Raw genomic sequence first — 57,671 nt, 5'->3', positions numbered from 1 at the left:
TCGCATGGATGCGCACGGCGGCTGGGTCGCCACGCCCATCGATTTGCTGCGCGTCGCCGTGCGCGCGGATGGGTTCTCCACCGTCCCGGACCTGCTGAGCGCGAGCACCATCACCACGATGACGACCCGCACGACGGCGCTGAGCACGGGGGGCAACTCCGTCAACTACGCCAAGGGCTGGTCGGTGAACAGCCTCCCCAACTGGTGGCACGGCGGCTATGTCCCGGGCACCCTGGCCCTGTTGGTGCGGACCGATGACCGCTATGGGCCCAGCCGCTCCGAGGAGTTCACCTGGTCGGTCATGACCAACTCCAACAACCGCTCCGGCTCGGGCACGCCTGACATCAACCTCGACGGCCTCATGTGGAACGTCGTGAACGGCGTCAGCACCTGGCCCGCGCACAACCTGTTTTGACAAGGGCCTCCACCGGACCTTCCGGGAGGGCGCGTAGGACCGGCGGGGCTCGCGAGGGGCCTCCGCCGGTCCGTGGCGCAGCGGGGCGGGCGGCTCGGTGGGCCGCGGCCTTCGGGCCGTGAGCCGGGTGGGGTGCGCTGCGTCACGTCCCCGGCTGGACCCGCGCCGGCCCCGGCCCCGCGTCGGGCTCTGCGTCAGGCCGCTGCTCGAGTTCGTCCAGCACCTCGTTGAGCAGCTCCGCCGCGTTGTCCGTGTGGAGGTTGTGGCCTCCCCGGAGGTGGAGGCTCCGCGACAGAGGCATCGGGAGGTCCGGGGGCACGAGCACGGGCGTCTGGGCGAACTGACTGGTGGTGCCGTGGAGTCGCAGGGAGGGCACGGTGAGCGCTCCGAGGAGCGCCAGGTAGCGCTCGCGTGAGAAGCCCAGGTCGATGCCCAGTGGGTTTCGCAGCCGGACGTCCCAGGACCAGCAAAGGCCCTGCTCGCATGGCTCGGTGATGCGCCTCGCGAGCATCCTCGCGCGGGCGGGTGACAGCCCCCCATGGCTCAGCGTGAGCATCCTCGCGGCGGTCGTCAGGTCGGGGTAGGGCGTGTGTGCGGGGGGCTCCGTCAGGAAGCGCAGGTCGTTCTTCAAGAGGTCCAGGGCCCCTTGTTCGTCGCGCAGGTGCGGGATGACGGGCTCGACGAGGAGCAGGCGCTCGACCCGCTCGGGATGCGCGGACGCGAAGAGCGTGGCCACGGCTCCGCCCATCGAGTGTCCCACGAGTGTGAACGGACGCTTCACCGCCGCGGTCGCTTGCGTCAGGTCCAGCAGGAAGTCGAGGACCGTGAGCGCCACATTCGCGGGGAGGTGTCCGGACCGGCCGTGTCCCCTCAGGTCGGGTGCCATGACGCGATAGCCGCGCTCGACCAACCCCACCGCCAGCTCGTCCCAGCTCGCGGCCTGGTCGAGGAGGCCGTGGACGCAGACCACCAACGGCGCGTCCTCCGGTCCCCAGGTGCAGACGCAGAGCTTCGTCCCCGCGCTCGTCGTGTGGAACGACTCGCGGAGCGTGGAGAGGGGCGCCTCGGCGTCCGGCGCTGCTTCGTCTCCGGGTGGGGCTGGCGCGCGTGGACCGGTGTCTTCTCCCCCACCCAGCTTCAGGACCTCCACCAGCAGGTGCCTTCCAAGCAGCGCCAGGGTGGGGTGGTCGAACAACAGCGCAGGACTGAGCGTGCAGCCGAGGCTGGACTCGACCCGGTTCTTCAGCTCGACCGCCATCAGCGAGTCGAAGCCCAGCTCCAGCAGGGGCTGGGTGGCCTCGACCGCATCTGGCGCGGCGAGCCCCACGACGCTCGCGACCTGCCGGCGCAGGAAGTCGATGAGGACGGCTTCTCGCTGTGCCTCGGGTTCTTGCGTCAACCGCGCGAGCAGGGCTCCGGCCTGGGCGGGCTCGGCGCTGGGCCTTCCCTGGCCGAGCTGCGCGTAGACTCTCGCGACTCCCGGACTGGAGACTGTCTTCAGGAACTTCGACCAGTCCATGTCCGCGACGGCCACGTTCGTGGGCGCCGCGTGGAGCAGGTGCTCGAAGACCTCCACGTTGTCTCCGGCCGCCATGCGCCCGAGGCCCAGGGACTCGAAGCGCGCCCGGTTCGCGGCTCGCTTCGTCTCCGCCATGCCTCCGGCTGCCCAGGGGCCCCAGTGGATGCTCGTCGCGGGGAGCCCCTGGCTCCTGCGCAGCGCCGCCAGTCCGTCCATGAACGCGTTCGCCGTGGCGTAGTTGCCCTGACCCGGCGCCCCCATCACCGAGGCGATCGACGAGAACAGGACGAAGAAGTCCAGCTCCAGCGCGCGGGTCGCCAGGTGCAGGTTCCACGCTCCGTCGACCTTGGGCGCCAGCACCTGGGCGAAGCGCTCCCAGGTCTGCTTGACCAGCACGCCGTCATCCAGCAGGCCCGCGGCGTGCACGATGCCGCCCAGGGGCGCTGGCCCCTTCGTGAGTCGCTGGACGAGCGTCTGGACCTGTCCCGCGTCCGCGACGTCCGCTCGCTCCAGGAGGACCTCCACGCCGGCGCTTCGCAGGGCGGCGATGGCCTCCTGCGCGGCCTCGGTGGGCTCGGAGCGGCTGGACAGCACGAGGTGCCGTGCTCCATTGGCGACGAGGCTCTGGGCGATGTGCAGCCCCAGGGCTCCCAGTCCACCGGTAATCCAGTAGGTGCGGTCTGCCCGGACGGCTCCCGTCGCCTGCTCGCTCACGGGGAGCGTCAGCACCACCTTGCCGATGTTCTTCGCCTGCGCGAGGTGCCGGAAGCCGGCCTCGGCCTGCCGGATGGAGAACGTCTTGACGGGCAGCGGCGCGAGGCGGCCGTCCTCCAGTCCGCGCACCGTGTCCGTGAGCAGGTCCACCTGGAGCGCCGCGTTCCCGTCGACGTCTCCCAGGTCGAAGGAGAAGTACGCCACGTCGGGCCGGAAGGCCGCCATCTCCGCCTGGGACCAGATGCCAATCTTGCCAATCTCCACGAACCGGCCACCCTGGGCGAGCACCCCCGCGCTCTTGGGGATGTAGTCGCCCGTCAGGCTGTTGAGGACCACGTCTACCCCCCGGCCTTCGGTGAGGCGAAGGACCTCGTCGGCGAAGTCCAGGGTGCGTGAGTTCATCACGTGCGCGACGCCTTGGCGCTTCACGTGCTCCCACTTGGACGGGCTCGCGGTTCCGAAGATGGTGGCCCCCCGGTCCTTCGCGAGCTGGACCGCTGCCTGCCCGACGCCTCCGGCGCAGGCGTGGATCAACACCGTCTCTCCCGGCTTCAGCTTCGCGAGCTTCTCGAGGCTGTAGATGGCCGTCATGAAGGCTGCGGGGATGGAGGCCGCCTGCGCGAAAGAGAGGTTGCCCGGCTTCCGGTGCACCAACCGCTGGTCGATGGTGACGTGGCTCGACAGCGCGGACGGCGCCATCGTGAACACCTCTTCTCCCACGGCGAGGCTCGTCACGCCCGGCCCCACGCGGACGACCCGCCCCGCGCATTCGAAGCCGAGCGGCTGGTCGACGGCCCGGAGGATGCCCGCCTCCTTGCTGAACGCCTCCAGCATCCCGAGGCAGTAGAGGACGTCCTTGAAGTTGATCGCCGACGCGTGGACCTCGAGCTCCACCTCTCCGGCCGTGGGCTCGCGCCGCTCCAGCGGGACCAGCGTCAGGCGGTCCAGCGCTCCGTACGCGGACGTCCGGAGCCGGTAGCTTTCGCCGGGAAGCGCGAGCTGCCCCTTGGGCTGGGCTGAAGCCCGGGCCCACCGCGCCACCATCCGTTTGCTGGAGCGCACCGCGACCTGGAGCTCCACGTCTGGCTGGAGGACCTCGGCCGCGAGCGTCTCCAGGCCGCCGTCGTCCACATCCACGCAGGTACAGCCGAGGGACGGATGCTCCAGGGCGATGGTTCGTCCCAGCCCCCACAGCGCCGCCTGGTTCGCGCTCACCCGTTCGCCTTCCACGACGGGCTGCGCGCCTCGCGTGACGAGATAGAGCCGTGGCAGTCGCTGGCCCGGGACGTCCATCAGTGCCTGGACCAGGGCCAGCGCGCTTCCGACCGAGCGCGACAGCGACTCGTCCAGCGCCCAGAGGTGGAGGATGCCCGCGAGGGGCAGGGGGCTCTCGGCCGCGAGGTCCGCGAGCGCTCGCGACCAGGCGGCCTTGTCGAGCCAGTCGACATCCCCGTCGCTCAACAGCCCGCAGGTGTCTCCACGGGCTTCCAACATCGCCCGCAGGCGCGCCCCCGCTCCCTCTCGGTCTCCGAGGATGAGCCAGCGCCGTGCTGGCGCGTCGGTGGTCTCAGGAAGTGCCTGGGGCACCCAGGTCATCGAGTAGAGCTTGTCCTTCCAGGTGGCCGTCGCGAACGCCAGCGCGCGGCGGTCGACTCGCAGCGCCTGGAGTCCCTCCACCTCGCACACCACCTGGCCCTGCTCGTCGAGAAGCCGGAGGTCCGCGATGACGCGAGGGTCCCCTGGCGAAGGCGCGTGGCGGAGGAGGGCCTGGGCCCACACCTCCTCGGCGCCCGGCCGTGACAGGTGCAGGGCTTCGATGCCGACGGGCAGGCACACCACGTCCGCGACCTCAGGAACGAGCGCTCCGACCGCCTGGAAGCAACCATCCAGCAGGGCGGGGTGCAGTCCGTAGGCGCTCGCCTCGTCGCGCGTCACCCCAGCCGGCCGGATCCGCGCGAGGAGCTCCGGGGGCCGCGTGCCATCGCCCGTCAGCCGCCGCAGCTCCGTCACCGCGCGGAATGCTCCGCTGTAGCCCAGGCCCAGCGTGGCATAGCGCGTGTAGAACGCCTCGGTGTCGAGCACCTCTCCCGTTGCCTCGAGGCGCTCGCGGGCGTCGGCTCCGTCGAAGGCGCCCCCACCGTGTCCACCCTGTGGCGACACCTGGACCTCTCCCGTGACATGGAGGCGCCAGTCGGATGCGTCTTGCGAGGCCGCGCTGAGGATCCGGAAGCGGTAGCGGTCGTCGCCGACGCTGGAGAGGTGCGTCTGCACCACGGTGTCGGTGCCTGGTGCCAGGACGAGCGCCGCCTGGACCGCGACGTTGCGGAGCGACAGCGCCGCCTGGGGGAACAGCCGCCGGAGGCTGGCCAGGGCCATCTCCACGTAGCCCGCGGCGGGCACCACGACCTTGTCGTAGACGCGGTGGTGCCGCAGGTAGGCCGGGCCGCCGGGAGACAGCGCGCTCTCGAACAGGTGGTCACCCGGGGGCAGGGCGGCGCTTCGCAACCGCCGCCCCAGGAGCGGGTGGGACTCGCCCGACGCCGCCATCGCCACCGAGCTGCCTTCCTCGCGCTGGAGCCAGTAGCGCTGCCGCTGGAACGGATAGGTCGGCAGCGCCAGCCGGGGCGGGACGGGCTGTCCACACCGGCCCGCCTTGCCCAGGTCCACGGGAAGCCCGTGCGCGAACAGCGTCGCGACGGCCTCCAGCAGCTGGGGCCAGGCGGGCGCGTTGGCTCGCAGGCTCGCCGCCGTGACGAACCGGTCCGGTTCGACGCAGGCGGAGGCCAGGCTCACGAGCGTGGCGCTCGGTCCAACCTCCAGCAGGCCCACGACCTTGTTCGCTTCCAGCGCCCTCACTCCCGCCATGAAGTCGACCGGCGCGAGCACGTGGTCCACCCAGTAGCCGGGCGTGGCCAGCTCCTCTCCGCCCACCTGGCCTGTCACGTTCGAGATGAGCGGGATGCTCGGGCGACGGAACGTCACCGTCCCGGCGACCGCGCGCAGGTCCTCCACGATGGGCCGCATCAGCTCCGAGTGAAAGGCGTGCGAGACCTCCAGCAACCCACGGTTGCGCACGCCCTGCTGCCCCAGCCGCTCGCAGGCCGCGAGGACGGCGTCCCGCTCGCCCGAGATGACCGTCTGCTGAGGCGCGTTGAACGCGGCGATGGACAGGCGCGCCCCCTGCTCCGCGACCACGGGCGCCACCGTGTCCCGCCCGGCCAGGACCACGGCCATGGCGCCGCCTTCCGGCAGTGACTGCATCAGCCGCCCTCGCGCGGCGATCAGCTTCAGTCCGTCCTCCAGGCTGAACAGGCCCGCCACGCACGCCGCGGCCAGCTCACCCACGCTGTGGCCCATGACGAACGACGGACGGGCGCCCCACGACTGCCAGAGGCGCGCGAGGGCCACCTCCAGCGCGAACAGCGCGGGCTGGGTGTACTTCGTCTGGTTCAGCAGCCCGCGGTGCTCGCCCCACAGCACCTCCCGGAGCGGCGTCTCCAGGTGCTCGGAGAGGAGCGCCTCGCAACGCTCCAGCGTCTCCCGGAACACCGGGTGCAGCGCGTACAGCGCCTCCCCCATGCCGGCGTACTGCGAGCCCTGCCCCGTGAAGAGGAACGCGAGCCGGCCCGCCATCGCGGGCGCGCTGCCCGTCCGCACGTTCCTGCCCGAGGCGGCGCGCGTCTTCGCGAACGCCGCGAGCGCGTCACGCAGGGGCTCCGCCCCGTCCGCCACCACCGCGAGCCGCTGCGTGAACCGCGCGCGCCCGGTGTTCGCCGTCCAGGTCAGCGCGTCGAGCGACGCCTCGGGGTTCCGTTCCAACCAGCTCGCGTAGCGCTCCGCCATCGCGGCCAGCGCATCCGGTGTCCTCGCCGACAGACACAGCACGTGCGTGGGCTGCGTGGCCGGCGGCGCGGGGGCCGCCCGGGGGGCCTCCTCCACGACGACATGCGCGTTCGTCCCGCTGAAGCCAAACGCGCTGACCCCGGCGATGCGCGCCCGCTGGCCCCGGGGCCATGCGACGGGCTGCCTCAGCACCTCCACCGGCAGGTCCTTCCACGGGATGCGGCTGCTCAAGGCCCCCAGGGTGGGGTAGCCCGGAAGCGTCTCCGCCTGGAGCGCGAGGATGACCTTGCAGAGGCCTGCCATGCCCGCCGCCAGCTCGGTGTGACCGACGATGCTCTTCGCCGACCCCAGGAGCAGCGGCCGTTCCCTGGAGCGATTCGCGCCGAACACCCGCGCCAGCGCCCCCACCTCGATGGGGTCTCCCAGCGCCGTGCCGGTGCCGTGGGCTTCGACATAGTCCACGTCCTCCGGCTTCACGCCCACGCGCGCCAACGCCTTGCGCACCAGCGCCTCCTGCATCGGCCCGTTGGGGACAGTCAGCCCGGAGCTCGCGCCGTCCTGGTTGATGGCGCTGCCTCGGATGACGGCCAGGATGTTGTCTCCGTCCGCCTTCGCCGCCGACACCGTCTTGAGCACGAGGGCCGCGACGCCCTCCGAGCGCACATAGCCATCCGCCAGCTCGTCGAACGTCTTGCAGCGACCGTCTGGGGCCATCATCCGCGCCTTGGAGAAGGCCGCGGTGATTTCCGGCGCGAGGACCAGGTTGACGCTGGCCGCGAGCGCCACGCGGCAGTCCCCCCGGCGCAGGCTCTCGCCCGCGGAGTGCACCGCCACCAGGGCCGACGAGCACGCCGTCTCCAGCGACACGCAGGGCCCGGTGAAGCCGAACGTGTACGCGAGCCGCCCCGCGGCGACGCTCGTGGCGTTGCCCGTCCCCAGGTAGGCGTTCACGTTCTCGACGCGCTGGAGGGCCATGCGGAAGTAGTCGGACGTGCACACGCCGACGAAGACGCCGCTGGGCGAGCCGTACAGCGCGTCCGGTGACAGCCCCGCGTTCTCCAGCGCCTCCCACGCCGTCTCCAGCAGCAGGCGCTGCTGCGGGTCCATCAGCGCCGCCTCTCGCGGCGAGATGCCGAAGAACGGCGCGTCGAACGCGTCCACGTGGGGCAGGAACCCTCCGTGACGCGTGGACATCTTCCCCGGCGCGTCCGGATCCGCGTCGTAGAGCGCGTCGATGTCCCACCGCTCGCGAGGGACCTCCGTGATGCTCGGCTCGCCGCGGTGGAGCAGCGCCCAGTACGCGTCCGCGCTCTCCGCGCCAGGGAAGCGGCAGCTCATCCCCACCACGGCGATGGGCTCGTCCTGCGTCTTGCGCAGGGTCGCGACTTCGTGCTCCAGCCGCTCGATGATGCGGAGGACCTTCTCTGAGTCCAGGACGCTCTGCGACATGGGGTGTTGGCTCCCGCTGGCCCGCAGGCCGGTCAGTTGACGCGCTTCTCGCGGCCGGCCCAGTACGGCTCGCGCAGCACGCGCTTCAGGACCTTGCCGCTCGGATTCCTGGGCAGGGCGTCGACGAACTCCACCGTCCTGATCATCTTGAAGCTCGCCAGGTGCTTGCGCGCGAACGCCAGCACGTCCGCCTTCGTCACGGCCGAGCCCGGCTTGCGCACCGCGATGGCGATGGGCAGCTCTCCCCAGCGGTCATCGGGCACGCCAATCACCGCCACGTCCGCGAGCTCCTCGTGCTGCACGAGGATGCGCTCCAGCTCCGCCGGGTAGATGTTCTCTCCCGCGGAGATGATCAGGTCCTTGATGCGGTCGGTGACGTAGACGAAGCCGTCCTCATCCACGAAGCCCGCGTCACCTGTGTGGACCCACCCATCCACCAGCGTCCTGCGCGTCTCCTCCGGGAGCTTCCAGTACTCCAGCATGTGCCCCGCGGTCTTGAAGGCAATCTCCCCCGTCTGGCCTGGAGGCAGCTCGCGGCCGTCCGGGGCCAGGATGCGCACCGAGACGCCCCGCAGCGGGCGGCCCGCCGCCTTCAGCCGTGGGTTGGCCGGGTCCTCGTGCTCGGCGGCGGGCATGAACACCGCCATGTTCGTGGTCTCCGACAGGCCGTAGTTCTGCGTGAAGCGGCACTTGAACAGGGCGCGCGCCCGCTCCAGCAGGGGCCGGGGCATCGGCGAGCCTCCGTAGACGAGCTGGTCCACCGAGGACAGGTCCGCCGTCCGGCTCGCTGGCTCCGACAGCATGAAGCGCACCATCGCCGGCACGAAGGCGACCTTGGTGATGGCGTGCTTTTCGATGAGCTCCAGCGCGGACGCGCCGGTGAACGCCTTCATGATGACGTTCGTCGCGCCGTTGACCAGGCCGTGGACTCCGAACCACAGGCCGCCCACGTGGAACGTCGGCAGCGCCAGCAGCGTGATGTCCCCTGTCTTCCAGTCGATGAGCTCGTCCCCGGCGCGCACCACTTCGCGGATGACGTCCAGGAAGCAGCCGTGCGACAGCACCACCCCCTTGGGCCTCCCGCTGGTGCCGCTCGTGTAGACCTGCACCACCGCTTCGTGGCTCTGGAGCGGCAGGGCTCCTCGCCGGGCCGGGTGTGCGTCGCGCCACGCCGGGTAGAGGGCGTGCCGCTCGGAGGACCCGTCGAGCACGATGAGCCGCTTCAGCCTGGGGCATGACGGCAGGACGTCCTCCACCAGGGGCACCATCTGCTGGGTGATGAAGAGGAGCTCGGCGTCCGAGTCCTGGACGATGTAGGCCAGCTCGCTCGCCTCCAGCTTCCAGTTGATGCTGAGCAGCACCATGCCCGCCTTCGCGCAGCCAAACAGCAGCTCGTAGGACGCCTCGCTGTCGGTGCCCAGCAGCGCGACCCGGGCCTGACGCGGAAGTCCCTCCGCGACCAGGGCGTTGGCGACGCGGTCACTGCGGTCGGCCAGCGTGGCGTAGCTCACCCTGCGCTCATCGGCGATGAGCGCGGTGTGCCCGGGTGTGGCGCGGGCGTGGAGGTCCGGGATGTCGGCCAGCGTCTCGATGGCGGCGTAATGCTCCAGCATGGGAGTTCTCTCTCGGGTGAGGCCCGCGTGGAATGCGGAGGAACGGCTCAGAGGTCGTACTTCGTCAGCTTCCGGCGGAGCCGCTCCTCGGGTGACTCCTGGAGCTCGGACGCGCCCTCCGGCGTGGCTTCACCAAACGCCACGTCCACGACATGCCCGGCCAGGCTCTCCGGGCTGGGGTAGTCGAACAGCAGCGTCGTGCGCAGCGCGCAGCCCAGCTCCTCCTCGAGGACCTCCTTGAACTCCAGCGCCCGCTTCGAGTCGACGCCCAGCGTCTCGAACCGGGACCGCGGGTGCAGCTCGTTCGGGTCGCAGCCCAGCTCGTCGCAGAGGACCTGGAGGATGGCCTCCACCAGCAGCCCCTGTCGCGCGGACGGTGGCGTCAGGGTGAGCCGGTCGCGAAGCCCCACGAGCGCGTTCATGCGGCCCCCAGTGCCGCCGGGCCGCTCGTCCGGCGCGCGGTGTCGGCCCGCCTCGCGTAGTTCTCCACGATCTTCGAGTACAGGTTGAGCAGCCCGTACACGGCATCCTCGGCGAACAGGCGGGTGTCGTAGTCCAGCTCCAGGGTGATGTCCGTCGGGAGCACGAAGACGTTGCAGCTCAGGTCGAACTCAATCCAGTCATTCACCGCGGAGACCAGCTCCGGCGGCTGACCGCCGAAGCTCGGGAGCTGACTCACCGGCTCCACGTTGAACGTCACTTCGACCGGGCTCCCCTGGGCCTCCGGCATCACGGCGCGGTACTGCTCACACAGCTCCGCGTAGGGGAAGCCGGCGTGCTTGAACAGCTCCTTCATCTGGCTCCGGGTCCGCGCGAGGCTCGCGTCGAAGGTCGCGTCCGCGCCGTGCGCGGGCAGCAGCGGCAGCAGGTTCACGCACGTTCCGACTGTCTGCTTGAGCTCCCGCGTCGTCCGGTTCGCGAACGGGATGCCCACCACCGGCAGTCGCGTCCGGTAGGCCCGGTTCAGGAACACCTGGAAGCCCGCGAGCAGCGCGGTGAACGGCGTCACCCCGTCCTCCTTCGCCTGCGCCTTGAACAGGGCCGTCAGCGGCTCGCCCAGGCTCAGCCGCGCACGGCCTCCCGGGCGGCCTCCGACGGTGCCCTGGTGCCGGAGCTCGCCGTAGGTGTGGCTCCGCTGGTAGCTCGCGATGGCGTCGATGGCTTCCTTCCAGAATCGCTGGTCGGCCGCGTACTGCCCACCCTGGCGGTAGCGCGCCTCGTGCTCGCGCCAGCGCGAGTAGGGCACGTTCGCTCCCATGGCCGTGTCGCCGTTGTAGAGGGCCGCGATGCGCTCGAACAGCGACACCAGCGCCCAGCCGTCGCAGACCAGGTGGTGCACGCACAGGCTGAACAGCGTCACCCCATCCTCGAACCGGGTGAGGTGGGCGCGGACGTTCACCCCGGACTCGGGGGCCAGCGGCGTCTGCTGCTGGGCCGCCATCAGGCGCTCGATGACGCCCGGCTCCGTCGAGCGCCGCGAGACGTCGGCTTGCTCGATGGGGACCTGGCGCTCCGCCACGGGACGCGGCTTCTGCGTCCCTTGCTCCACGTCGAGGCAATACCAGAGGGCGTCCTGGCCGCGGAGGACGGTCTGGACGGCCCGCGACAGCCGCTCCAGGTCCACCGCCGCGTCGAAGCGCAGCCCGTAGCAGAGGTTGCAGGTGACGGACCCCTCGGGCCCGCTCCGCACGAGCTGGAGGAAGCGCTGCTGGGCGTCCGACACCGGCTGCTCCGCGGGCGGGAGCGCCCTGCCACCGTCACGGAGTGGCAGGAGCTTCAGCGCGACGAGCTCCCGGGCGATCTCCCGCACGGACTCGACGAAGCGGGCGAGCTCCGCGTCGGTGTGGGCGGTGGACAGGAAGCAGTTGCGCCCCTCCCAGATGAAGTACCCCGCGTCCAGGAGCCTGTAATAGAAGAGGTCCAGGTTGCCCTTCGACGCGAAGCGGAACAGCGACGAGAAGGACTCCACCGCCACGTCCGCGCCCTCCTCGTCGAACGCGGCGTTGAGCTGGGTGGCCAGCCGCTCGGTGCGCTCGTTCAACGCGCGGTAGAGCTGGTCGTCCGCCTCCTGGAGGTGCTCCAGCACGGCCAGCGACGCCGCCATGGTCAGCGGGTGCTTGGAGAAGGTTCCGGCGAAGAAGATGGTCGGCGTGCTGGGGAAGCTCGCGTCGCCGTATCGCCAGAAGCCTCCGTCGAGCCCGTCCATGAACGCGGCGCTGCCCGCGACGACACCAATGGGCATCCCGCCGCCCACGACCTTGCCGTAGGCGCAGAGGTCGGCCTGGACGCCGAAGTACTGCTGCGCGCCGCCCTTGGCGCAGCGGAAGCCGGAGATGACCTCGTCGAAGACGAGCGCGATGTCCTTCTCCTGGGTAAGCTCGCGCAGCTGCTTCAGGAACGCCGCGGGCTGCATGCCCGGAGCCCGGCTCTGCACCGGCTCCACCATCACCGCGCCAAGCTCCTTCGCGTGCTTCGCGATGTAGTCGAGCGCGCTCTGCTCGCAGTAGTCCAGGACCACCGTGTCCCGGACCAGCGAGGCCGTCGTCCCCAGGCTCGCGGGGCGGCTCTCGTCGCTGGAGGCGTTGCCCCGGGCGAGGAACGCGTCGAACGTGCCGTGGTAGGAGTTGCGGAAGATGACGACCTTGTCCCGCCCCGTCTTGGCGCGGGCGAGGCGCAGCGCCGTCATCGTCGCCTCCGTGCCGGAGTTGCAGAACGTCACGCGGGCATGGCCCGTCAGCTCGCAGATGAGCGCCGCCACACGCCCCGCCAGCGGAGACTGCGGCCCAATGGGCATCCCGCGCCCGAGCTGCGCCTGGACGGCGGTGGTGATGAAGTCCGGCGAGTGGCCGAAGAAGTGCGCGCCGAAGCCCATCGTGAAGTCGAGGTACGTGTTGCCGTCGACGTCCGTGACGTGAGCGCCTCGCGCCTGCTCCGCGACGATGGGAAACACCATCTCCTTCAGGAGCGGACGGAAGCCCGCGGAGACGCGGTTGTCGGCCAGGGGCTGGCGGTAGTGCTGCGCCAGCCGCTTGGACTCCGGCGCCTTCTTCGCCACGCGGTCCGTGAGGCGCTGGATGTAGCCGGCCTTCTCCGCGTCCTCCTCGCGCTCGTCCTTGCCCAGCTTCACGGAGAACGCGCTGAAGCGGTCGGCCTCGGGCTTGCCCGTGGGGGGCGCTGACGCGGCGAGGGCTGGCGCGGAGGCGGGGCGCTCCTCCGAGCGCGGGGACCGCTGGGGCGCGGAAGCCTTCGCCGCCGTCACGGGCTTGCGGCTCAGCAGGGCCAGCTGCCGGTCCATCAAGTCGAGCTGGTGCCGGACGATGTCCTCTAGGTCCTGGCTCTTGCCGCCGCGGGGCCGGGGCGCCAGGTCCACCTCCGGGACTTCGGGGAGGCCCAGGGGCTCGGGCGCCTGGGCCTGGACGGTGGGGGCGGCCTCCTCGTGCGCGCGGTGCTCGTGGATGAAGCGGGCGAGCCGGTCCACGGTGTTGACCTTCTCGTAGATCTCCAGGACCGTGAGCGAGACCTGGAAGCGCGCGTTGAGCTCCTGGATGACCTCCAGGAGGATCAACGAGTCCGCGCCCATGTCGGCGAAGGGCAGGTGGGGATCGACGTTCTCCGGCGCCTGCTTGAGGCAGTACGCGACCTCGCGCAGCACCAGGGCCTGGATGCGGGACACCGCGTCGTTGCTGGACGTCTCGTTGCTCATGTCAGTTCCCATCGGGACTCAAGGAAGGTTACGGGTCGCCCAGCAGCGCGAGCTGCTGGCGCATCACGTGGAGCTGCCGGTCGATGACGGCCTGGAGCGACGGCTCCGCCTCGCCGGGCGCCAGCGGCTCGCTCCGCTCCGGGACGGCCGCGCCCGCCTCCGCGCTGCTCGCCGTCCAGTACCGCTTGTTCTCCATGCGCCGGGCCGGAAGCGACACCCGTCGAGGCGGCGCGGAGTGACACAGCGGCGCGAAGTCCAGGTCCAGCCCCAGCTCATGCAGCGCCCCGACCGCGGCGAGCAGGCACTCCTCGCTGTCCCGGCCGCGGACCCCGCTGCTCACGGCGCTCACCCGCGCGCCGTGGTCCGCCGCGACAAGTGAGGACAGCACCCGGTCCGGGCCCACCTCCAGGAACACGCGCGCGCCCAGGCCGACCAGCGTCTCGGCCCCCGCGGCGAACAGCACGGGCCTGGCGATGTGCCGTCCCCAGTAGTCGCCGCCCAGAGAGCCCGGAGCCACCACCGCGCCATCGAGGTTCCCCACCACGGGGAACGTCCCGGCGTGGAGCGGGAGGCTCCGCGAACGCTCCGCCAGCCGGGCCGCGGCCTCGTCGAAGACGGGGGAGTGGAAGGCATGGCGTGTCCGCAGCTTGCGGAACCGCACGCGCGCCCGCTCCAGGCGCTGCTCCAGGCGCGCCACGGCCGGCCGCTCCCCGCTGACCACGACGCGCTGCCTGCCATTGATGGCGGCGAGGTGGAGCGGCTCCCCCAACTCCCGCAGCAGCGCCTCCAGCGACCTGGGGTCGAGCGACACCGCCACCATCGCGCCGTCGTGTGGCACCGACTGCATCAGCCGCCCGCGCTCGTGGACCAGCGCCACGCCATCCGCGAGGGACAGCGAGCCCGCGACGGTGTGCGCCACCAGCTCTCCAAGGCTATGTCCGATGGCGAAGTCCGGAGTCAGGCCCAGCGCCATCCACGTGCTCGCGAGCGCGTACTCGAACGCGAACAGGGAGAGCTGCGCCGCGTGGGTGTCGGACGTCAGGCGCTCATCGCCCCCGGCGGACGGCTCGTACACGAGGTGCGCCAGCGACACGCCCGCCTGCTCGCGAGCCAGCGCGTCGCAGCGGTCGAACGCGTCCCGGAACGGCGCGAAGGACGCGTACAGCGATTGGCCCATGCCAAGGAACTGCGAGCCCTGGCCGGTGAACATGAAGGCCACCTTCGGCCTCCCGCCTGGCTGGACGGGCAACGGCTCGGCGCGGGGCCGGACCTCGCGGAGGGCGCGGAGGGCCTCCTCGCGCGTCCTCACGACGACGGCGCGGCGGTGCGCCAGGTGCTCCCGGGCGACCATCAGCGTGTCGGAGACCGCCTCGAGCGGCCCCGCCGACGTGGCCAGGTGGGCCGCGAGCGCGAGCGCGTCCTCCTTCAGCCCTTGCGCGAAGTGGCTCGACAGCGGCAGCAGCACGGGGCGTCCGGACTCGGACGCTTCACGCTCCCGGGCGGCGTGGCGCTCCAGCACGACATGGGCGTTGGACCCGCCGAAGCCGAACGAGCTGATGCCGACGTGTCGCCGGCCCTCTGGGAGGGGCTGCGCCTGCCCGGCGATTTTCAGCGCGCAGTCCTCCGCGTGGAAGAAGGGCGCGTGCGGCGGCGCCACCGGATGGGGCGGCACCACGCCGTGCTCCAGGATGAGCATGCCCTTCAAGAGCCCGCAGAGGCCCGCGGCGGCCTCCGCGTGGCCGATGCTGGCCTTCGCGGAGCCCACGAAGCACGGCTCGCCCGGCGTTGCGCCGAAGACCTCCTGGAGCGCGTTCAGCTCGATGGCGTCCCCCAGCGACGTCCCCGTGCCGTGGGCCTCCACGTACGCGATGTCCGACGGAGACAGGCCCGCGCGCTCCAGCGCGGCGCGAATCACCCGGATTTGACTGGCGCCGTTGGGCGCCGCGATGCCGTTGCTGCGCCCGTCCTGGTTGATGGCCGTGGAGGCGATGAAGCACCGCACGGGCTGGTGCTCCAGCTCCGCCTCCGTCACCCGCCGCAGGACGGCCACCGCGACGCCCTCGGCGCGGCCGTAGCCATCCGCGTCGGCGCTGAACGTCTTGCAGCGCCCGCTGGGGGACAGCATCTTCGCCTGGGAGAACGCGAGCGGAAGGTCGGCCGAAAGGATGACGTTGACGCCGCCGACGATGGCCATGTCAATCTCCCCGCCGCGCAGCGACTGCATCGCGAAGTGCAGCGCGGTGAGTGACGACGAGCACGCCGTGTCGATGGCCAGGCTCGGGCCCTTCAAGTTGAGGAAGTAGGAGATGCGCCCGGCCAGCAGGTTGTGCGAGTTGCCGATGCCGAAGTAGCCGTCCACGTGCTGCTTCTGGCCGGAGTCCAGGCTCATGTAGTCCGAGCTGCCCACGCCGATGAACACGCCGACGTTCGCGCGCCGCAGCTCCGCCCGCGTGACTCCGCCGTCCTCCAGCGCGTCGTGTGTCACCTCCAGCAGCAGCCGCTGCTGGGGGTCCAGCTTGACGGCCTCTCGTGGGGACACGCCGAAGTAGTCGGCGTCGAAGCGGAACACGTCGTCCAGGTAGCCGGCGCGCAACGTGAGGATGCGCTTGCCCAGCAGTGGGTCCTTCGCGGCCTTCCACAGGTCCCCGCGCGACGCGTCCGGCTCCGCCGCCGCCACGCGCCCCTCCACCAGGAGCCGCCAGTAGTCGTCCAGGCTGGCGGCGCCTGGAAACCGTCCCGCCGCCCCAACGACGGCGACCTTGCTGTCCTCGGCCGATGCCATGCGCTGTCCCATCCTTTTCGTCCCTGGAAGGCCCCTGGGGGCGCCCGCGCCGAAGCCGCTGGCGCGGGTGCCTGAGTCACGTCACGCCGCGCGCTTCACCTCGCGGTCCTTCGCCGCCAGCATGTCGACGAAGCGCGCCCACTCCTCCACCGTGTCGTTCAGGAACGACTCCACTTCCGCGTAGCGGTCCGGCGTCAGCGCCTGGCGGACGATGAACCAGCTGTCCTCGGAGTGGTCGGTGTCGACGATGGCGCCGGACTCATCCTCGACGTGGATGCTGTGGTAGCCATCCGAGATGTCCGTCGGGCAGACGGCGAGGGTGTTGTCCGCCCACGGGCCGTAGTAGGGGATGAACGCCGTCTCGATGCCGGCGAGCACCACCGCCAGCCGCAGGTGGTCGCTGAAGCTGTCGAGCAGCCGCTTGCGCACCGCGGCCGACTCCGGCGACGCCACGTAGGAGGACCAGCTCTCCTCGGGGTGGCCCACGGCCGTCAGCGTGTCCACGAGCTGCCAGTAGTGGGAGAAGCCCGGGTGGCCGCAGAAGCCCGCCTTGCCCAGCGGCGTCGGCTTGTAGCCCAGCTCCTCCAGCACGTTGAGCTGGAGGAGGAAGCGCGCCGCCATCTTCGCCTTCGCCCCCAGCCGGCGCTCGAGCGCGCCGGTGGTCTCCATCAGGCGGATGAGCCCGTCACCGAAGTGCTCCGCGAAGGCGTAGCGCACCTCTGAGTGCACCATGCCCATGGACTGGAGCGTGAACTCCTTCCGGGCGAACGACGCGATGACCGGATGGTTGAACAGGCGCGAATCCTTGATGCCGCGCTCGAGCTTCCGGGTGAAGTCCTCGTTCTGCTGCCAGAGGTCCGCGTCTACGGACTCACGCACGATGCGGCGGGAAATCTCCCGCGGATTCTCGATGGGGAACTTCATCTCGGGCTCCTTGGCTGAATGGGCTGTCTGTGTTTCGGGATGGAACTTCAGGCCGCCGGCGTCATGCTGCGTCGCTTCAGGTCCTCGCCCCAGCCGTCCCCCTGCAGCTCCGCGGGAATCCTGGGGGCCAGCGTCGCGTGGTATTCGGGGAGCTGGGACCAGTGCAGCGCCTGCTTGAAGTGGTGCGCGGCGTGGTAGCCCGCGTTCCACGTGAACCAGTTGTAGAAGCGCCCCGTGTGCGTCCTCGAAGCGGTGTAGTCGTCGCCGTAGGGCAGCCCGCTGTGGTGCGCGTACGCGGACCACTTCAGCGCGTAGAGCATCAGCAGCATGGGCGCCACGAACACGATGAGCGCCGGGACGGGCCGGTAGGCGATGAGCCCCCCCAGGAGGGCCACCCCCAACCCCAGCCAGGTGAGGAACTGCGCCCGGAGGCGCGGGTTCTTCTGGCCCAGCATGAAGCAGGACGGGTAATGCCAGGCCACGCAGCGGAGGGCGAACTCGTGGCGCCCCATCGTCGTGCCGTCGCGTCGGCGCCAGTTGAGCGTGTCCAGCTCGGGTTTGTCATAGCTGGCGTGGTGCCCGACGATGTGGTTGAGCGTGCCGCTGAACGGCGAGGAGCCCGTCTCCAGGAAGATGAGGACTTCGAGGATGCGATTGAGCGGCTGGTTCGTGAACGTCCGCACATGCATGTGATTGTGGTTGTAGGCCACCACCGAGAGACAGAACGGCACCAGCGCGAACGCGCCCGCCGCCAGCCAGGCGATGCTGTCGACAAACAGGTAGAGCGAGAGCTGCGCGGCGAACGTCAAGACAATGAGGACCACCGCCCAGCCGTCGGCCGGGAAGGGGAGCAGCTTATTCCGCATGGGATGCCTCGTGAGCAGGTTCACTGAAGGCGGACCCGGAGGTCCGCCCAGGAAACAGCGGCCGGACTACCCGGCCACCTTCGCGCCGCTCCTCTTGTTCAACCTTCCCAGAAGGAAGCCGGCGAGCTCCCGGATGTTCGGGTAGCTGAAGAGGACGGAGGGGTCGACGGTCAGCGCGTACTCGTCCGACAGCGCGGCTCCCAGGTCGATGGCGTCGATGGAGCCCAGGCCCAGCATGGCGAACTCCACGTCACCCTGGAGCGACGCCACGGGCCTGGCGCACCGGCCGGAGATCCACTGGCGGATGAAGGCCTCCACCTCCGCGCGCCCCACCGGGGTTGGCGCCGCCACCACGTGCATGGCGGGTGGGGCCGCCACCACGGGCGCGGAGGGCGCCGCCGCCGGCGCTGGCGGAGGGGCGGTGGGCGCGGCGGACGTGGGGGTGAAGAGCGCGTCGAGCGACACGTCGGGCATCGCGGTGCCGTTGCCCCGGCGCCCGAAGTCGCGGTCCAGCGCCTCACCGAAGGCACGCAGCGCTTCGGCGCCCGGCAGCTCCGGGAACGCTCGCGTCGCCTGGGTGACCCGGGCCAGGGCTGCCTGGAGCCGCTCGTGCAGCCAGCGGCGCGTCGCCGCGTCAACGCCGCTTCCAGCCGCGGCGGCGTAGAGGACCAGGTCATCGACGTACTCGCCGAACCGCAGGCCCTGCCAGTCCTCCAGGGACGTGTCGCGCTCGCCCGGCCGGGCGGGCTGGAGCGCGGCGAGGACGGCGTCGTAGTGCGTCCGCACCGTGTCCTCGTCCAGGGACTCGCGCAGGAAGGCGCGCAGCACCGGCCGACCTCGCAGCGCCGAGGTGCCGACGAAGTGGTGCAGCGTCTCCGTGGGCCCCTCGAAGATGCGGAAGATGCGGGCGTCGCGGAACAGCTGCGGGATGAAGTTGGACTCGAGGTAGCCCCGTCCGCCCGCCAGTTGCATGGTGCGGTCCACGGTGGTCCACAGCACCTCCGTGGACACCGACTTGCACACCGCCAGCACCTCTGGCGCCACGTCCTGGCCCGCTTCGACTTTGCCCACGACGCGGTCGATGAGCGCTTCAATGGCGGCGATCTGGTGCATCGCCTCGCCCAGCACCGCGCGGGTGTAGGGGTTCTGGAGCAGGGGGCCCGTGGAGACGCGGCGGCCCTGGGCGTACTGGAGCATCAGCTGCACGCACAGCCGGGTGGCCCCCAGGCACACGGAGGCGATGGCGAGCCGCCCGTAGCACAGCGTGTCCTGCGCCACGGCCATGCCGTCGCCGGGCTCGCCGAGCAGCTGCCATGGCTCCACCGGCACGTCCTCCAGGTGGACGGTGTTCTGGATCATCCCCCTCAGGCCCATGGTGAGCGCCTCGGGGCCCTGGCGCACGCCTGGGCTGCCCTGCGGAATGGCGAACGCGGAGAAGCCCGCCGGTTGCCCGTTCGCGTCCACGTGCCGCGCGAAGACGTTCAGCAGCCCGGCCCACGCCGCGGAGCCGCTCCAGATTTTCATTCCGCTCAGCCGGTAGCCGTCACCGGAGGCCCGGGCCGTCGTCTCCAGGGCCTGGGGGTTGGACCCCGCGCCGGGCTCCGTCAGCGAGAAGGCCGCCAGCTCCCGGCCGCGCGCCAGCGCCGGCAGGTACCGGGCCTTGAGCTGCTCGCCGCCGAAGCGCAGCACCGGGCGCACGCCCAGCACGTTGTTGAGGCCCACGAACAGCGCCAGCGTCATGTCCTTGCTGCCGAGCAGCTCCATCACCCGCAGGAACTCGCGCGTGGTGAAGCCCAGGCCGCCGTGCGCCTCCGGGACGAGCATCCCCAGGAGGCCCTGATTGCCGAAGTCGAGGACGACGTAGGGCGGCAGCGTGCGCCGCTCGTCCATGACGAACGAGTTGAGCCGCGTGGCGCAGTAGTCTCGCACCCAGGCGAGCTTCTCCTCCACCACGGGCCGGAGCGCCTTGGCGTCCCCGGGGACGGCGCGGAGGGGGGCGGCCTGCTGGGGAGGCTCCGGCCGCCAGTCGTGGAGGACCTCCAGCGTGCCGTCGAGGAACGCCCTGCGCACCTCGCCGCGCTGAATCTTCCCGCTGCTCGTCTTGGGGATCATCCCCGCGTTGACCAGCGCGATGTACGCGGGCGCGACCCCATGCACCCGCAGCACCTCACGGCGGATGCTCGCGGTGAGCGCCTCGAAGCGCGGCGCCACCTCCCGTCCCCGCGTCACGGCCTGGACGACGGCCAGCTTCTCGTCGTCGAAGCTGAACGCCGCGCCGCAGTGGACGCGCAGGTCGTCCGACAGCGCCTGGATCGTGTCCTCGAGGTCCTGGGGATGGTGGTTGAAGCCGTTGACGATGATGAGCTCCTTGATGCGGCCGGTGATGTAGAGGCTGCCCTCGTGGACGAAGCCCAAATCACCGGTGCGCAGGAAGGGGCCCTCGCCGGTGTCGGTGGTGTACGCGTGGAAGGTGTCCGCCGTCGCCTTGGCCCGGTTCCAGTAGCCGCGCGTGACGCTGTCGCTCTTGAGCCAGACCTCGCCCACCCGCGCGTCGGGCTGGAGCGTCCAGGACTCCGGGTCGACGATGCGCACCGTCTGCTCGCCCTGGTCCAGCGCCATGCCCACCAGCGTCTGCACGCGCCGCTCGTCCCGCAGCTCGAACGTGGTGGGGGCCTTGCCGCGTGGCCCGCCCGCGACGAACAGCGTGGCCTCCGCCAGGCCGTAGCAGGGGAAGAACATCTCGCTCCGGAAGCCCGCGCGCTCGAACCGGCGCTGGAAGCGCTCCAGCGTGCTGGCCTTGATGGGCTCCGCGCCGTTGAAGGCGCTCCTCCATGACGACAGGTCCAGGGTGCCGATGACGGCGTCGTCCACCTTCTCGATGCAGATGTCGTAGGCGAAGTTGGGCCCGCCCGCGCAGGTGCCCCGGTAGGTGGACACCGCCTGGAGCCACAGCGCCGGGTCGCGCACGAAGCTCTTGGGCGCCATCAGCACCGTGCGCGCCCCCAGCCCCAGCGACTGGAGGATCATCCCGATGAGGCCCATGTCGTGGTACAGCGGCAGCCACGTCACGATGACGCTGTCGCGCGTGTTGCCCATGGCCACGGCCGTCATGCGGTTGTTGTGGACGATGCTGCGGTGGGTGACCATCACCCCCTTGGGGTCCCCCGTCGAGCCGGACGTGTACTGGAGGAAGGCCAGGTCGTCTGGCTGGGGCGTGGGCAGCCCGGCGCCGGTGGGGTCGCCGCCGCCGTGCGCGGCGATCAGCTCCCCGATGACCAGCGCGGGGCAGTCCGGCTGCTGCGCGGCGTGGCTTGCGTCCACGGAGCGCGCCACCAGCATCGCCTTCGGCTGGCAGTCCCGGGTGATGGCGCGCAGCTTCACCCAGTCCTTGTCGCTCGCCGGCGGGTAGAGCGGGGCGGCGATGGCGCCCGCGGCGACGCAGGCCAGGAAGCCGACGATGTACTCCAGCCCGGAGCGCATGACGATGAGCACCCGCTCGCCGCGGAAGCCCTCGCGCTCCAGGTGCGCGGCCACGCCGAACACGGTGCGCGCCAGCTCACCGTAGGTGATGGGCTGCTCCGGTTGATCCCGGCCGCTCAGATAGGTGAACGCGTTCTTCTGGGGCTGCACCTTCGCCCAGTGCCGCAGCGCGTGGACCAGCGTGGGAGAGAAACGGAGCGCGTCGGCGGAATCCGTCATGACCCCTTCGAGACCCATCCCTGCTGGATTTTCGATGACCCGTTGTTCTGGCTGCACGTGCGTCATGACTCCATGTGGGGCGGCGGCGCCGCCGCGCCCGGCGTGGGCACGGCGGCATCGTCGCGGTGGACGAGGAAAGGTCTGGACGACCGCCGGGCTCCGGCGCGGGGCGTCAGCCCTTGGGCAGCTCGCCGATCTTCGCGAAGGACGCGGTGGCCATGGCCACCAGGCCCTTCGGAGACGTCACGGTCATCTCCGCGATGACGGCCTTGGAGCCGTCACGGATGACCTTCGCGGTGGCCACCAGGTCCTGCTGCTTCGCGGGCTGGAGGAGCCGCACGTTGATGTCCGACGTGACGACGATGGCCCCGCTGTGCGCGGCGGCCGTGAACCAGCCGGCCATGTCCAGCAGCGTCGCCAGGATGCCGCCATGCGTGTCCTGCATCCCATGGTCGAAGTCAGGCTTGCGCTTCCAGCGGCAGATGGCTTCGTTCTGGTCGTTGTATTCGAGCGTGACGCCCAGCAGCTTGTTGACCGGCGCTTCGGTGAACTGTGCAATCAGCAGGGCGTGGAGTGGGTTCGACATGTGTGATCTCCTTTGGGGTATGAGGCTCCCTCCGCCTATCACAGGCAGGGCATGCGCGTACCTGCAAATCTAGACCAACCAGAACACCCTGGGCCGCCAGGTGAAGAAGACTGGCCGGACGCACCGTGGGGCGCTCATCAGGGCCACCGGCCTCGGGCGGTCCCCGTTGGATGCGCGTGCGCTCATCCCTTTATCCCGCTGATTGAGCTGACGTCTGACCTCTCGATACATTTAATCGTGGATTCTTATTTGTCAAGTAAATCAGGATATCAGTGGATTGGTATGGTTATTGCCGTGGAGCCGTTCGCGGGTGTTTTCGAGCGGGCGTAGTGATACCGCTCCGTCGTCCATCAGGCCAGGGCCCGGCACGTGCGTTTTTGTCTGTCATTTTACATCACCTCCCAAGTCTTCCTGTCGAACCGGCCTTGTCAGTTCGCTGGAACAAAGGGCTCTGGGTGGGTTCTTCCCAGACGTGCCTGTCTGGATGTATGGTCAACCCGCGGGGTCGCCGGATATATGTCATTACGTGGGCGCGGCCGGATTCTTGATGCCTGCGAACCGCGACGGGTGGTCCGGGAGGGGAAATCCGCCTGGGCGGCGTCGCATCCGAGCCACGGGGTCGGGCCCCGTGGCGCCCCCTGGCGCGTTGGGATTCAACCCGTCAGGTGGGCGGGCGTGGCCCTCGGTGCAGGGAGGGCTCCGCCGGGGCATTGTCGCGGCTCGGAGTGGGCCGGCTCCCGCGGAGTCGCCATGCCAGCGCGAGGGCGGCGTCATGTCGAGCCCGCTGGGCCGCCGCTGCCGCGCGACTTGCGCAAGCCAGGACCGTGAGTACCTCAGGTTTCCGAGTCCGCTCGTGGAAAACACCGACATGGTTCAGCCGGCGCCCCCCGGGTTCCTCGAATGAATCGCTCCTGGCATCGTCATTGCTTTCGAAGGCGAGGTCGTTTCCAAAGAGGCGTGCTACGTGAGCTTGGATCAACTGCGTCGGCTCTCCGCCCGAGCGCTGAGTGCGTCACTGGCGTCCCCGCTGCTGCTCACCGGTTGTGGCTGTGGGGGTATTTCCCTGGAAGGCTACTCACTCCCCACCTGCGATGATGGAAGCCCGTCGGTCGGAGGGCGCTCTCCCGCGGCACAGACGGACTTCGTCGAGCTGCGGCTCGTCGCCGACCTGTACACCACGCCCCGGGAGCAGCCCCTCGCGTCCTCGGGGAGGCCGTGCGAGACCGCCACGCAGCCGGTGGCGTGCAACGCGGAGCTCGAGGCCCTCTCCTCCGAGGAGGGGTTTCGCTCCCGCTGCGAGCCGGGCTGCTACTCGTAATACCTCGTGACGACGCGAGGGGATGCCCACACCTTTGAGGAGGCGCTCCAGGACTTCCTGGGCGAAATCGACACCTCGCAGGACGCGCTGCTCCGGGTCTTCGCGGAGGGCTACGACGTGAGCTGCACCCAATTGGAGAAGGGCGCGGTGAAGGCCAACGCGGACGGGGCCTTCATCATCGTCGCCACGCAGGGGTTCGCGTGTGGAGAGGGCTCCAACCTGACGCAGTATCTGCTGGAGGTGACGCCCTCGGGCGAGGTGCGCGTGAAGCAGACCCACCTTTTGGAGCGGGGCACGAAGGGGTGCACCGTGGGGCGCAGGCCCGCGGGACGAGCTGGCACTTCATGGCGCGGCGTCACGGCGCGACGCCTGCGCGCGCGGTGGTGGCGCCGCTCCCACCCAGGCCGCTGCCCCGGGCCTGCTCGTGGGCGAGCTCCGCCCGCCTGTTCTCCGACCTGCTCGAGGTTCACGAAGCTCGGTTTAAATCATGCCCGGCTCATATTCATCATCGGCAACGAACATGAACCCGGTGAGCGCCGCCTGTTCAACGGCTTCCTTGATGCTCTTGTGAACGACAATCAGCATGATGTCCTCACGCAGGCGGCAGATTTTCTGGCCCTGTAGCTTGTCTTCGTCCAGGCACATTTCCTTGATTGCCAGGACGTTTCCACGGCTGGATATCACGACGTCCGACTGGTTCAGGTCGAGTCCGTTCACGATGCCGACTACGTTCGCCACCTTGTAGGGGAGCTTTTGCCCGGTAGGCTCATAGACAACATCTGCATCGAAGTATTGAACATTGTCTACCCCGAGCTCCGTGAGCAGCTCGACAAGCCGCTGAGAAAACAGGAGGGCACGAGAGGCGCCGTGGATGTCACACGGAGGGAACTCGGAGACATTCTTCGCCTTCTCGTCTACGGACAGGACGATTGAATAGCCCTGTTGTACGTTGCTCAGGAGGAGTCCGTCATTCACCTGGATGTCTGGGCCTGAGATGATTTTTGATGTCGGGCCCGCCCAGGGGGGATCCGCCAGCATGATGTAGAAGTTCTTGCTTGCCATGGGGGGAGCTAGCGAAAGGTCATGTGCTTGCCTGGGTAGCGAATGCTATTTCGGCTTGTCGGCGTTCAACGGCATTGAGGGAACTAGGGCCTCCTGGATTCGAGCCGAGGCCCCAACGATGATACGCCGGGGTGGGGCCGGTTGGGACGGGCTTTCCCGAGGGGGGCGGTGTCGGTTGCCACCGGTGAGCGTCAAGGTAGTTGTCGCGTGAGAGAGTTCAACCGATGCGCTTCAACTCCTGCACTGCCGGGGTGAGACTGGCGGACGTCGCCTTTCATCTGGGGGCACAGGGGAGGGTGCTGCTTCCCGGCGCGGAGCAGGTCTGGATGCAGCTCGAAGGCGCCCGGCTATCGGAGAGTGCCTCGGACGTGGAGCGGGGGTCGTCAGCCGCGCGGCCCCTTGATTGTTTCCACCGTCACGCGTTGACGATGGACTCCGGCGGCGGCTTCAGCACCTGGCCGGCCTTGACCAGGCGGAGCGGCCTCGGGAGGACGGGCGAGGACGAAGCGGTGGATGAACTCGAACTGGCAGGGGGCGGGGTTTCCGTCCTGCTTCGCCGGAGGAGACCGTGCGTTCTCGATCGCGGACGTGCTTCCGGGCAGCCCTCAGGACTTCGTCTTCTTCGAGGGCTTCGCCTTGCCCTTGCTGTTGAGGGCGACCGCCTGTCGGATGAGTGCTTTGAAGGCGGACGCGTCCACCTTCTCTCCCTCGCGGATGTCGATGGCGCGGCGCGTGTTTCCTTCGAGGCTCGCGTTGAAGAGGCCGGCTGGGTCCGGCAGGGACGCGCCCTTGATGAAGGTCAGCTTCACGACCTCTTTGTAGGACTCGCCCGTGCAGATGATGCCGTCGTGCGACCAGACTGGAGTGCCCATCCACTTCCACTCCTCGACGACATCCGGGTCCGCATCCTTGATGAGCTTGCGCATCCTGGCGAGGGTTTCGCCGCGCCAGCCCCCCAGGTCGGCGATTCTCTGTGAGATGCGCTCCGACGCCGGCGGGCCTTCGCTCGCGCCTGTCTTTTTCATGGTCTCCTCCAGAGGTTCCAGACTTGAGCCGCGCGGGCAGCGGGGCGAGCTGGACCTGCCCACGTGCTGCTCGGGAGGCGGCAACCGTCAGCGGCCCACTTCGGTGTCTCCGCTCCAGCGCTCACCCTCAACACGGCTTCCATCCTGCCTCTACGCTCCGGTCGAGGTCCAGGCGCCGCGGCCAGGGCATCCTTCACGAGCCTCGAAGAGAACGGCCCCAGCGCCGTCGCGGGGACCCTTCACGGAGATGGCGCGCGGAGAGAAGCGGGCGGACCGGATGACGCCGACAGGGGCCTGGCAACTCCGCGACCTCTGGAGCCCACGACACCTCGGTGGTGACTGGCGCCATCCGCCTGGTGACTGCGGTCACCGGCCCAGCACCTAACATGGGGGCCCCGGAGCCATCCCCGCTGTGTGAAATCAGCACGTTACGCTGAATGGCCGAGATGGCATGGGCGCTGCAGTGAGACAGCGCATGGGCGGGACAGACTCGCCGCAGCACTCCTCCTTCGCTGTCAAAACCAGGTGATCCCCATGATCGGCAAGGCCAAGACCCGCTCCTTCTCCCCCAAGCGTCCGGACGCTGCGCAGTCCTCTCCCACGGCCTCGAAGCCGTCGCCCTCGGCGGGTCCCGTCCCGGACAAGGGAGGGCGCGTCTCCCAGAACCCCGCGAACCAAGCCGCGCGGCCCTCCGGCCCGGTGGATTCGTTCCAGTCCGCGGGTGGGCCCGGACGGCCCTCCAACCCGGCGGCGGCCCAGAGCGGCGCGCCCGGACGGACCTCCGGCCGGGAGGCGGCGCTCCAGGCCGTGACCGACTTGGGTCCCGCGGCGCTTCAGACGGTGGCTGACTTCGGTCCCGCGGCGCTCCAAGCCGCGGGCGCCTTCGGTCCGGCGGCGGCGCTCCCGCCGATGGGCGCCTTCGGTCCAGGGGCCGGGCTCCCGCCCATGGACAGCTTCGGTCCGGCGGCGGCGCTCCCGCCGATGGGCGGCTTCGGTCCGGCGGCGGCGCTCCCGCCGATGGGCGGCTTCGGTCCGGGGGCCGGGCTCCCGGCGATGGACAGCTTCGGTCCGGCGGCGGCGCTCCCGCCGATGGGCGGCTTCGGTCCGGCGGCGGCGCTCCCGCCGATGGGCGGCTTCGGTCCGATGTCGCCGCTCCAGGCTGGCGGCGTGCCCATGGGCCACGCCAACCCGATGGACGGGTTCGGGATGGGCGGCGTCCCCCACCCGCAGTCCTTCAACGCGCCGATGCTGCCGGGGGCGCAGGGTCCGGTCAGCGGGCCCGCCGCCTTCGCGCCCCGCGGGCTGCCCAGGGACCCGGAGAGCCTGCAGAACCTCAAGCCGGCGCCCGAGCCCACCGGTTCCGGCGTCCCCAGCGCCAAGGACAAGCGCCCGGCTGGAGACAAGCGGACGGCGGCGCAGATCGTCGATGACTCCCCCGCGCTGAAGAACCTGGGTCGCCAGAAGGACATCAAGTTCAAGGAGCTGTGCAAGCAGACGGGCATCGACCCCAAGCTCGACCTGAAGGACGCGAAGCAGAACCCGGACGCCGTCTACCGGCTGGCCAAGGTGCTGGAGTTCATCGACAGCGCGAAGGCCTCCACTGGCGACGACCGGTCGAACAAGGTCAAGAATGGCAAGGGTGACGGCAACATCGAGGGCATCACCAAGGATGGCGATGCGCGGCACGGCACCGAGGCCGGCATGGTGAAGGACTTCGCGGAGAAGGGGTACTCCTTCCTGGGTGAGCACCAGCTGCCGACCACGAAGGACACCCACGTCAAGGCGGACGGAAGCAACAAGGACAACTTCCAGTGGTTCGCGGGTGAGGCGGGCAAGCACCTGTGGTTCCTGCCGGGCGTCAGCAATGTCCTGACGGGCATCGGCAACTCGGAGGGCGGCGTCAAGGGCGTCTTCGAGGGCGCCGCGAAGGGCTACCTCAACACCGTGAAGGGCGCCGCGGAGGGGGTCCTCGGGGCTGTCACCACGGGCCGCGTCAACCCAGCCTCCATGATCTTCGGAGGCGCCATGGGCGCGCTGGCGAACACGGAGGCCGCGCCGCAGCCGGTGAAGGACATCGCCAGCATGCTGTGAGCCCGTAACCCTGCGCCAGCAGCTCCCGGCTTGAAGACGTCCCTCGGAGCCCCCTTCCAACGGGCATGCTCCGGGGGACGTCCGCTTGGGGCGCAGAACAACGTTGCGCAGGTGGCGCGTCCCCACTTCCGAACAGGTCATCGCGAGGCACCCGGTGGCCGGCGCGCACGCGTGGCTGAAGGGATGCGCCCCGGCGCTATCGCCGGGAGTCCTGGACGCGGAGCTCGAGCGGGGGTGGCGCCTGAAGCTGAACGTGCTCGCCCGAGCGCGGATGCAGGAAGGTGAGCGACTCCGCGTGCAGCAGATAGCCGCCGTCTCCGGGCAGGCCGGGGTGCTCCGCCAGCGGCAGGCCGCCCACGGCGAAGAGCGGGTCCCCCACGAGCGGGTGGCCGATGAAGGCGAGGTGGATGCGGATCTGCTCGGAGCGCCCCGTGTGGATGTCCACCTCGAAGAGGGTGTGCTCGGTGCGCCGCTCCAGCACCCGGGCCGTGCTGTGTGAGGGCTTGCCCCGCGCACTGGCACCATGGACTTCGCCCAGCAGCGGATGGGGCACCAGCCCGATGGGCGCGCGGATGTCGTAGGACTCCTGGGTGGCGAGCCCCTGGGAGAGCGCGCGGTAGCGCTTGTGCACGCGGCCCTCGCGCCAATCGCTCGCCAGGCGCACGGCCGCGTCGCGGGTGCGGGTGAAGAGCACGAGGCCCGACGTCGCGCGTCCCAGGCGGTGCATGGGGACCGCTTCGGGCCATCGTGCCTGGACGAAGGAGAGGAGGGTGTTCTTCAGGAAGCCTCCCGAGGGCAGGGTCGGCAGCCCGCTCGGCTTCACCACGACGACCAGCTCCGCGTCCTCGTACACGAGCTCGAAGGACTGCGGCGTGTCCGCCTCTTCCCACGGCGGGCGGTGCCAGCACAGCCACTGCCCCGGCCTCAGCGGCTCCGAGCCGTCGGCGGTGACGTCGTCGAGTCGCACCTCGCCCCGAGCGAAGCGCGCCCGCCACTCCTCCTCCGAGGAGTGGCGATACTTGTCCGTCAGATGGGCGAGCGCGCTGCTGCCCGGTCGGCGCCCGAGCTTCTCGCGATACACGTAGCCGTCGTTGAGCAGCACTCGCGCACCCTACACCACGGGAGACTCACCCGCGCGTGGCCCTGCTGGACACGCGGGAGCAGGAGCCGCTACGGCTTGCGCTTCGAAGGGGGAGCGGCGGCGGCGGCTTCGCGCAGCTTGTCCTTCTTGCTCTTGCGCCGACCCTTCACGCCGCCGTTCGGATCCAGGGGCGGCGGGGTCGGCGAGGCCTCTTCCGTCGGCTCGAAGCCCGGCACTTGCTCACGCGGGAGGTCGAGCTGGTGGCGTTTCTCGATGAGTCGGAAGTGGGCTTCAGTGTCCGCGCTGACGAAGCTGATCGCCACGCCCTTGTCGCCCGCGCGCCCCGTGCGGCCGATGCGATGCACGTAGTCCACGGTCGAGCGGGGCAAGTCGTAGTTCACGACCGCCGGAAGCTGCGCGATGTCCAGGCCGCGAGCGGCGACGTCCGTGGCCACGAGCACGCGCACGCGCTTCGCCTTGAAATCCGCGAGCGCCTTCGTGCGCGCGCCCTGGCTGAGCTCCCCATGCAGTGACGTCGCGGCGATGCCGGCGCGGTTCAGCTTCAGCGCGACATGGTCCGCCGTGTAGCGACTGGCCACGAACGTGAGCACATGGCTCCACGCATGGGTTTCCAACAGGTGCCGCAGCAGCATCGTGCGCCGGCGCACATCCACCTGGAGGGCCCGCTGGAGGATGAACTCCGTCGAGGGCAGCTCCCCGTCATCGACGTCGATGCGCGTGGGCTCGTGCAGCAGATGCTCCGCGAACTTCCGCACCGCGGGCGGGAAGGTGGCGGAGAACAACAGGTTCTGTCGGCGCGCGGGCAGCAGCGCCAGCAGGCTGTTGAGCTCATCGGCGAAGCCCAACGAGAACAGCCGGTCGGCCTCGTCGAGCACCAGCGTCTCCACCTCGTCCAGCCGGAGCGCGTTCTGATGCACCAGGTCCAGCGCGCGGCCTGGCGTGGCCACGACGATGTCCGCGCCGCCCCGCAGCGCCAGCATCTGCGGGTTGGCGGAGACACCACCGACCGCGAGGCAGGTCTTCAGCGGCTTCTTCAGGTGTTGGCCGTACCGCTCGATGGAATCGACGATTTGCGCGGCGAGCTCCCGCGTGGGCACCAGGATGAAGGCCCGCACCGGTCGGACCGACCCTCCGGGACGCGCCCGCAGGGCCTCCAGGATGGGCAGCAGGAACGCGGCGGTCTTCCCCGAGCCCGTCTTCGCCGAGGCCCAGACGTCACCACCTCGCAAGACGACGGGGATGGTCGCGCGCTGCACCGGCGTGGGTTCGTCGTATCCGAGTCCGGCCACGGCGCGGGTGAGCGTGTCCGACAGGCCGAGTGAAGCGAATGTCATGGGGAGGGAGCCTACCCTGCCCGGGAGGACTTCCCCCGGCATTCCTGCCCCCTCCCCATCCAGGCGAGGTGTCGCCCGGACCTGTTGGGGGGCGGGGGGCGTGGACTCGCCCCGTCACGGGAAGGCCCGACGTGCTACGAGCATGCGCATGACGATATCCACCCTCCCTGAACGTCCGCGTGCCGTCCTCGTCGGTGTCCAGCTTCCGGGCGTCTCCGACGAAGAGCACGCCGCGGACTTCGCGGAGCTGCGCCGGCTGGTGCACACACTGGGGTATGACACGGTGGCGACGGTGTCCCAGAAGCGGACGCGGCTGGCCACGGGCACGGTGCTCGGGACGGGCAAGCTCAAGGAGCTGGCGGCCCTCACCGGCGGCTCCGGCGTGATTGCGTCCGGGGCGAGCGACCGAATGTCGAAGGCCCGTGAGAAGTGGGAGGCCGCCGCCAACACGGAGCCCGACCCCGAGGAGGACGAGGCCGGCGACGTGGAGCCGGAGGACGCGCTGCTGCCTCCACCTTCGGAAGAAGACGACACGGCGGGGCCCCGGCCCACCGTGGTGGTCGTGGACCACGAGCTGTCGCCCAGCCAGCTGCGCAACCTGGAGAAGGCCACCGGCGCGATGGTGCTGGACCGCGCGGGCGTGATTGTTGACATCTTCCACCGGCACGCGAAGAGCCACGAAGCGCGGATGCAGGTGGAGATCGCTCGGCTCAACTACCTGGCCCCCCGGCTGCGCGAATCCACTGGAGGCCGCGAGCGGCAGCAGGGGCGTGGCGCGGGTGACTCGGCGGTGGAGCTGGACCGCCGCAAGATTCGCGACCGGCTGGCGGAGCTGCGCGAGGGCCTGGCGGCCATCCAGAAGGACCAGGACCACCGCCGCTACGCGCGAAGGGACCAGTTGCGGGTGGCGCTGGTGGGCTACACGAACGCGGGCAAGTCCTCGCTGATGCGTGCGTTGACGGGCAGCACGGTGCTGGTCGCGGACCAGCTCTTCGCCACGCTCGACACCACGGTGCGCGCGCTGCAGCCGGAGACCCGTCCGCGCATCCTGGTCTCCGACACGGTGGGCTTCATCCAGAAGCTGCCGCACGACCTGGTCGCGTCCTTCCGCTCCACGCTGGACGAGGCCCTGGAAGCGTCACTGCTGCTCTACGTGGTGGATGCGTCGGACCCCACGTGGGCCGCGCAGCTGGAGGTCACCCGCACGGTGCTCCGGGAAATCGGCGCGGACGCCGTACCGAGCAAGCTGCTCTTCAACAAGGCGGACCGGCTGGACGCGGCGGCGAAGGAAGCGCTGCTCGCGAAGCACCCGGACGCACTGATGCTCTCCGCGCACCTGCCGGACGACGTGGCGATGCTGCGCAAGAACATCATCGCCTTCTTCGAGTCTTCGATGGTGGAGGCGGACCTGGTGATTCCCTACGCCCGGCAGGGGCGCATCGGCGAGGTGTACGAGCACACCACGGTGGTGTCCCAGTCCCACGACGAGAGCGGCAGCCGGCTGCGCGTGCGCGGCCTTCCAGGGGCCATCGCGAAGCTCACCCAGGCGTTCCAGGAGTAGGTCTTCCCCGGGGGGCGCCCCAGTTGGCGGCTGCCCCCCGTTTGCGAGCTGCGGACGCTGACGAGCCTCAGTCGGGAAGCCCTCCCGCTGAAGCCCCTGCCCGTGGAGCTGTGCCGACTCCCCGCGTTCAAGAAGCCCTGGTGGTGGCGCTTCTTCAAGACGACGCCGGGCCGGGTCCAGCTTCTGGTGGACGGCCTGGGCCGGATGCCGACGCTGACGCATGGGAGCCTGGTGTTCAGGCCACGGCGCGGGCCTGCTGAATCGCCTCAGCACCCGGCTTCCACATCACCTTCCAGCGCGCCTCGGGAAGCCGCGGTGGAGGAGGCTTCACCTCCGACACCCCTGCTACCTCCACGTGCACCCCGCTACCCCAGGCGATAATGCCCGCGAACAGTCCCAGGAGGCTCATCGCGGGATGGATGGGGCCCTCGTAGCGCCGCGCGCGCCAGTGACGCAGGCGTGGCGCCGCGGGCCCCCTGGCGCTGGGTATCAGGAAGCGCTTGCCGGGGGCCTGCGCCCCAGGCACCGGGAAGAGCGGCACGATGAGCAGGCCCATTTCTCCTGCCTCCAGGTGAACCGTCGTCTCTCGCGGGTAGCGCAGTCGCGACGAGGGAGGCCCCGACAGCTTCAGCGTCAGCGCACGCTCCGCGTCCACGCTGCAACGGTAGTACATCGTGGAGGTCGCATCGTAGGTGACGGTGATGGCCGCGTTATCCATGGACTGCGACGCGAGACCGCTCTCCAGGGCGCAGACGCCGATGGACGTCGTGGTCGTCGAGGCGTCATTCGAGTCGACGGGCAGCGTGTAGAACTTGTTGGCACCACAAGCGCCAGCGAGAGACACAGAGACGTCAGGGAGAGTCCCTGGATGAGCCGCCTCATGAAGTTTGCTCCTGGGAAGGGGAATGGGTCCGCGCTGGGGAAGCCCGGCGGAGTGGCGCATCGTCGCGTGCGCCGGTTGCACATTCAGTCCTGACGCGAAAAGGCCCGCCCCCGGAAGTGAGCCTGCCCCACGAAATCGGGGCAAGCCCACGGCGAGAGTTCCTTGGATCCGAGGCAGATGTGCAAGGCGTGAACCTGGGGTGAGACGTCGAAGCAAGGTCCTGGGACGATGCGTGCTGGCGCTCGGAGGCTTCAGGCCCCCGCGCTGGGTGATGCGGCGGGCCCCCGCTCGGAGGTGCCCGCTTCCTGGGGAGACTGTTCGGTGAGCAGCAGCGCAAGCGTGGCGAAGACCGTGATGATCGACCAATAGATGAAGCGGAAGTCGCTGCCGATGCCGATGAAGAGATAGGCGAGGGCATAACCCAGGCCGGACATGGCCGTGCAGAAGGCGATGGGCTTCTGTCGAACCCTACGCAGCGCCACGAGCGCGATGCCTCCGAGCAGGAGGAGCCACGCCCAGCCCCGGAAGACGAGCGTGTTCGCGAGCCGCATCTTGATTTCATGCAGCGTCTTGTAAAGCCATCCTTCGCTGGGAACGCGGAGCTGGAAGGAGTTGGGATCAATGTTCAGATGAAACGGATAATGGACTGGGGCTGGGCTCGCGCCGATCATGCTTTCGAATGACGCCCACCGGTGCCGGAGCCAGGCGCTGGGCTGCTCCCGAATCATGCGTGCCCATTCGCCGCGGAGCTCCTTTCGCCGGGAGTCGAGCGACGTGAAGGAGATGGGCCGCGCGCCCTCCACACCACCAAACAACTGCCACACATGAAGCGGCGTGTACAGGCGAACGATTTCATCTCCCGATGTGTCATTGGACAGCATGGACCGCGAAACGAGCTCGGGATGGGCCGCGTAGATGCCCGCCAGGTCGTAGAGGAAGAGCTGGCCCACGGCCCATGCGCGCGTCGAGCCAAGGGCGCGGCTGACCACCGACGGCGACAACACGAGCCCCACCAGGGCCACGGCCAGGAGCTGGCTCTTCCGGAACGCGCTCCACTGCTTGGGCGCCCATTGCAGGACCGCGGGAATGGCCAGGGGCGCCGCCGCGATGATGGCGTTGTGGCGGAAGGCCACACCCGCCATCAGGAGCACGAGCGCCATGGCGGGCCGGCGGAACTTGAGCGCCGCGACGGCGCCCAGGAGGACCGCCGCCGTCATCACGTCCTTCCAGAGCGTCACCGCGAGCGCCCAGACGGTGGGCGTGAGCAGGAACAGGCCCATGACGACCAGTCCCCACCGCCCCTCACGTGCCTTGGGGGAGCGCACCAGCGCCGCCATGCACAGGCCCATGGCGAGCAGTTGTGCCATGAGCACGGGCCAGGGCGAGCCTGTCAGCTTTCCGCTGATTCCCAGCAGCAAGGAACCCAGCGGGGGATGGATGTCGTTGTACGCCCCGCTGAGGCCCTGGCTGTACTGGTCGAGGGAGTCCGAAGACATCAGCCCGGGCTGAAAGGCAGCCATGAGGGCAGCGGTCCAAATCAAGACGCTCTTGAACAGGAGGCGGTTGCGCGACGAGGCTTCTTCCAACGTCGTGGACCACTTGACCCGGAAGAACTCGGCGAGGCTGGGAGCGTGCATTGCTTGTTCTGGGTGTCTTCGACGGTCAGCAGGGCCAGCGGCGGGACCGTGAGGGGAACGGAGTTTCGAGCATCAAGCCCGTCGGCAGCGGAGGCAGAGAGGGGAGGAGATATACAGTGTCCCTCGCGTGCCTCAATGGCCACGAGGGAGCCATTGTCCGGTGATGGGCTTGTGGGTTTAGGTCGTCCAGCGAACTGTTCACGCTGCACGTCGGCTTCTTCCTGGCCGCTGCCTCGAGCCCCGCGCACGCCTCCTCTTCGTCTGCTTGAGGGAACCTCACCGTCGACGTCAACTGGGGCGCCGTACTCGCGCGGCCCGCCATCGTCGAGGATTACCTGGCCAGCATCGCCCTCGTCGTCGGCGGCGAAGTCCCCAACTGCGCGATCCAGGCGCTGCTCCCCGAGGCGCAGGCGGAGACGGTGCGCGCGCCGACCTTGAGAGCTCCGTGCTCCTCTCGCCCAGGAGCAGCGTTCCGCGGGGCGAGCCGCCACGGCTGAAGGACTTCCCCGAGTGAGAAGTTCGGCGCGTCGGCTGTACGGAGCACGCACGCTCCCGGGATGTGAGTCGAACGGGCTCCGCGCATAGAGCCGCGTGCTCGCCTACCGGCACGCTCCGTCGCCTCTCGTTCGGGATGATCTCGTCACCGCACGCGGTTTGCGCCGCTCATGACGATCCCAAACCTCCTCAGAGCTTCGTTCATCTCCACGCTCGTCATTGGCACCGCCGCTCCGGCGCTCGCCGCCCCGGCCACTCCGCCCGCTCCCGTGGCGGAGGTGGGTCCGGACGGAGTGGGGATGCTGTTCCCCTCCGAGCCCTCCGGCAGCAGCTTCCACCTCGGCGACGGCGACCCCACCGACTCCGAGCCATTCTTCGACATGGAAGGCGACGAGGCCACGCCCGGCCTCGAATCCGGCGTCCCCTACTGGTCGACCACCGGCCACCGCGTCACGTACGCGAGCGGCAAGCCCGCCGGAAAGACGGTGCGGCTGCACCTCCGTCCCGGCGGCGGCGAGCAGTCCTTCACCTGGCGTGACGGCGCCCTCGAGAACGGCTTCATCGGCAGCCCCGACGACCTCCTGAACTTCGAGGCCACCGTCTACGTGCGCGCCCACGAGGACAACGGCACGCACCACTCCATGTCCTGGAAGATGCGCGGCGGCCAGCACACGAAGCCCCAGGTGGCGCGCTCGAGCTGCGTCGGCATGGACGTCCCGTTCGGCGGCGTCTCGCCCCAGGCCTACCGCGAGCTCGACCACCCGACCTACGACCACCTCTCGCTCACGCCCTCCTTCGACTACCAGCTGCAGGAAGGCCGCTGGCTCGGCGTGAAGGTGGTCTCGTATCTGGTCGAAGGCGGCACCCGGAACCTGCTGTTCCTCGACACCAATCCCTTCGACGCCTCCGGCACGCCGCGTAACGAGTTCCGCCTCTTCACCGAATGGCACGACCGCGACGGCGAGAACACCGGTCACTACGATCGGGCGGCCACGTGGGCCGGCTGGGAGACGACGTTCCGCGTGGACGGCTGGCGGCGGGTCGACTTCGCCTACCCCTCGGCACGCGAGATCGTGCCGCCGACCCCGTAAGCGCCCTGGCGCTACGCGCGCTCGCGGTCGCGGGGCTGCTCGCCCCAGCGGATCGCGAGCGCGACGCGTCCGGCAGACGGAGAAGCGATCGATTCGCGGTATGCGCTCGGCAGAGGAGTGACAAACCATCAACGCTCAGGCAGAGCTCGCCGAGCTCGAAGCCGCGCTGACGTGGGCACTCGCGCGCACGGTGCCGTAGCGACGAGCGACTACTGCTGCGTCGCGAGGTGCTGCTCGAGTCGCGTGAGCGTCTGATTGCCGCCTTCGATTGCGTACTTTGCCGCCTGCTCGCGCGCTTCGACGGTGGGCATCGTGTGCTGCAACGTGACGCGCGTCTGTCCCGCCTCATCCTCGAAGGTGACGACCGCCTTGAACATCACCTCGCCCTCCTTCGAGCCGTGATCCCACTCAATCCGCTCGTTGGGGACGACCTTCGTGTAGACGATGTGGTTCGGGAAGTCGGTGCCATCCGGCCCGTGCATGGTGAACTTCCACGCGCCACCCGGACGCACATCTTTGCTCACCGTCGTCGTGCGGAAGCCGTTCGGCCCCCACCAGTTGGAGATCATCTCCGCGTCGGTGAACGCCTGAAAGACGAGCGCGCGTGGGGCGCTGATCAGCCGCGAGATCTTCAGCTGCCGCTTCGCGAGTTCGTTGAGGTCGACCGCTGCGTTCATGTGTGTGCTCCTCGTTTGGGCTTCTTCGGAGTTGGAACTTTGCGGGCGCGCGCCGGGCGCTTCTGCCCCTGGAGGTCGGCGAGGTAGTCCTCGAGCCGGTCGAAGCTGCCCTCCCAGAATTCGCGGTAGTGCTCGAGCCAGGCGTTCGCGTCTTTCAGCGGCTTTGGCGCGAGTCGGCAGGGGCGCCACTGCGCTTCGCGGCTCCGCGTAATCAGCCCTGCGCGCTCGAGCACCTTGAGGTGCTTCGTCACGGCAGGGAGGCTCATTTCGAAAGGTTGCGCGAGCTCCGTGACGGAGGTTTCACCCTTCGCGAGCCGCGCGAGGATCGCGCGCCGGGTCGGGTCGGCGAGTGCTGCAAAGGTGGCGCTGAGTGGGTCGATCGACATTGTGTAATTAACCAAGTGGGAAACTAACCACTTGGTTAATCAAGTGCAAGCGCGGTCGCGCGAATCGCGTTGAACGGCGCGCTACGGCGTCGGAACTTCGAGACGGCGCGCGAGGATGACATCAGGGCGTCGGCGACGTGGAAACGGGAACGTCCAGGATAATGTGCGGAAGTGGGACCGCCTGGCGACCCATGGCGGCGAGCGTCGCCGAGCGCAGGTAGGCCTTCGGCTCGACACCGCAGCGCTTGGCGGACTCGAGGAGGGAGTAGAAGAGGGCGGCCACCTCGGTGCCGCTGCGCGAGCGGCTGCCGTAGTGGTTTTTGCGCCCGAGGAAGACGCCCCACGGCGCCCTCTCCACGGCGTTGGTGTCGAGTGGAATGCGCTCGTCCCGAAGGACGTGGGTGAGGCCTGGCCACAGGCCGCGCATGAAGGCGACGGCCTTGCCAAGGGCGGACTCGGGCAGCACACGCGCCTCACAGGCCCAGGTGTGCAGCTTCTCCACCACCTGCCGACTTCTCTCGTGCCGCAACTGCTGGGGCAGGGCGTCGCCACCCGGAGCGCTGTCGCGGCAAGACGCGCGATTGGGATTGGACTCCCGCTGGCCCCGTGCGCCTCGGCCCCTCCCCGCACCCCACCCAGGCAGTGCAGGAAGTGAAGCGCTTGGCTTAATCCTTTCACGCGTCATCTGCGTTGACACTCACCGGAGGGTGTCCGGAGCCGGAGAAAGCCTTGGAGACCCTTCTTGGCGCGATTTGTCTGCGCCGAGAGAGTAGCTTGGTCCGGAGGCAGCGGCGCTCGGTCGGTCTTGAAATGCAGCACCTGGACATCGACGCGGTTCCCGCTATCGAGACGGATCAGGATGGGTTCATCCTGATCCCGGACAAGAACGCTGGAGAGTGGATTCTCACGGCTCCCCGGGTCCACGCGGAGCGGGCGATGGAAGTCAATCAAGCGCGAGGCAATCGCTTCAAGCCGTTGGTCAAAGTGTTGAAGTCGTGGAATGCCCGGCTGCCGAAGAAGGCGGCATTCAAGTCCTCCAGCATTGAGGCGATGGCGCTGCACCTGTTCGCAACCACTCCCTTTCAATCGATGTTCGAAGGGGCTCTGAAGTTCTTCGACTTTCTCAGCGGGCAGTTCGTGGAGGACACGCACTTCGACTGGCGAGGAGAAGCAGGGATTGGGCTGGCCAGGCCGTGCTGGGAGTACAAGCTGTTCGACGTCGCTGGCACTGGTTCAAATCTCTTCGCCAACGCCAAGGCGTTCGTTACAAGGGACCTGTTGTGGAGGGCAAACGGCGCACGTTCCGCGGAGCGCTGCCGAGATTTCCTTGAGAGCGCGCTCCTTCAATAGCCGCCGCAGTTGCTTGGCATCGAGCAAGCCGCCTCAGCAACCGGTGCACGTCCATACGGTGTTACCAACACGCCGGAGTTCCCCACGCCTCAGCGGAGGAGGCGATGGTGGCCCCTAGGCAGCGGCCAGGAAGGGGGGCGATGGGGAGAGAACGTCGCGTGTGGACTTTCGCAGAACTGCGGAGGAGGACCTTCGGCTTCGACGTATACGCATACGTGAGGTGTGGAGGCAGGCTTACGGGGGCTGACGTATGTGAAGGAGGCGAGAGGGGGCGGACGATACTGGAGCACCTGGGACTGCTCACTAAGAGTGCAAGGCTGGCCCCGGCGCGGGGGCCCCCGGCTGCGTGGCGTTGAGGCTCAGTCCATCGCCAACAGGCCGGCGGCCCCTGCCGGACCCCTCGTGGGAGGGCGGCCTGGACTGGGGGGACCTCAAGGGGCTGCGCGGCCGCTCCACCTGCCTGGCACACAGCTCGGACGATCCCCGTCAGCGGCCCTCCTCGTCCCCGCTGCTCCTGCCCGCGATGCTCAAAAGAGTCCCTCTCCGTCTTATGCTCGGGCGCACGAACTCGTGGATGTTTGCCGCGCTGAATACGGTCGAGTCGCCCATCGTCGAGCTCGAAGCTGCGACCCTCCTGGAGAACGACAAGAGCTGGCGCGCGGAGCGCCTGCCCGTGATCGAGGAACGCATCCGGAGGCGTCTCGCCGACTTCTCCGCGACGCTCGGCCATTCCGAGTGGCTCGGCGGCGCCTTCATCGCCGCGGAACTGCTCATGGTGACGGTGCTGCGCAGGTTCCCCAGAGCGCACATTCTGAAGACGATTCGAGCCTCACCGCTGCATCGAACGCCTGACGTCACACACGAGAAGCCCGGGTAGCGACCCGCAACCTGCTCTAGAATCGCCGCTATGAGCACTGCACCGTACCCCATTGGTACCCCCGGAAGCCCCTGGGGCGAGGCGGAAGTCACGGCCTGGCGGTCCCGCCAGACCCGCAAGCGCAGTTACGCGGCCGACGTGCTGAGCGCGATAGAGCGCTTGCGCGCGCGCTTTGACGTGAGGCAGTACGGCCTGCTGGAGTACCCGCCGGACACGTACCCGCTGTTCACGCTCGCGAGCCGCGACTGGCGCGACGGGTTGCCTGTGGCGCTGGTCACGGGTGGGGTTCACGGCTACGAGACGAGCGGCGTCCACGGCGCGCTGCAGTTCGTCGAGCGGCATGCGGCTGGCTACGCGGGCCGCATCAACCTGCTCGTCGTCCCGTGCGTCAGCCCGTGGGCCTACGAGCGGATCCACCGCTGGAACATGAACGCCATCGACCCGAACCGCTCCTTCCGCGAGCCCAGCCCGGCGGAGGAGTCGGCGGCCCTCATGCGGCTGGTCGCCCCGCTGCGCGACCGCGTGCTCGTGCACGTGGACCTGCACGAGACCACCGACTCGGACGAGGCGGAGTTCCGCCCCGCTCTGGCCGCGCGCGACGGCAAGCCCTTCGAGCCCGGCCATACCCCCGACGGCTTCTACGTCGTGGGCGACACCGAGAACCCGCAGGTCGACTTCCAGCAGGCGGTCATCGCCGGGGTCGCGAAGGTCACCCACATCGCGCCGCCCGACGCCGACGGCAATATCATTGGCTCTCCCGTCGTCGCACCGGGCGTCATCCACTACGCCTTCCGCCAGCTCGGGCTGTGCGCTGGCATCACGCCCGCCCGCTACGTGACGACCACCGAGGTCTACCCCGACAGCCCGCGCGCGACGCCCGCGCAGTGCAGCGACGCGCAGGTGGCGGCCGTCACGGCGGCGATCGATTACGCGTTGGCGCATCCGTAGGGGACGTGCCGAGCCAAGCTCGACGTCGAGCGCGCGCCACGCTCGAGCTCGTGGCCGTGCCGGCTCACATGGGCGCGCCGACGCAGGGCCCGCTGAAGTGGGAGGGGGACTTCAGGGGGCGTGTCGGGCCTGTCGTGCCCCGGCGGCTGCGCCCCGGGGGGCAGGCTTCGGTGCATCGCCTGCCGCCTCGGCGATGGGCCGGGCGTACCTGACCAGCGATAGCAGCATCTTGCCCGGCTCTTCGTTCATGATTTCGTGGGCCGAGTTCTCGAACCAGACCAGGTGCTTGATGGGGGCGTGAAGGCGCTCGAACCATTCGGCCGCGACGCTCGCCGACACGTTGTAGTCGTGCCGGCCATTGAAGAGGAGCATCGGGCACTCAAGCCGGGTCACGTTGCTGAAGTCGGCCCGCAGCACGGCGGGGAACAGCTTCTCCTCGGAGAGCTCGTTGGCGGTCCATACCGAGGCCAGATCGGCATCCGTGTACTCCGGAGAGAGTGCGAAGCCCTCCGCTTCTGCCTGGCCACCCGTCCGCCCGTACACCTGTCCACCATAGAAGCCGAGCCACTTGCGCTGGATCGCGACGACGGGCAACTCGAGCGCAGCGCCATGCGCCGCATAGGGCGCAATCGATTGCAGCTCCCGGATTGCCTCTTCGTTTCCGGCTGCGCGTGCCCTGTCCATGGCAAAGCGCCATCCGCGCCGTTCGCTCTCCAGGACATCGGTCGCCTGTCCCATTCCGATATACGCGTGCAGCCATTCCGGGTGACGTCGCGCGACGGACAGGCCGAGAAAGCTGCCCCACGAATGACCGAGCAGGAAGATCTTCTCCTTGCCGAACTCCTCGCGTGCCCAGCGAATCATCTCCTCGGTATCGGCGAGCAACCGCTCCGCCGTCATGGTCGCCGCGACCGCGGAGGGGTCATTCGCCCGATAGGTTTTTCCGGCACCGCGCTGATCCCACTGGATGACGGTGAAGTACTCCTCCCACCCCCGCTGGAAGTACCAGCTCGTCGGCATCGACACGAAGCCCGGACCTCCGTGGAGCATCAGCAACACGGGATTGGCCCGGTCGACGCCGCGAATCGAGACCCATTGGTCGATCCCTCCGATGCGAATCTTCTCCAGCCGCTCCACGCCCATGGGGGTCACGATCCGGCGCAGGTTGGCGACGATGGCGGTCGCTTCGCGCCGGCTGCCGGGTCCAGCCTGCTCCCTGGCCGTGGGGGTTCCCGCACAGCTCGTCAGGAGGATGGCCAGGCAACAATTACGGAAGAAGTTCATCATCTCGGTCCTGGGACAGTACGCAGGTGCTCGCATGGGGGGCATCGCACAGCTCCTTCCCTTCTCTTCTGGCAGCGTAGGCTTGCACGAGCCTGACAGCCGATGATTGTCGCGGCGCCTTCGCTGCGGGAGGAGTAGCGTCCGCCGTCACGGAGGGGTCTCATGCGTGCGCTCCTTGTCGAGGATGAGCCGGAACTCGCGCGGCTGGTGGCAAATGAAGCGACGTCCCAGGGCTTCTCGGTCGACGTCGTGGCTTCGGTCACCTCGGCCCGTAGCGCGCTCCACCTGGGCGCCTACGCCATCGTGCTGCTGGACCGCCGCTTGCCTGATGGCGACGGCTTGTGCCTGATTCCCGAGATTCGTGCCAGGCAGCCGGAGGCGGGCGTGCTGGTGATCAGCGCGATGGGAGATGTCCCGGAGCGAGTCGCGGGCCTGGATGCGGGTGCGGATGACTACGTGGGAAAGCCTTTCCACGCAGACGAGCTGCGGGCGCGCATCCGCTCGGTGCTGCGGCGGCCTGCACAGGCGCGACAGCTACAGCCCGTGCGCTGCGGCGCCATCGAGTACGACCTCGGCTCCAGGCAGATGACGGTGCAGGGAAGGCCGCTGCTGCTTCGCAGGCGCGAGGCCTCGCTGCTGGCTGCCCTGATGCGCCGCGCGCGGCGGGTCGTCCAGCGCGACACCCTCATCAAGGAGGTCTACGGGTTCGACGAGGAGCCCAGTGCCAACACCCTGGAGGCGCACATCTCCAGGCTGCGACGGCGGCTCGAGGATTGTGGCGCGGGTGTGGTGCTGCACCCGGTCCGGGGCGTCGGCTACCTGATTGACGAGCCATGAAGCGTCTGACGGACTCCCTGGCGCCGCGCCTGATCGCGGCCGTCCTCGCAACGCAGCTCATCGTCATCACCGGGCTGATGCTGTTCTGGATGGTGTTCTCCCACGCCGTCTCGCACGACGACCTGTCCGCCGCGACCTCCCAACGTCGCGTTGCCGAGTCGATTACGCTGGACCCGGCAGGCGACCCTCGCATTGAGCCCTCAAGCGCGCTGCGCGCCTATCAGGCACGCCGTCCGCAGCTGGCCTACGCCGTCTACGTGGACGGCCGCCTCGTGCCCGGCTCATCGCAGTCGCTTGCCCAAGCGATCGCTCCACGCGGCTGGGCCGCGCCTGGTGCTAACCTCGAACCGGCGCCCACTCTCGACGACGTCTACCGGCACTTCCCCGACCTGCGGTGCGTGCAACTGCTCGGCGAGTGCGGAGATCCGGTGATCGCCTTCGGGGAGGGCCAGCGCGCGAACGTCTCGATGTTCCCGGTCCACGGCATCGGGACCGCGGTCGTCGTGACGAGCGGCAATCGCCTCGGACTGGATGACCTGCCCACGGCGCTGCTGACGCTGATTCCGCGCGTGATGAAGCTGTTGGGTTCGGCCGTTCTCGCCACCGTCCTCGTGCTGCCACTGATGCTGCGTCGCGCGCTACAACCCCTCACGAGGGCCGCCGACGCCGCATCCGGCATCGGCCTCGAGACGCTGGACCAGCGGCTGTCGCCCGACGGCGTGCCCAAGGAGATCAAGCCTTTCGTCACGGCCATCAATCAGCTGTTGGAAAGGCTCGAGAGCGGCGTCTCCCGCCAGCAACTGTTCGTCGCCAATGCCGCGCACGAGTTGCGCACCCCTGTGGCGATTCTCTGCGCCCGGCTCGACTCCCTGGGCGACAGCCCCGCCACGCGGGACCTGCGGCGCGATGCGACGCGGCTGGGGCTGATGGTCGACCAACTGCTCGCGGCTTTCCGCATGCAGGGACAGACCCCGGCGGATTGGAGGGCGCTGGATATCGTCCAGCAACTGCGTGAGCTGATCAGCGACATGGCGCCGCTGGCGCTGCGGAGCGGACGCGCCATCGCCCTGGAAGCCGCATCGTCCTCCGAGATGGTGCTGGGACAGGCCGATGGCCTTCGGTCGGCGTTGGCCAACCTGCTCGACAATGCGCTGCGCGCCGAGCCCGCTGGCGGGACGGTGATTGTCAGGATGGAGGCCAGCACGTCCAGCATCACGGTCGACGTCGTCGATCACGGCCCCGGCGTCGAGGAGTCCGACCGAGAGAACATCTTCGAACCGTTCTGGCGCCGGGAAGGTCAGTGGAGTGGAACCGGGCTGGGATTGGGCATCGCCCGCCGCATCTCGGAAGGTCACGGCGGCAGCCTTCAGCACCTGCCCACGGAAGGCGGCGGCGCGACTTTCCGGATGCGGGTGCGAAGAGCTCCCGCATGAAGGCGCGTTGCCCCGGCAGCGTGCTGCAAGGATTGAGGCGCGTACTGGCGCTCCTCGCCGCGCTGCCCGGGGCCGCGATGAACCAGGTCCCAGCTTGTCGGGGGGAGCCACGGTAACGCTGCTGCTCAATGCGCGGGTGCTGCTGGCGGTCCTTCAGCGCATCCTCGGACACTCCTCGCCCACCGTTGCGGCAAGTGTCTCTGGGCACCTTGATGCGGTGGGCGGCCCGCAGGGGGCGCCAGTGGTTCGGAATCTGGTGCGGCCGGTGGCCCCACGGGAGCGGGGGGGTCTCACACGGGTGCATCTTGTGGCTGGGACGGGATGGCCCCCTGCCTGATTGGCACGCATAAATCCCCGATCAATTCGCGTCGGGTGGCTACTTCTTCAGTGGCGCTGAGTGCGCCTCCGAATGATTCGACGTTGGGGGGCCTCTCCGGCGATCCAGCGCGTTGGCTCCTGCTCATGCGAACTCACTTTCTCGCGCTGTTCCCTGAGCTGCTGCTCTCTCTTGGTCCTGCATGCGGAGACTCAGTGGCAGGGGATGACGTCGATGGCCAGGACGCTGGCTGCGACGCCGGTTCTGAACCGATTCCGCCCCGAGTGGTGGATGTCTCAATCAGATGTAACGAGGATCCGGCCTTCTTCAACTATCGACTGCAATGTCTGTCTGTGGTGGCGGGATGCTACGACTGCAACCTCTTGGGGCAGCCCATTGAGGGCGGTGAACCGGTGGCGTTTATTTCAAGCCGGCACGAGTGCAGCGGGGAGTCTTGCGGCACGCTGGTTGGACATGGGCCGCTGCCTGCTGAATTCTACTCACATCTCATCGTGCAGACGGGGTGGTGTGGGGCAGAGGGTGAAGCAATGGAGGTCACGGACGAGCGCGTCGTCGCGCTCAACAACGGTGGCGGAACTCAGCGGGGCCCGCTCAATGGACAGACACCCCCGGAGAGATTCCCGAGGAATTGCAAGGCATTGAGGGGAGTGGGCCCTCCTGGATTCGAACCAGGGACCAATCGGTTATGAGCCGGGGTGGGGCCGGTTGGCAGGGGCTCGCAGGCCCTGGCAGCGCTTCGCAACCTGCGGAAAGGATTGGGGTTTCTCCGGGAGTTGGGGCGGTGCCGGTTGGCACCGTTTCCACGGCTTCGACTGGGCGTGGTGCGCCGGTGGTGCGGAATTTGGTGCGGCCGGTGGCCCCCCCGATGCTCACGGTGCGCGAGGTGGCGGAGGAGTTGGCCGTGTGTCGGGCAACCGTCTACGCGCTCCTTGAACGAGGGGAACTGGAGCGGGTGTGGGTCGGGCGTTCCATTCGCATCCCGGCAGCGTCGCTAGATGCGCTTCTCGCCCGAGGGGCACGTTGACGCGTGGCCGCTGGTTCCCGGTTCCTGGCCCTATGGTGGGAACCGGAACTTTCTAAGCACTGCATCCCAGGGAGCGCCCTCATCGGCTGCCCGAACCAGCCGCGAGCGTTTGCTTGGGAAGAACCGTTGTAGATATCTCCGGTTCGGCGCGTGCAAGCATCGCACTTCAGGGCGCGGTCAACTCGCACTTGCCGAACGAGATGCCACCGCGCCCGTGGTCTTCAATGAAGTCCAGATTGCGGAATACCTGAAGGTTGAACTGGGACCGGAAGATGTAGAATTTCTTGATCTTGACGAACGGATCGACCTCTACGCGATCGACCTTGTAACGGTCGCAAGTGACTTGCCCCGCGATTAGGGAGAAACCGCAGCGAGATATGAACGTCCCCTTCGCTGTCTCCTCGATTAAGTTGTGAAACTTCAATTTCTCCAGTTCGGCTGCCGTGTATTCATAGTCAACGGATAGCTTGCGATTGACTGTGCAGCGATATTCAACCGCTGTTGCAGTGGCAGACAAACCCACTGTCAGGAAGAAGAGAATGTTCTTCATGTGGATGTCGTTAGTCGGGAGTGAGGGCTCTTGGGATTGTGCGGCTTCTCATGTTTTGTGTCGCGTGACAGAAAGCAGTGTCAGCGAGAGAGCGCATCTCTGAATTCTTGGCGACCTGCTTGGCCACAAAGCGAAGCTTCATGACTAGCCAGAGGCGCTTGGATCAACGCGCTCCATACGGGCGTTGGGGTGTCCACGGAATCATCGTTATGACCCGCGCGCAGTTAATGTCCTTGGCAGGGAACGAATAGGGGTTGTTCGGGTCTGTGGTGTACGACGTCCCAATGTATTCCTGCCCTCCCGCTCCGCACATCTCGCGGTCAGGCGATTCAACAACCGACACGCGTGCATACGTCCACACTTTCTTCGTGGAGTCGTATGCAAGAGAGTGAACACGTCCTACTTCGCAGGCTCCAGCGGCTGGCCATTCCCCCCGCCAGCGATACTCGCCAACCTTGCGGAACGTGACTTCCCAATCGGCGTGGGCGATCGTGCAAGCCGTAGGACTCGCCTTTTCGTTGCGGTGCCGAGATATGCGCAATTGCCGAAACTGACAGGTAAGGGCATCGGAAGGAGGTTGGTAAGTCTTCTCAATCACACAGGTTACCAATGTGCTGTCGACCGTTTTCCCTCCGCCCTCGTGCTCTTTGTCGGGTGCTGACATCAAAAACCGGACCGGATGTGGAGGCGCCTCGCTCGGTTGGGCGTGAGCGGTGGCAGCCGAAAGGAAAATCAGGAGGAGAACGGAGCGCATACCCACCGAGGCTAGGTGGGACACGGAGGTTGGGGCAATGGGCCTCAGGTATTGCAGTCCTTCTGAGCACCCGTTCAGTGGACCCGTACTTCGGTGTTGGGGAGAATAGAGGGATGCGTTTTCTCCCCTGCTTGGTCCTAGTGGTGACTGGTGCTGCTGAGGCCGCGCACCCGCCCAGTGAGGGCGGGAAGAATGGACTCGCGTACATGTCGGCTCTGCTCTATTCACCAGACTCGGTCGACACGATGTCGATGGAGTGTCGACCTACTGCCGCAGCACGGAATTCACTCCGTGAGGTCGACTGCGTCTTCTCCCACTTGCTGGTGACAAAGGAGGTTTCCCCAACACCCCAGGAGATTGCCGAAGGGGAGGCCGAACTCCGCAAGCGCTATGCTGGAGATGAGGGGGTCAGGAAGGCATATGCGTCGTGCCGCAGCGGGCTAGCGTACCTCAATGAGGTGCAGACCGTTACCACAGAGCCGTCCAAGCTAGCCTACCTTGAGCGCGAGCGGGCCTCGCTCACGAGGGTGTGCGAGTGCAGTACCTCCGACTGCGTTGTCGCGGCGATGCTTGATTTGCTCGTTGAGCCGCGACACGCCTGCTCGATCACCCACACGCGGTTTGAACGCGTGTTCAAGCGGGAATCGAAGAACAAGTGGGTGAGCGTTTCCGGGCCCGGTGGCCTGTGCGGCATTGTTCTGACGCTCGTCCTCACATACGATCCCAAGGAAGAGAACTGGACGTACACCCAGACGCGCGTTGTCACCTCCGATGACGCGACATGCAAAGAGTTCACGCCCCAAGTCACGGCATACTCGCACCACCGCTACATGCGGCGCGCCCTGATGAACTGCGAGACCATCAAGCGGCTTTTGCCGTAGGGCCTTCAAAGCGCTCTCGCTGGTGGTCAATTCGGCTCAGTACGGGGCTTCCTCAAGGCAGGACGGCTCGCGTCGTGCCATGCCCCTGGAGCAGAGACCGCTGGAGCATCCGCGCCCAGCGTTCCCTGCGTCAGCGGTGCCGCTCCCCTGGAGCTAGGACGCGGGAGCAGACGGCGTGGATTCGCTCGGGCTCTTACCCTGGGAGGCCTCGGAGGACTCGGAAGCGGGTCCGCGCGCCCGCTTCGTGCCCTTGCGCGCGCGCTTCTTCGGGGGCTCTTGGGCTTCGCCTCCCTGGGCACTCCACATGACCAGGGGAAGCCGTAGATGGCCCGATGCGAACAGGACGATATCCCCGGAGCATTCGCCGCTTGTCGTTGGGTCCTCCACCGCATTGTGGGGGGCCCACAAGTGGGCGGGGCTCTCCTCGTTGCGAATCACGCGCCGCAGTTGCCCAAGGCGTTCTGTCACCAGGGCCAGGATGGAGAAGATGCCCGAGGGAGCCTCTCTCTCGTGCGCGCTGTCTAGCGCCTTATTGGCCATGAGATCCGCGAGGAGTTGAGCCCCCCGTGTAGCTCCCGCCACGGTGGCCAGTTCCAAGTCGACGCTCACCACCAGTGGGGCAGTGCTGAATCCGCTCTCTTCGGTCATGTAGGCCGTCCTTTCGTCGGTTGGCGCCTGCTAAATTGGTAGCTCAAGAGCTACCTTCGTTCGAAGCTACCATGAGCCATGTAGTTCATGAACTGTGTAGTTCAAGAACGACCTTGGGTAAGCCGGTGTCGTGCCCACAGGGAAGAGTCCCACCAAGCGCGGTCGTTCCGAGGTCTGGACGCGAGGCCCGACAGCCCGTGCCATCATGCGAGAGCTGCGGCGCCTCGGGGAACGGCTCCGGCAGCTCCGACTTGAGCGGGGCCTCACTCAGGAGCAGGCCGCCGAAGCTATCGGCGTCCACCCGAAGCACATCATCAAGATGGAGCAAGGGGGCGCAAACGTCACGGTGGCCACGCTGGTAGCAGCGTCCGTGGCGTTCAAGGTGCCACTCCGTGCGCTGTTCCCGGATTCGGATGAGGAGAACACCAGCAAGTGAGGAGGCCAGCGTCGCGCCATCCAGGGGCCGATAAGCCCCCAGTTAGGGGCTGGAATCGGCCCTTCGGTGCAGTGCCGGAGGGACGTAAGGAGCCGCAATCATGAGTGAAAACCCGGATACGCCCCCACCCCCCTCCCCCCGGCAGCGGCGGCGGCGGCGGCGGCTAGCGAGCCTCGGGAACGTGAGGACCGGGCTCGCCGACTGCCTCCGCGCGCTGGAAGACGGCACCATGGAAGCCAGCAAGGCACGAGCGCTCATTTACGGGTACTCGGTACTTGCTGGCGTCATCCAGGGAACCGAGTTGGAGGAGCGCCTCGGCAAGCTCGAATCCGCAGCCAGGCACGAGGGCTCCCCCCTCGCGGGAGGGCTGGCGTGCGCGCGTTAAGGTTGCGTTCCCGAATCGAAGCCCTGGAGCACCGCGCAAGCCGGGATGCGCCCGCCTTTGCCGTGGTGGACCTGTACGAGGACGACGACGAAGCAGCGGCGGAGCGTTGGCTCAGCGAGTTCGAAGCCAGCGCTCCTCATTGCGTCGCAGTGGTTATCAGGCTGGCGCTGCCTCGCCCACCGGGCAGGCTCCCGCTCTGGGCATCAGCCCATGGCGGCCAATCGCGCTAAGAAGAGCGGTGCGCGGGCACGGCCGGCCAGCCGGTCATGATCCCCCCAGACGTGGCAGCCCGCGCCCCTTTCGCTTTCTGGGGAGCGCCTGGGGGCGCCATGCCGAAGCAGCAGCCGACAACACCCGTCCGTGGGCAGAACTCTGGCTCCGAGCAAAGCGCTCAACTGCGCGCAGACGTCGAGGCAGCCTGGAACCTTGAGGCGCTCAGATCGTGGATTGGTGAGCGACGTAGTAATCCCAAGGGGCACACCGCTCCGCCGCCGAGCATGCGGATTCTTGAGGCGCGAGTCACGGATGCGGTCAGGCGGCACGCGCGCCGAGTCGAGTCCCACCGCGCGCCCAGCGCCCGCGTGCCCAGCCGGCCCGCTGACGTGATTGCTGCGACCTACTTCTCGCCCCTCGAAGTGCTGGAGTGGATTGCAAGGCACCTCCCGGCAGCGCAGCGAACGTTTCTCAGTGCTTCGGATTCCGACGAGCGCCTGTGTGATGACGTTTTGGATGCGGTAGTGGCTCAGGCGGTCGGTAACGAGCAAGGGCTTGCGGTGCCGGAACTGCGCGCCCGTGCGAGCGCGCTCGGCTGGGCGCTCGTGTCGCCCGCTCAGTACGCTGCCTTCTACCGAGAGGAGGTTCTCCCTGCATGGAGCCGGATGGGCGGCGAGGTCAGGCGGTGTCCGGAGTGCGGCAGCTCATTCGCGCTTCGCGATAAGCGGCAGCGCTACTGCTCCGATACCTGCTCCGCGCGTCAGCGGAATCGAAGCCGTCAAAAGGTCGGGAAGGGGCGCTCGGCGGCGGAGACGGCCGCAAAGCGGGTCGCAGACCGACTTCAGCGCCATTTGCGGTCCTGCAAGGTATGCAATGCCGGCCGCTTCTGCCCCTCCCAGGAGGCCATGCTTCAAATGGACGATGCGCTCTCCCATCGAAGCTACGACGTGACGCCGGAGCTTGTGGAGGAGATGCAGGCAGGCAGGGGCCGGAAGCGGAAACGGAGCGCGGGCTGAGATGGCGTAAGGCGCTTACGGTTTCGTCCTAAGTTGCCGAAACAACATCGGTTTTTGGCGTGTCCTTGGCGGGTCTTTCACCTGTCGAGGAGGAGCCGATGGCGCCAAAGCTCGATAGTGCAACCCTGAGGCGGCTGGCAGTACGCGCAAGCGTCTGCCCGGCCACGATTCGCAAGGTCTACGAGGGACTCCCCGTGCGGGGCCTCGCGAAGTACCGCGCCCTCGCGGCGCTTGAAGAAGCGGGACTCAAGCCTGCGCCTGTCCAGAGGAGGCGCGACCGTGAAGGGGGCGGCCCCTCGCTCCGAATCCTCCCGAACGCTGACCGCAAGGGGGGCGCATGAGGTCCGCCCTGCTAGAGTGGATGGATCAGGTGAAGGCGCAGGGTGTGCGGCGCGTGGCCCACGCCTTCGGGGTCATGTCGCTTGGCCGCAATGGGCTGTCGCCGTGCCCAGCATGTTCAGCGGTCACGCGGCACCCGAGCCGACGCGACAAGCGAGGGGCAGTAGGGGTCAGGGCAGACGACTCCGGCTGGGAGTGCTTCGAGTGCGGAGAGCGGGGCGATGCGCTGCACCTCGCGTCCTGGTGCGTTTCGGGCAAGCGGCGGCCTACCGGAACCGAATGGGGCACACTCCGAAGCGCCTGCGCAGAGCGCGGCCTCTGCGTGTCGGACTCGTGGAACACGGTCCCTGTCGCTCCGATGCACTCTTGGGCGCCTCTGTCGGCCAAGCACGAGGCGCGCCCAGTGCGCCCTGTTGCGGCCGAGGTGGTGGAGGTCTGGGACTCCGCGCGGCCAGTAACGGAAGTCGTTGATGTGAGCGCCTGGCTCGCCTCGCGAGGGCTCGACGCGGGCGACGTAGAAGGCAGGGACCTCGCTCGGGCCCTGCCCGAGGGGGCCGCTCTGCCGCGCTGGGCGCGCTTCCAGGGCCAGTCTTGGAGCCGGAGCGGTCACCGGCTGATCGTGCCTATGTGGGACGCAGCGGGGACACTGAGAAGCCTCCACGCTCGCAACGTGAGGTCGGATGTTCCACCCGGGAGCAAGGCTGCGAGCCCGGCAGGAGCAGAGCTGCGCGGTCTCGTGATGGCTGATGCCCTCGGGAGACGCATGCTTGAGGGGACGACACTGGCGGACGGCTCGCCTGCATCGGAGTTGGTCGAGGCAAGCGGCCTTTGGGTCATGGAGGGAGTGCCGGACTTCCTCACGCGCGCCACGGACTACAGCGAGGCCTCCGAGGGCGCTCCTGCTGTGCTGAGCGTCCTGTCGGGAAGCTGGACCACCGCCCTCGCTGCGCGAGTGCCCAACGGCACCATCGTAGCCATCGATACGCATCAGGACGCAGCGGGTGAGCGGTACGCGCGGACCATCGCTGCCACCTTGGCCGAACGGTGCAGGCTCAAGCGACAGAGCGCGGGGAGGGCCTCGTAATGGGGGGCATGGACGCGAACGCCCGCAGGCGCGCCGGTGAACGGGCGCCTGCTCTCGCCGACCTTCCTGATCTCGGGGCAGATGAAGCGCAAGCTGCCGTGAGCAATGCCCCAGCGGAGATGGAGCGCCCTCCCATGGTTCCGGTACTGCATCCGCGCGCTCTCCACGGCTTGGCTGGGGACCTAGTGCGAACCATCGGGCCGCACACCGAGGCCGATCCTGCCGCCATCCTGGTCCAGTTCTTGGTCGCAGCGGGCAACACGATGGGGCGGTTCCCATGCTTCAACGTCGAGGCGGATTGGCATCACACCAACCTCTTCGCAGCTATCGTCGGCCAGAGTTCCAAGGCCAGAAAGGGGACCTCCTGGTCATGGGTGGATCGGGTTCTGGCGGCTGCCGATCCGGAGTGGAGCCCCCGCCTTCAAACAGGCCTCAGCTCAGGTGAAGGACTCATTCATGCCGTTCGCGATGGTGCTGGCGAGGACCCTGGTGTCACCGACAAGCGGTTGATGGTCGTGGAGGAGGAGTTCGCTTCCGTCCTCCGACGAATGAACCGGGAGGGCAACACTCTCTCCTCAGTTCTTCGCGCGGCATGGGGCTCAGGCTCGCTTCAGGTTCTCACGAAGAGAACTCCCCTGCGTGCAACCGACACGCACCTGTCCGTCGTGACGCACATCACGATCCCTGAACTGCGAGCGTTGCTCACGTCCACGGACATAGCCAACGGCCTCGCGAATCGCTTTCTGTGGGTGTTCGCGCGCCGTTCCAAGTTCCTGCCTGAGGGCGGGAACCTCGAAGATAATTCGCTTTCTTCGCTTTCTTCGCGCCTCGCCGACGTTCTGCGCTGGGCTCAGGAAGTGGGGGAACTGAAGAAGACGGATGCGGCCAGGACGCACTGGGGCCGGGTCTATGAGTCGCTCTCCAGCGACATGCCCGGCTTATTCGGTCAGGCCACGTCACGCGCTGAGGCGCAGGTTGTGAGGCTCTCGTTGCTCTATGCTCTGCTCGACAAGGCGGATGCTATCGATGAGGAGCACCTCTCTGCCGCCTTGGCGCTCTGGCAGTACGTGAGCGACAGCGCCCGCCACATCTTTGGTGATGCCCTGCAAGACCGGAAGGCGAACCGTATTCTGGGCGTGCTCCGGGAGCGCCCCGAGGGCTTGGCGCGTTCCGAGATAGTGGACCTCTTCAAGGGGCATGCTGCGAAGGCAGACCTTGATGCGGCCCTGAACATTCTCTCTGATGCTGGGCTGGCCCACATGGAAGCGCAACCGAGTGGTGGCCGCCCGACCGAGCGGTGGTTCCACGGTCCCGCTCCAGCGAAGAAAGCGAAAGAAGCGAAGTATGTCCCGCCTTCGGGCACTGCCACGGAGCGCGAGCCATGAGCAGTCACCTCGAACCGCTCTGGAAGGTGCAGGACGTTGCCCGCTTCCTCTCTATGTCCACCTCCTGGGTTTACAAGGAAGCCGAGGCGGGACGGCTCCCCTGCGTGCGCATTGGCGCGGCGCTCCGGTTCCGGCCCGAGGAGATCCGCGCGTTCCTTGAGCGCCAGCGTGTGCCCCGTGGGTCGGTCATCCCGTTGCGTAGATAGGAGGTTAAGTGCATGCTTGAATCTATGGGAACGTCACCTCGCCCGCGCTCCAAGCGCGGCACGCCTGCTCCGGAAGTGCTCACACTGGCAGACCTCCGGCGGCTCCGTGGCCTCACTCAGGTTGAGGTGGCCGCCGCAGCGGGGATGGACCAGTCCGAGCTTTCCAAGGCGGAACGCCGGACGGGCCACCGGGTTTCCACGCTCCAGCGCTACGTCGAGGCGCTCGGGGGCAGGCTGGAAGTGTTCGCCCGTTTCGGCTCGAAGCGCGTTCGCCTCAAGGGGGTATGAGCATGGCCACCATCTTCAAGCGCGATGGCTCCTGGGTGGTGAAGTGGAAGAACGGGGCGGGGCGGTGGGTGCAGCATCGAACCAACTGCGCCACGAAGCTCGCGGCCCAGGAACTCGCACGCGAGTTGGAGCGCAAGGCCGAGTTCCAGCGCCACGGGCTGGAGCCCATCGAAGGCCCTGTTTCCCTCACCTTCAGGGAGTTGCTTGACTGGTACGCGCAGAACTTCTCCGGGCAGCTTCGCTCCCAGGGAGATCGGCGCGCGGCCGACAAGCACCTTCGGCCTCGTCTGGGTTCCTTGACCCTTCCCGAAGTGACAGCAGCCCGCATCGATGAGGCGCTCGCCGCCGCAGCCGCCGACCTCGCGCCCAAGTCGGTCAACAACCTGCGCGGCTTCGCTCAGGGCCTATTCTCCAAAGCCATTCAGCGCGGACTTTGGAAGGGCGCCAACCCAGCGGATGCCGTTCCCCGGCGCAAGGTGCCCAAGCGCGCCCCGTCCTACCTCAAGGCCGAGGAGGTGGGGCCGGTGCTTGCCCAGGTGCCTCCCGAGTGGCGGTGCCTGTTCGCCACGGCCGTCTATACCGGGATGCGGCGGGGCGAACTCGTGGCCCTCCAGAAGGTGGACGTAGACCTTGAGCAGGGGGAAATCCTCGTCACGAGGAGTTGGGATGCGGGCACCACGAAGAGCGGGCGGGCCCGTGTCGTTCCCATCCACCACGAATTGCGGCCCTACCTCGTCCATGCGATGCGTGAGAGCCCCTCGGGATTGGTATTCCCTCGCCCGGATGGCTCGATGCACTCCCCAAACGTGGACCTTGCCGCGCTGCTCCGGTCCGCGATGAACCGAGCCCAGCTTGTCGAAGGGTGGAGCCACAAGTGCCGCCGTTGTGGAAACGTCGAGCACGCGTCCTCGTCCGACGTGCGCCGCTGCTCCAAGGGGGGCTGCGGTGTCCTGCTGTGGCCCGCGCCCACGCCGCGCGCCATCCGTTTCCACGACCTGCGCCACACCACGGCAACGCTGCTGCTCAAGGCGCGGGTGCCGCTGGCGGTCGTGCAGCGCATCCTCGGGCATTCCTCGCCCACCGTCACGGCAGGCGTCTATGGGCACCTCGATGTGGAGGACATGCGCGCGGGACTGGAGCAGCTCAGCTTCCAGCCGTCCCAGGAGCCCCTTGCGCAGGTGCTCTCGCTGGCTGTGGGCGGCCCGCATGGTGCGCCGGTGGTGCGGAACTCAGCGGATGTCGCTCAATGGACAGACGCCCCCGAAGAGATTCCCGAGGAATTGCAAGGCGTTGAAGGGAGTGGGCCCTCCTGGATTCGAACCAGGGACCAATCGGTTATGAGCCGACAGCTCTAACCGCTGAGCTAAGGGCCCTCATGCGCCAGCCAACCGCGTGACGGATTGCATATCCCCGGGCGTGCAGTCCTGGCAAGGGGCGTCGTTCCACCCCTCCTCAGCGCTTCCGCTTCGCTCCCACACCCGGTGCCGGCGCCTCGCGTGGCACCTTCACGCGGATAGTGTCCCCGCGCTGCGTCACCTCCACGCCCTCGGCCCGCAGGCGCCGTGCCTGCTCCTGGGCCACCTGGGGCGCCAGCGTCCCGTCCGAGCGGGTGACGCGCCACCAGGGCAGCGGCAACCCGGGCTGGTGGGGCAGGGTGGCCATCTCCCGGCCCACGCCCCTGGCGGCCCCAGGACGGCCCGCATAGAGCGCCACCTGGGCATAGGAGCGCACCTGCCCGCGCGGAATCGCCCGGACCGCCTGCCACACCGCCTTCGAAAAGGGCGGGGGAGCCTTCTTCGCTTCGGCCTTCGGTGTCTTCGTCTTCGTTCGGAGCGCCACGGCCCCGGACTCTAGAAACACGAAGGCCCCCGGTCCACGAATGGAGCGGGGGCCCACGTTTCAGCTCAGCTCAAGCCCGGCTCAGCTCTCCACGAAGGAGCGCAGGCGCTTGGAGCGGCTCGGGTGGCGCAGCTTGCGCAGCGCCTTGGCCTCAATCTGACGGATGCGCTCGCGCGTCACCTCGAAGTCCTGGCCCACCTCTTCCAGCGTGTGGTCGGACTTCTCGCCGATGCCGAAGCGCATGCGGAGCACCTTCTCCTCACGCGGCGTCAGCGTGGCCAGCACCTTCCGGGTCTGCTCCGCCAGGTTCATGTTGATGACCGCGTCCGCCGGCGACACGAGGCTCTTGTCCTCGATGAAGTCACCCAGGTGGCTGTCCTCTTCCTCGCCAATCGGCGTCTCCAGGGAGATGGGCTCCTTGGCGATCTTCAGGACCTTGCGGACCTTGTCGAGCGGCAGCTCCATCTTCTCCGCGATCTCCTCCGGCGTCGGCTCGCGGCCAATCTCCTGCACCAGGTAACGGCTGGTGCGGATGAGCTTGTTGATGGTCTCGATCATGTGCACCGGGATGCGGATGGTGCGGGCCTGGTCCGCGATGGCGCGGGTGATGGCCTGCCGAATCCACCAGGTGGCGTAGGTCGAGAACTTGTAGCCGCGCTTGTACTCGAACTTGTCCACGGCCTTCATCAGGCCGATGTTGCCCTCCTGGATGAGGTCCAGGAACTGCAGGCCGCGGTTCGTGTACTTCTTCGCGATGGACACCACGAGGCGCAGGTTGGCCTCCACCAGCTCGCTCTTGGCGCGCTCGGCGCGGCGCTCACCCAGCCGGATGGCGTCGTAGTTGCGGCGCAGCGACTCGACGGGGAGGTTGGCCTCCTCCTCCACCTTCTTGATCTTCCGCACCGCCGTGCGCACGTCGCGGTCCAGGACCTCCAACTGCTCCGGCGTGAGGTTGAGCTGCTTCTGCAGCTTCTTGCCGATGTTGGGGTTCTCCCGCGACTCCTTCAGCTGCGGGCGCAGCTCCTTCATGGAGCAGTCGTAGCGGCGCTCCAAATCACGCAGCTCGTCCTCGGCCTTGTCGACGCGCTCGATGAGGGCCTTGAGGTTGATGACGATGCGGTCCACCTGCTTCTTGTTGAGCCGCATCTCCTCCAGGACCTCCATCATCTTGGTCCGGAGGTCCTTCATCTCCTGCTTCACTTCCTTCTTGCGCACCTCGGTCAGCTTCTTCTTGGAGGACAGCTCCTCCTCCAAGACGTCGCAGTCCTGGGCGAACTTGCGGAAGCGCTCGATCTGCTTGCAGATCTGCTCAATCTTGTTCAGCTCGCTCTGCGCCAGCTGCGCGGGAGCGTCACCCTCGCCGACCTCCTCGGGCGCCTCGTCGGCACCCTCGGCCTGGGCCTCTTCCGGCGCGTCCTTGATGACGTCGCGCACGCGCAGCTTGGCCGTCTTCAGCTTGTTGCCGATGTCGAGGATCTCCTCGACGGCGACCTTGCACGCCAGCAGCGCGCGGAGGACTTCCTTCTCACCCTCCTCGATGCGCTTGGCGATTTCGACCTCGCCCTCGCGGGTGAGCAGGCTGACGCTGCCCATCTTGCGCAGGTACAGGCGCACCGGGTCGTTCGACTTGCCGCCCGGCTCGTCGTCCTCGTCCTTCTCGTCCTCGTCGGCGTCTTCCTTCTCTTCCTCGACGGTGACGGTGGGCTTGATTTCGTTGTTCTGAGCGGCCTTCTGCGCGTCGACAATCTCGATGTCGTTGTCGCCGAACATGCTCATCACGTCGTCGATCTGATCGGACGACACGATGTCGGCGGGGAGCGCGTCATTGACCTCGTCGTACGTGAGGAAGCCCTTCTCACGGCCCGCGGCGAGCAGGTCCTTGACCTCCTTACGCTCGGCGACCGGATCCTCCTCGATGTCGTCCTCGACGGCGTCGGGGTCCACCTGGACGGCGGCGGCGGCCTCTTCCGCGGCCTCCTCCGGGTCGACGTCATCGCCCATGGCCGGGGCCACGCCCTTCTTCTTCTTCTTGAGCTTCTCCGTCGCCTCGGCGACGACGTCCCTCGCGGCGAGTTCTTCCTTCTCCTCGGCGCCCGTCTTGGCCCCCTTCGCCGCGGCACCGTCCGGAGCCTTCTTCTTGCGGATCACCGGATCCACCTTCTTCTTGGTGGGCTTCACGGACGCCTTCGAGGGCTTCTGCGTCGGCATTCGGGTACTTCTCCTTGAGCAAATTCAGGGGCTTGAGGCCTGGGCGAGCCGGCCGATCTACCGCAAAGTCAGGGTTTCTTACAAACGCGAACTCAAACCGGTTGCATGGGCGCCTTTGTTCCCGAGGAGGCAGGCTTGAGCTCCTCCAGGACACGCTTCTTGAGCGCCAACAGTTCCACGCGCTCCGCCAGGAGCTGGCGCGTCTCCTCTGTCAGGTCGAACGCCCCCGGCGTCTGCTCCGTCGCCCGCTTTATATAAACGAGCCGCTCGTCAATGCGCCGCACCATGATTTCCCTGCAGATGGAGAGGAACGCCGCCTCCAGGGGGACGGGCTCCGAGGGGAGCTGCCGCAGCGCGCTCTCAACGCCGCGCTTCACGGCTTCCGAGGATTCAAAGAGCGCGTCGTTGGCGCCGTGTCCCGACGTCGCGTGCGCCAGCGCCATGCGCAGGCCCATGTGGGACAGCTCGTCACACACGCGGAAGGTGTCCCGCGCCATCAACCGTGGCTCTTTCAACACCGCGCCCACGTAGAAGCACTCCAGCGCGGGGGGCGGCTTCTCCAGGGGCGGGGCTG

General features: G+C 68.3%; 39 protein-coding genes, 1 tRNA gene and 2 pseudogenes (1 of these 42 running past the window's edge). 18 read left to right on the top strand and 24 right to left on the bottom strand.

Annotation, left to right across the window (positions count from 1 at the left end):
- Positions 1–415: the 3' portion of a serine hydrolase gene (locus HV824_RS09310; protein WP_176417813.1), read on the top strand. 1,691 nt of this gene lie to the left of the window's left edge; only the last 415 of its 2,106 coding nucleotides appear in the window; its start codon lies off the left edge, out of view; it ends in the stop codon at positions 413–415.
- A 142-nt stretch (positions 416–557) separates the two neighbouring features.
- On the opposite strand, the gene HV824_RS09305 is transcribed toward HV824_RS09310, so the two are convergent.
- The 9 genes from HV824_RS09305 to HV824_RS09265 all read right to left on the bottom strand — a co-directional run bounded on the left by HV824_RS09305 (position 558) and on the right by HV824_RS09265 (position 22,113).
- Positions 558–7,940 carry a type I polyketide synthase gene (locus HV824_RS09305; protein ID WP_176423108.1) on the bottom strand — a complete coding sequence of 2,461 codons (7,383 nt, stop codon included), beginning with the start codon at positions 7,938–7,940 and terminating at the stop codon, positions 558–560.
- 32 nt (positions 7,941–7,972) lie between these two features.
- The gene (locus HV824_RS09300) at positions 7,973–9,553 is read right to left on the bottom strand and encodes a long-chain-fatty-acid--CoA ligase (RefSeq protein WP_176423107.1); all 1,581 of its coding nucleotides are present in this window, start codon (positions 9,551–9,553) and stop codon (positions 7,973–7,975) included.
- A gap of 47 nt (positions 9,554–9,600) precedes the next feature.
- The gene (locus HV824_RS09295; RefSeq protein WP_176417779.1) at positions 9,601–9,975 is read right to left on the bottom strand and encodes an acyl carrier protein; all 375 of its coding nucleotides are present in this window, start codon (positions 9,973–9,975) and stop codon (positions 9,601–9,603) included.
- On the bottom strand, positions 9,972–13,256 hold the full coding sequence (locus HV824_RS09290) for an aminotransferase class III-fold pyridoxal phosphate-dependent enzyme (RefSeq protein ID WP_176423106.1): 3,285 nt from the start codon (positions 13,254–13,256) through the stop codon (positions 9,972–9,974). The genes HV824_RS09295 and HV824_RS09290 overlap by 4 nt, the downstream gene beginning before the upstream one ends.
- 28 nt (positions 13,257–13,284) lie before the next feature.
- Entirely contained in the window at positions 13,285–16,038 is a 2,754-nt protein-coding gene (locus HV824_RS09285) for a type I polyketide synthase (RefSeq protein WP_176423105.1), read from the bottom strand.
- An 81-nt stretch (positions 16,039–16,119) separates the two neighbouring features.
- Positions 16,120–16,962, bottom strand: a complete 843-nt coding sequence (locus HV824_RS09280; RefSeq protein ID WP_176423104.1) for a hypothetical protein — start codon at positions 16,960–16,962, stop codon at positions 16,120–16,122.
- 47 nt (positions 16,963–17,009) lie between these two features.
- The gene (locus HV824_RS09275; RefSeq protein WP_176423103.1) at positions 17,010–17,828 is read right to left on the bottom strand and encodes a fatty acid desaturase; all 819 of its coding nucleotides are present in this window, start codon (positions 17,826–17,828) and stop codon (positions 17,010–17,012) included.
- A 66-nt stretch (positions 17,829–17,894) separates the two neighbouring features.
- Complete coding sequence (locus HV824_RS09270) at positions 17,895–21,527, bottom strand: AMP-binding protein (protein ID WP_176423102.1); 3,633 nt, start codon at positions 21,525–21,527, stop codon at positions 17,895–17,897.
- A 172-nt stretch (positions 21,528–21,699) separates the two neighbouring features.
- Complete coding sequence (locus HV824_RS09265) at positions 21,700–22,113, bottom strand: PaaI family thioesterase (protein WP_163778356.1); 414 nt, start codon at positions 22,111–22,113, stop codon at positions 21,700–21,702.
- Positions 22,114–23,077: 964 nt separating this feature from the next.
- Between HV824_RS09265 and HV824_RS37290 the strand changes: the two genes are divergently transcribed.
- Complete coding sequence (locus HV824_RS37290; RefSeq protein ID WP_255207889.1) at positions 23,078–23,431, top strand: hypothetical protein; 354 nt, start codon at positions 23,078–23,080, stop codon at positions 23,429–23,431.
- A gap of 480 nt (positions 23,432–23,911) precedes the next feature.
- On the opposite strand, the gene HV824_RS09255 is transcribed toward HV824_RS37290, so the two are convergent.
- Complete coding sequence (locus tag HV824_RS09255) at positions 23,912–24,493, bottom strand: DUF1629 domain-containing protein (protein WP_176417789.1); 582 nt, start codon at positions 24,491–24,493, stop codon at positions 23,912–23,914.
- A 605-nt stretch (positions 24,494–25,098) separates the two neighbouring features.
- Complete coding sequence (locus HV824_RS09250; protein ID WP_176417791.1) at positions 25,099–25,518, bottom strand: DUF1801 domain-containing protein; 420 nt, start codon at positions 25,516–25,518, stop codon at positions 25,099–25,101.
- Between the two features lie 534 nt (positions 25,519–26,052).
- Here HV824_RS09250 and HV824_RS37285 point away from each other — a divergent pair.
- Positions 26,053–27,609, top strand: coding sequence for a hypothetical protein (locus HV824_RS37285; RefSeq protein WP_255207888.1), 1,557 nt, complete (start codon positions 26,053–26,055; stop codon positions 27,607–27,609).
- A gap of 196 nt (positions 27,610–27,805) precedes the next feature.
- Here the strand turns inward: HV824_RS37285 and HV824_RS09240 are convergent, their stop codons facing one another.
- Together HV824_RS09240 and HV824_RS09235 are read right to left on the bottom strand one after the other, a co-directional pair.
- A complete protein-coding gene (locus HV824_RS09240) occupies positions 27,806–28,711 on the bottom strand; it encodes an RluA family pseudouridine synthase (RefSeq protein WP_176423101.1) in 906 nt (301 codons plus the stop codon).
- A gap of 68 nt (positions 28,712–28,779) precedes the next feature.
- Positions 28,780–30,045 carry a DEAD/DEAH box helicase gene (locus HV824_RS09235; RefSeq protein WP_176423100.1) on the bottom strand — a complete coding sequence of 422 codons (1,266 nt, stop codon included), beginning with the start codon at positions 30,043–30,045 and terminating at the stop codon, positions 28,780–28,782.
- A 148-nt stretch (positions 30,046–30,193) separates the two neighbouring features.
- On the opposite strand from HV824_RS09235, the gene hflX reads away from it, so the two are divergent.
- A complete protein-coding gene (hflX, locus tag HV824_RS09230; protein ID WP_176417794.1) occupies positions 30,194–31,606 on the top strand; it encodes a GTPase HflX in 1,413 nt (470 codons plus the stop codon).
- Between the two features lie 235 nt (positions 31,607–31,841).
- Here hflX and HV824_RS37280 read toward each other — a convergent pair whose 3' ends face one another.
- Together HV824_RS37280 and HV824_RS09220 are read right to left on the bottom strand one after the other, a co-directional pair.
- Positions 31,842–32,450, bottom strand: a complete 609-nt coding sequence (locus HV824_RS37280) for a hypothetical protein (RefSeq protein WP_255207887.1) — start codon at positions 32,448–32,450, stop codon at positions 31,842–31,844.
- A gap of 290 nt (positions 32,451–32,740) precedes the next feature.
- A complete protein-coding gene (locus HV824_RS09220) occupies positions 32,741–34,009 on the bottom strand; it encodes a hypothetical protein (RefSeq protein ID WP_255207886.1) in 1,269 nt (422 codons plus the stop codon).
- A gap of 782 nt (positions 34,010–34,791) precedes the next feature.
- Between HV824_RS09220 and HV824_RS09215 the strand changes: the two genes are divergently transcribed.
- Positions 34,792–35,712 (top strand): hypothetical protein, encoded by a 921-nt coding sequence (locus HV824_RS09215; protein ID WP_176417797.1) that lies wholly within the window; start codon positions 34,792–34,794, stop codon positions 35,710–35,712.
- 209 nt (positions 35,713–35,921) lie between these two features.
- Here HV824_RS09215 and HV824_RS09210 read toward each other — a convergent pair whose 3' ends face one another.
- The 3 genes from HV824_RS09210 to HV824_RS09200 all read right to left on the bottom strand — a co-directional run bounded on the left by HV824_RS09210 (position 35,922) and on the right by HV824_RS09200 (position 37,460).
- Positions 35,922–36,389, bottom strand: coding sequence for an SRPBCC family protein (locus HV824_RS09210; RefSeq protein WP_176423099.1), 468 nt, complete (start codon positions 36,387–36,389; stop codon positions 35,922–35,924).
- Complete coding sequence (locus tag HV824_RS09205; protein WP_163778321.1) at positions 36,386–36,775, bottom strand: helix-turn-helix transcriptional regulator; 390 nt, start codon at positions 36,773–36,775, stop codon at positions 36,386–36,388. The genes HV824_RS09210 and HV824_RS09205 overlap by 4 nt, the downstream gene beginning before the upstream one ends.
- A 121-nt stretch (positions 36,776–36,896) precedes the next feature.
- Positions 36,897–37,460: a transposase gene (locus tag HV824_RS09200; protein WP_255207885.1), complete on the bottom strand. Its 564-nt coding sequence runs from the start codon at positions 37,458–37,460 to the stop codon at positions 36,897–36,899.
- 5 nt (positions 37,461–37,465) lie between these two features.
- Here HV824_RS09200 and HV824_RS09195 point away from each other — a divergent pair, with 5 nt between their 5' ends.
- The 3 genes from HV824_RS09195 to HV824_RS09185 all read left to right on the top strand — a co-directional run bounded on the left by HV824_RS09195 (position 37,466) and on the right by HV824_RS09185 (position 39,950).
- Entirely contained in the window at positions 37,466–38,125 is a 660-nt protein-coding gene (locus HV824_RS09195; protein ID WP_255207884.1) for a hypothetical protein, read from the top strand.
- A 574-nt stretch (positions 38,126–38,699) separates the two neighbouring features.
- Positions 38,700–39,002, top strand: a complete 303-nt coding sequence (locus HV824_RS09190) for a hypothetical protein (RefSeq protein ID WP_176423096.1) — start codon at positions 38,700–38,702, stop codon at positions 39,000–39,002.
- Positions 39,003–39,140: 138 nt separating this feature from the next.
- The gene (locus HV824_RS09185; protein WP_368738042.1) at positions 39,141–39,950 is read left to right on the top strand and encodes a M14 family metallocarboxypeptidase; all 810 of its coding nucleotides are present in this window, start codon (positions 39,141–39,143) and stop codon (positions 39,948–39,950) included.
- A gap of 111 nt (positions 39,951–40,061) precedes the next feature.
- Here HV824_RS09185 and HV824_RS09180 read toward each other — a convergent pair whose 3' ends face one another.
- Complete coding sequence (locus HV824_RS09180) at positions 40,062–41,237, bottom strand: alpha/beta fold hydrolase (RefSeq protein WP_176423094.1); 1,176 nt, start codon at positions 41,235–41,237, stop codon at positions 40,062–40,064.
- A gap of 159 nt (positions 41,238–41,396) precedes the next feature.
- Here HV824_RS09180 and HV824_RS09175 point away from each other — a divergent pair, with 159 nt between their 5' ends.
- The 3 genes from HV824_RS09175 (at position 41,397) to HV824_RS38045 (ending at position 44,865) form a co-directional block, all read left to right on the top strand.
- Positions 41,397–42,071, top strand: a complete 675-nt coding sequence (locus HV824_RS09175; protein WP_176417807.1) for a response regulator transcription factor — start codon at positions 41,397–41,399, stop codon at positions 42,069–42,071.
- Positions 42,068–43,504, top strand: coding sequence for a HAMP domain-containing sensor histidine kinase (locus tag HV824_RS09170; RefSeq protein ID WP_176417808.1), 1,437 nt, complete (start codon positions 42,068–42,070; stop codon positions 43,502–43,504). The genes HV824_RS09175 and HV824_RS09170 overlap by 4 nt, the downstream gene beginning before the upstream one ends.
- Positions 43,505–44,526: 1,022 nt before the next feature.
- Complete coding sequence (locus tag HV824_RS38045; protein ID WP_306465569.1) at positions 44,527–44,865, top strand: helix-turn-helix domain-containing protein; 339 nt, start codon at positions 44,527–44,529, stop codon at positions 44,863–44,865.
- A 166-nt stretch (positions 44,866–45,031) separates the two neighbouring features.
- Here HV824_RS38045 and HV824_RS09160 read toward each other — a convergent pair whose 3' ends face one another.
- On the bottom strand, positions 45,032–45,415 hold the full coding sequence (locus HV824_RS09160; protein ID WP_176423093.1) for a hypothetical protein: 384 nt from the start codon (positions 45,413–45,415) through the stop codon (positions 45,032–45,034).
- 960 nt (positions 45,416–46,375) lie between these two features.
- On the opposite strand from HV824_RS09160, the gene HV824_RS09155 reads away from it, so the two are divergent.
- The 7 genes and pseudogenes from HV824_RS09155 to HV824_RS38170 form a co-directional block, all read left to right on the top strand.
- Positions 46,376–47,050, top strand: a complete 675-nt coding sequence (locus tag HV824_RS09155; protein ID WP_176423092.1) for a hypothetical protein — start codon at positions 46,376–46,378, stop codon at positions 47,048–47,050.
- A gap of 853 nt (positions 47,051–47,903) precedes the next feature.
- Complete coding sequence (locus tag HV824_RS09150; RefSeq protein ID WP_176423091.1) at positions 47,904–48,134, top strand: helix-turn-helix domain-containing protein; 231 nt, start codon at positions 47,904–47,906, stop codon at positions 48,132–48,134.
- Between the two features lie 987 nt (positions 48,135–49,121).
- Positions 49,122–49,748: a hypothetical protein gene (locus tag HV824_RS09145; protein ID WP_176423090.1), complete on the top strand. Its 627-nt coding sequence runs from the start codon at positions 49,122–49,124 to the stop codon at positions 49,746–49,748.
- 1,431 nt (positions 49,749–51,179) lie between these two features.
- Entirely contained in the window at positions 51,180–52,556 is a 1,377-nt protein-coding gene (locus tag HV824_RS09140; protein WP_217917243.1) for a DUF3987 domain-containing protein, read from the top strand.
- Entirely contained in the window at positions 52,553–52,762 is a 210-nt protein-coding gene (locus HV824_RS09135) for a helix-turn-helix domain-containing protein (RefSeq protein ID WP_176423089.1), read from the top strand. Before HV824_RS09140 ends, HV824_RS09135 begins: the two co-directional genes overlap by 4 nt.
- A 12-nt stretch (positions 52,763–52,774) precedes the next feature.
- Positions 52,775–53,050 carry a helix-turn-helix domain-containing protein gene (locus HV824_RS09130; RefSeq protein WP_306465568.1) on the top strand — a complete coding sequence of 92 codons (276 nt, stop codon included), beginning with the start codon at positions 52,775–52,777 and terminating at the stop codon, positions 53,048–53,050.
- A pseudogene (locus HV824_RS38170) lies at positions 53,047–54,150 on the top strand (tyrosine-type recombinase/integrase); the annotation flags it as partial. The gene HV824_RS09130 and the pseudogene HV824_RS38170, both read left to right, overlap by 4 nt.
- 200 nt (positions 54,151–54,350) lie before the next feature.
- Here the strand turns inward: HV824_RS38170 and HV824_RS09120 are convergent.
- The 4 genes and pseudogenes from HV824_RS09120 to HV824_RS09105 all read right to left on the bottom strand — a co-directional run.
- Positions 54,351–54,423, bottom strand: a tRNA-Ile gene (locus tag HV824_RS09120).
- A 79-nt stretch (positions 54,424–54,502) separates the two neighbouring features.
- Positions 54,503–54,889 (bottom strand): MGMT family protein, encoded by a 387-nt coding sequence (locus HV824_RS09115; protein WP_368738041.1) that lies wholly within the window; start codon positions 54,887–54,889, stop codon positions 54,503–54,505.
- Between the two features lie 81 nt (positions 54,890–54,970).
- Positions 54,971–57,097: an RNA polymerase sigma factor RpoD gene (rpoD, locus tag HV824_RS09110; protein ID WP_176417810.1), complete on the bottom strand. Its 2,127-nt coding sequence runs from the start codon at positions 57,095–57,097 to the stop codon at positions 54,971–54,973.
- Between the two features lie 92 nt (positions 57,098–57,189).
- Positions 57,190–57,671 (bottom strand): annotated as a pseudogene (locus tag HV824_RS09105) (DNA primase); the annotation flags it as partial.

It is taken from the genome of Myxococcus sp. AM009, assembly GCF_013372605.1.
Lineage (GTDB): Bacteria > Myxococcota > Myxococcia > Myxococcales > Myxococcaceae > Myxococcus > Myxococcus vastator.
Note: the sequence above shows the minus strand (reverse complement) of the source record. Positions and strands in the feature narration are given on the sequence as shown.

What these genes read in the sequence shown, in the direction of transcription:
- HV824_RS09305 (WP_176423108.1), bottom strand. Translation starts at nt 7,940, where the DNA reads ATGTCGCAGAGCGTCCTGGACTCAGAGAAGGTCCTCCGCATCATCGAG.
- HV824_RS09300 (WP_176423107.1), bottom strand. Translation starts at nt 9,553, where the DNA reads ATGCTGGAGCATTACGCCGCCATCGAGACGCTGGCCGACATCCCGGAC.
- HV824_RS09295 (WP_176417779.1), bottom strand. Translation starts at nt 9,975, where the DNA reads ATGAACGCGCTCGTGGGGCTTCGCGACCGGCTCACCCTGACGCCACCG.
- HV824_RS09290 (WP_176423106.1), bottom strand. Translation starts at nt 13,256, where the DNA reads ATGAGCAACGAGACGTCCAGCAACGACGCGGTGTCCCGCATCCAGGCC.
- HV824_RS09285 (WP_176423105.1), bottom strand. Translation starts at nt 16,038, where the DNA reads ATGGCATCGGCCGAGGACAGCAAGGTCGCCGTCGTTGGGGCGGCGGGA.
- HV824_RS09280 (WP_176423104.1), bottom strand. Translation starts at nt 16,962, where the DNA reads ATGAAGTTCCCCATCGAGAATCCGCGGGAGATTTCCCGCCGCATCGTG.
- HV824_RS09275 (WP_176423103.1), bottom strand. Translation starts at nt 17,828, where the DNA reads ATGCGGAATAAGCTGCTCCCCTTCCCGGCCGACGGCTGGGCGGTGGTC.
- HV824_RS09270 (WP_176423102.1), bottom strand. Translation starts at nt 21,527, where the DNA reads ATGACGGATTCCGCCGACGCGCTCCGTTTCTCTCCCACGCTGGTCCAC.
- HV824_RS09265 (WP_163778356.1), bottom strand. Translation starts at nt 22,113, where the DNA reads ATGTCGAACCCACTCCACGCCCTGCTGATTGCACAGTTCACCGAAGCG.
- HV824_RS09255 (WP_176417789.1), bottom strand. Translation starts at nt 24,493, where the DNA reads ATGGCAAGCAAGAACTTCTACATCATGCTGGCGGATCCCCCCTGGGCG.
- HV824_RS09250 (WP_176417791.1), bottom strand. Translation starts at nt 25,518, where the DNA reads ATGAAAAAGACAGGCGCGAGCGAAGGCCCGCCGGCGTCGGAGCGCATC.
- HV824_RS37285 (WP_255207888.1), top strand. Translation starts at nt 26,053, where the DNA reads ATGATCGGCAAGGCCAAGACCCGCTCCTTCTCCCCCAAGCGTCCGGAC.
- HV824_RS09235 (WP_176423100.1), bottom strand. Translation starts at nt 30,045, where the DNA reads ATGACATTCGCTTCACTCGGCCTGTCGGACACGCTCACCCGCGCCGTG.
- hflX (WP_176417794.1), top strand. Translation starts at nt 30,194, where the DNA reads ATGACGATATCCACCCTCCCTGAACGTCCGCGTGCCGTCCTCGTCGGT.
- HV824_RS09220 (WP_255207886.1), bottom strand. Translation starts at nt 34,009, where the DNA reads ATGGCTGCCTTTCAGCCCGGGCTGATGTCTTCGGACTCCCTCGACCAG.
- HV824_RS09215 (WP_176417797.1), top strand. Translation starts at nt 34,792, where the DNA reads ATGACGATCCCAAACCTCCTCAGAGCTTCGTTCATCTCCACGCTCGTC.
- HV824_RS09210 (WP_176423099.1), bottom strand. Translation starts at nt 36,389, where the DNA reads ATGAACGCAGCGGTCGACCTCAACGAACTCGCGAAGCGGCAGCTGAAG.
- HV824_RS09205 (WP_163778321.1), bottom strand. Translation starts at nt 36,775, where the DNA reads ATGTCGATCGACCCACTCAGCGCCACCTTTGCAGCACTCGCCGACCCG.
- HV824_RS09200 (WP_255207885.1), bottom strand. Translation starts at nt 37,460, where the DNA reads ATGACGCGTGAAAGGATTAAGCCAAGCGCTTCACTTCCTGCACTGCCT.
- HV824_RS09190 (WP_176423096.1), top strand. Translation starts at nt 38,700, where the DNA reads ATGTTTGCCGCGCTGAATACGGTCGAGTCGCCCATCGTCGAGCTCGAA.
- HV824_RS09180 (WP_176423094.1), bottom strand. Translation starts at nt 41,237, where the DNA reads ATGATGAACTTCTTCCGTAATTGTTGCCTGGCCATCCTCCTGACGAGC.
- HV824_RS09175 (WP_176417807.1), top strand. Translation starts at nt 41,397, where the DNA reads ATGCGTGCGCTCCTTGTCGAGGATGAGCCGGAACTCGCGCGGCTGGTG.
- HV824_RS09170 (WP_176417808.1), top strand. Translation starts at nt 42,068, where the DNA reads ATGAAGCGTCTGACGGACTCCCTGGCGCCGCGCCTGATCGCGGCCGTC.
- HV824_RS38045 (WP_306465569.1), top strand. Translation starts at nt 44,527, where the DNA reads ATGAGCCGGGGTGGGGCCGGTTGGCAGGGGCTCGCAGGCCCTGGCAGC.
- HV824_RS09160 (WP_176423093.1), bottom strand. Translation starts at nt 45,415, where the DNA reads ATGAAGAACATTCTCTTCTTCCTGACAGTGGGTTTGTCTGCCACTGCA.
- HV824_RS09155 (WP_176423092.1), top strand. Translation starts at nt 46,376, where the DNA reads ATGTCGGCTCTGCTCTATTCACCAGACTCGGTCGACACGATGTCGATG.
- HV824_RS09150 (WP_176423091.1), top strand. Translation starts at nt 47,904, where the DNA reads ATGCGAGAGCTGCGGCGCCTCGGGGAACGGCTCCGGCAGCTCCGACTT.
- HV824_RS09140 (WP_217917243.1), top strand. Translation starts at nt 51,180, where the DNA reads ATGGACGCGAACGCCCGCAGGCGCGCCGGTGAACGGGCGCCTGCTCTC.
- HV824_RS09135 (WP_176423089.1), top strand. Translation starts at nt 52,553, where the DNA reads ATGAGCAGTCACCTCGAACCGCTCTGGAAGGTGCAGGACGTTGCCCGC.
- HV824_RS09130 (WP_306465568.1), top strand. Translation starts at nt 52,775, where the DNA reads ATGCTTGAATCTATGGGAACGTCACCTCGCCCGCGCTCCAAGCGCGGC.
- rpoD (WP_176417810.1), bottom strand. Translation starts at nt 57,097, where the DNA reads ATGCCGACGCAGAAGCCCTCGAAGGCGTCCGTGAAGCCCACCAAGAAG.